Source organism: Paraburkholderia phenoliruptrix (assembly GCF_019511605.1).
In the GTDB taxonomy this organism is placed as follows: Bacteria; Pseudomonadota; Gammaproteobacteria; order Burkholderiales; family Burkholderiaceae; genus Paraburkholderia; species Paraburkholderia phenoliruptrix_A.
The window spans coordinates 168990-225147 of record NZ_JAEUAV010000003.1 but is presented as its reverse complement, the minus strand read 5'-3'; the positions used below and the strand labels follow the sequence as shown (position 1 = coordinate 225147).

The following is a 56158-nucleotide window of genomic DNA, read 5'->3' as shown; positions in this document are numbered from 1 at the left end:
GCGCACGCATACCGCGAACGTTTCGCAGCCAGCCGCGAGGCGCAGCAACCCTACATGGCCGCCGCGGTCTTTGTGATTTGCGCTGACACGGAACAGGAAGCCGCGGACCTCGAAAAGGCGGTCGACCTGCGCCGCGTGCAAATGGCGTATGGCCTGAACGAGCCGATTCCGACCGTTGAGCAAGGCATCGCGCAGGAGTACGGCGAGCGCGAGCAGTTGGTGATCTACCGCGAAAGACCGCGCAGCATCATTGGCACGCCGCAAGTCGTGACCGAACGGCTCCACGCTTTGCAGGAGCAATTCCAGGCCGACGAGCTGATCGTGCTGACCGTCGCGGGCAGTTACCGCGCCCGTCTGCGTTCCTATGAACTTCTTGCCGAGGCGTTCGAACTCGAACGCCCGGCTTCAACACCCTGACCCTTCGAACCTGCATGAATCTCGACCTGAAGATCCTCGATGCGCGTATGCGCGATCAGCTTCCCGCCTACGCGACCAGCGGCAGTGCGGGCCTCGACTTGCGCGCATGCCTGAACGAACCGCTAACGCTCAAGCCCGGCGACACCGCGCTAGTGCCGACGGGACTCGCCATTCATGTCGGCGATCCCGACTATGCCGCGCTGATCCTGCCGCGCTCGGGCCTCGGCCATAAGCACGGCATCGTGCTCGGCAACCTGGTGGGACTGATTGATTCAGACTACCAGGGTGAATTGATGATCTCGACGTGGAACCGTGGCGAAACGACGTTCGTGCTGAATCCGATGGAGCGCCTTGCGCAACTCGTGATCGTGCCGGTCGTGCAGGCCAGCTTCAATATCGTCGAGGAATTTGCACAGAGCGAGCGCGGCGCGGGCGGCTTCGGCAGCACCGGCAAGCACTAAGCTCGCGGCAACATAAAAAAACGGCGTGGACCCCAAGGTCCACGCCGTTTTTGTTTTGGCGAAACTCGTTGCTGAACGCTTACTCGACTTCGACTGCTTCCGGATTCGGATTGCGCGGCGCCGGATGCTCGTCGAAGGTCAGTTGCACCTTGTCTTCCGCATCGACGTCGACCGACACGCGGCCGCCGTTCATCAGCTTGCCGAACAGCAACTCGTCGGCAAGCGCACGACGGATCGTGTCCTGAATCAGGCGCTGCATCGGGCGTGCGCCCATCAACGGATCGAAACCGTGCTTGGCGAGGTGCTTGCGCAGCGCGTCGGTAAAGAGCGCGTCGACCTTCTTCTCGTGCAGTTGATCTTCCAGCTGCATCAGGAACTTGTCGACCACGCGCATGATGATTTCCTCATCCAGCGCACGGAAGCTAATGGTCGCGTCCAGACGGTTACGGAACTCCGGCGTGAACATGCGCTTGATGTCGACCATCTCGTCGCCGGTTTCGCGGCGATTCGTGAAGCCGATCACCGACTTGCCCATTGCCTCGGCGCCCGCGTTCGTCGTCATGATGATGATGACGTTGCGGAAATCCGCCTTGCGCCCGTTGTTGTCCGTCAGCGTGCCGTGGTCCATGACCTGCAAGAGCACGTTGTAGATGTCCGGATGCGCCTTCTCGATTTCGTCGAGCAGCAGCACGCAGTGCGGCTTCTTGGTGACTGCCTCGGTCAGCAGACCGCCCTGGTCGAAGCCGACATAACCCGGAGGCGCGCCGATCAGCCGGCTCACCGCATGACGCTCCATGTACTCCGACATGTCGAAGCGGATCAGCTCGATGCCGAGCGTGAACGCCAACTGCTTCGCCACTTCCGTCTTGCCGACGCCCGTGGGGCCGGAGAACAGGAACGCGCCAATCGGCTTGTCCAGCTTGCCGAGGCCAGCACGCGCCATCTTGATGGCTGCCGACAGCGCGTCGATAGCCGGGTCTTGCCCGAACACCACGCTCTTCAGATCGCGATCCAGCGTTTGCAGCTTGCTGCGGTCGTCTTGCGACACGCTTTGTGCCGGGACGCGCGCGATCTTCGAGATGATCTCTTCGATCTCGTTCTTGCCGATGGTCTTCTTCTGCTTCGACTTCGGCAGAATGCGCTGTGCCGCGCCCGCTTCGTCGATCACGTCAATTGCCTTGTCCGGCAAATGACGGTCGGTAATGAAGCGTGCCGACAACTCAGCCGCCGCCGACAGTGCGCCCGACGAATATTTCACGCCGTGATGCTCTTCGAAACGCGACTTCAGGCCGCGCAGAATCGCCACCGTCTGTTCGACCGACGGTTCCGTCACGTCGACCTTCTGGAAACGGCGCGACAAAGCCGCGTCTTTTTCGAAGATGCCGCGATATTCGGTGAACGTGGTCGCGCCGATGCACTTGAGCGTGCCCGACGAGAGCGCCGGCTTCAGCAGGTTCGACGCGTCCAGCGTGCCGCCCGACGCGGCGCCCGCGCCGATCAGCGTATGAATTTCGTCGATGAACAGAATGGCGTGCGGACGCTCCTTCAGTTCCTTCAGGACCGTCTTCAGGCGCTGTTCGAAATCGCCGCGATACTTCGTGCCGGCGAGCAGCGCGCCCATGTCGAGCGAATACACCTGCGCGTCGGCCAGAATGTCCGGCACCTCGCCGCGCGTGATGCGCCAGGCGAGCCCTTCGGCAATCGCCGTCTTGCCGACGCCGGCCTCGCCCACCAGTAGCGGATTATTCTTGCGACGGCGGCACAGCACCTGCACCACGCGCTCGACTTCGGACTCGCGCCCGATGAGCGGATCGATGCGGCCGTCTTTCGCCATCTGGTTCAGGTTCTGCGTGAACTGAGCGAGAGGCGTTTCTTTCTGCGCGGCGGCTTCGTCCGACTCCGCATTCGCGTCGCTCGCTTTCGCGGCGTCCGAACTGCTCGTCTTGGCGATGCCGTGCGAGATGAAATTGACCACGTCCAGACGCGTTACTCCCTGCTGCTGCAGGTAGTACACCGCGTGCGAATCCTTCTCGCCGAAGATTGCGACCAGCACGTTCGCGCCGGTCACTTCCTTCTTGCCATTCGAGGTGGACTGCACATGCATGATCGCGCGCTGGATCACACGCTGGAAACCCAGCGTGGGTTGCGTGTCGACGTCGTCCGTGCCTGGCACGGTCGGCGTGTTGTCATGAATGAAGTTGCGCAGGTTCTGGCGCAGATCCTCGATATTGGCCGCGCATGCACGCAACACCTCCGCCGCTGTCGGATTGTCCAACAGTGCCAGCAAAAGATGTTCGACCGTTATGAACTCGTGCCGCGCCTGGCGTGCTTCCATGAACGCCATGTGCAGGCTGACTTCCAGTTCCTGGGCAATCATGCTTCCTCCATCACACACTGCAGCGGATGCCCGGCCTGCCGTGCGTGGGTAACGACTTGCTCGACTTTGGTCGACGCGATGTCCCGCGTATAGACCCCACAAACTCCCCTGCCCTCGCGATGCACCTTCAACATAACCTGTGTTGCGGTTTCACGATCTTTATTGAAATATTCCTGCACGATCATCACGACAAATTCCATTGGCGTGAAGTCGTCATTCAGCAGCACCACCTTGTACATGGATGGCGGCTTGAGCTTTTTCTCCTGCCGCTCCAGTACGGTGCCGTCCTGCTTGTCCGGGATAATCGCCATACACCCATTCTAAACAACTAGGACAGGCCCGCAATCCTGTCAAAACCCGGCCAGCCGGCCAGTGAGCCCGAACGCTGCCGCCCGGCGGAAATGCACCGCCCGCGTGCGCCAATCAACGAGCCGATTGCGGAGCCGGCCCCGATCCTGATGTTGCTTTGCGGCCTGTTGCGCCGCAGTCGGATCGAGTATCGCACAACCTGCCGGAGCTGGCTGGGCACAGCCCGCTCGCGCCACCGGCAGCAACGCCACCCTCAGAACTGCATGTGAGACGATTATGCGACTTTTCAAGACAGCCCGCTTGCGCAACCGCACATAACGAAAGCGGGAAAAACCCCTGGAAACGGCCTGTTTGCAACGCGTACAACGACGTCTCAAAATTTTCTTGACACCCGAATAAAGAGCCTCAACAATCAAGCTGGCACTTTTTTCACTGCGCCAAATTCGAAAAAATGCCGATGGTGAGCTTGTGAGGAGGGAGCGGCTGCATTGCGCGGTCGTCGAGCTTTTCGAGGGCTCGTGGTAGTGACATGAGTTACAGGGGAAGTTGGAATGGCAACTGGTACGGTCAAATGGTTCAATGACGCAAAAGGTTTCGGATTCATCACGCCCGATGAAGGCGGCGAGGATCTGTTTGCACACTTCTCGGCCATCCAGATGAATGGGTTCAAGACCCTCAAGGAAGGCCAAAAGGTGACCTTCGAGGTCGTGCAAGGCCCGAAAGGCAAGCAGGCATCGAACATCCAGGCACCTGCCTGATATCTGTTCGATACCCGTCCTTTTGAAACCCGGCTTCGCGCCGGGTTTCTTTTTGGGGGCGCAGTTTTTTTAGAGTAATCGCTTTACCTGTTTCCCTTTTTTGTTTGCCGACGCGGCGAATCCCAAATAACGGGTTAATAGATGGAGGGCGATGGGGCGGCGTCGCGTTTTTATTCGCGACCGTCGGGTTCACAGGTCCGCGTAGGCGGGCAGCAGGTCCTGATCGACCAGCCGGATTTCGATCCGGTTCGCGACCTCGATGTGCTCCGGGTTGTCCACCGAGAACACGGAATCGGTGACGCTCACGATGATCGTTCCGATTTCCTTGCCGTCTTTCCCTTTCACAGGAACGAGTGCCCGCGCTTCGGGAACCTGCTGCACGGTGATCTTGCGCGGCAGGTACAGCATCCAGCCGGCGCCGGGCTTGTCGTCAAAGACGCGCCTGTCGAAATACTCCTTCGGCGCAACTTCCATGACGAGCGGCTCAAACGTGGCGGCAACCACCCGAAGTACGTCCGCCATGTCATCTACGGTCTGCGGACACAACGGCGCATCGATATCAAGCGTTACACGATCAGGCAGTGCCTTCGCGTCGGACACATGGCATGAAATTACGGCGCTATCGTTCCCCTCGGCAGCGTTCCAGATCGCAGCATGCGATACACCCCGCCTTTTGCGTCCCGCGCGCGTCGTGAGCACAGCCATCGCTGCCGTTGCCGGGTCACCGTTTTCGTCAAAGGCCGGATAGAGGTTCGCTTCTTCGAGCGAATCAGCCGTGAGTCGCCAGTTCGTATGTGCCATGAGCGGCTGTTTCGCGGACAGCGCGGCGACAAGGCGCGATTCGCGAGCTAGCATGTCGCGAAAATCATTGGACGCCAACGAGGCGTCACGGAACATCGCGTTTATTTCCATGTTCGGATCACGGTTGATAAATAGCCTGAACACCCATGCGCATGAGCAACGGGGCCATCTTTTTGTAAGTGAGCGGGGTCTGAAAGTACCACGTCAACTGCGTAGGTGGGTTCATGCGGACGGCCGTACCCTGCTCAACGATCTGGTCTTCCATCGCCCTGAATCCTTCAAACCATTTCTCGGCCTTTGGGATAGATCCGTCAAGAAACTGATCGTAGTTGCCTTTCGCCTCTTGCAGCATGCACGCTGCGGCCTGAAACCCGTCGAAGTCGATGCCAAGCCATTGCCACTCGTCAGACCAACGACATTCTTCAACGTCGAACGCAAAGCCCGTGATACGTGCTTGGTACTGGTACGAATTCCAGTTCACACCATGGTTGCGGCGAATTTTCGCCCCGCCCTCGGGCGGACATTTCTTGCAGCTTTCGTCCGTGCGCGGCAAGGTTCGCGCAGCGGGCGCAGCTTTGCTGTCCTCTTTCTTCGTGTCGCCAGACAGGCTACCCGTTGCCCCCACTGCTGCCCCGCCCAGTAAAGCTGCGCCAGCGCGCGCCAATACTGGACCAAGGGCTTCCGCTGCTCCCTCCAGCAACGGAATCGCCAGACCCGCCATTGTTCAACCCTCCCCGAAATTCAGGATGTTCGATTTTCCAGCGCATGACGCGCAGATAGTCGTGAAACCGTTCGTCGGCCGACCGGCCCGGACGGGTCACCCATGCGTGTATCGCTGGCTGCTCGTAAAAGCCCGGCGCGTACGCTTCGATGCGAAGGAACGCGACAAGATTCTCATCGCGCTCGATCCCAAACTCGCGTGCCGCCTTGAACGCCCGCCACAGCCGCGATGAGAGCGTCGCGTCGTCAGCCAGCTTGGGATCGTCCTTGCACAAATCTGCGCGTACGCCTTCGACAAAGCGCTTGGCGTCAATTTCGGCGAGTGCGGCTACCTGTTCGGTCGTCAGCTCAAGCATGCGGATGCACCCTCGTCAGTTCGCCGTTGATTTGCACGAGCCAGTCGAATGTCGGCGCAAAGAATTCGATACGCTGCGTGAACGAGAACAGGGCGGCAATTTCTCCCATGAGGCGGGCATCGTAAAAGCGCAGCAACGCAATGCGGCTGTCCGGCATACGGGCGTCTAATCGGCTCCTCAGTTCATCGGCAAGCGCTGGGAAAGGATATGCGCTGATAAGCCAGGACACGCCTTCTGCGCTCGCGCCCATCGCGAATAATGACTGCTGCACACTCTGGGGCGCGTCGGCGAAGTCGATCAACCACGGCCCGGCATCGGCCAAGGATGCGTCGGGCGTGCCGTCGAACAATGCAATAGTCGCCGGCGGCCGCTCAGCAGGCTCACCCGGTCCGTACAAGAGCGCATCAACGAGTGCGTACAGCCGCACGGGTAAGCGCACCCGCGCTTGACACTCTGCGAAACATGTCTCAATGGTTGACGCCAACGCTACCCCCGCATCACCGTCGTTGCGCCACTTTTTGCCGCCGCGATCAAGCATTCAAGGCAGAGCGTGGGGCTCGGCGATGGCGCCTGTGCACCTGCCGCCGCGGCGGCACCGGTATAAGCCTGCCCTTGCCCCTCGTCACTGATCGTGGAATTCGACTGTGATGCAATCAGCGTCGCTCCGCATGCAGTGCGCATGCCTTCGACCGCGGTGTCGCGCTCATTGATTCGGTACGGATAGCGACGCCCGAGCAGATCAGGCAGGATCGGGAACGTGCCCTTGCATTGCGGGCATGCCACCATGTGTCCTACGCCCGAAATCGGCTTGCCGTCTAGCGTTGCTGTCGGAGTCCCCTCCAGTACCTTGCCGCCGTGCGATGTGGTGTCGCCGACGCAAATAATGCTGCGTCCCACGTGGCCCTCTCTTCAGTGGCTGATTTGTCTGAACTTTACCATCGGCCAGCGGCAAAACGCACCTGATCGGGATTTGTCCCCTGCGACACGGCATGACACAACATCAAAGAAAAACGCCGATAAATCACTGATCTATCGGCGTTTTGCTACCCATGAGACTGCTGGCGACTACCTGCGACACCCGCTTACATATTCTCGATCATCACCTGCCCGAAGCCCGAGCAGGAAACCTGCGTCGCGCCTTCCATCAGGCGCGCGAAGTCGTAAGTGACGCGCTTTTGCAGGATCGACGTTTCCATCGACTTGATGATCAGATCCGCCGCCTCGACCCAGCCCAGGTGACGCAGCATCATTTCCGCCGAGAGAATCTCTGACCCCGGATTCACGTAGTCTTTGCCCGCGTACTTCGGCGCGGTGCCGTGAGTGGCTTCGAACATCGCGACCGAATCGGACATGTTCGCGCCCGGCGCAATGCCGATGCCGCCCACCTGCGCGGCGAGTGCGTCCGACACGTAGTCGCCGTTCAGGTTCAGCGTGGCGATCACGTCGTATTCCGCGGGACGCAGCAGGATCTGCTGCAGGAAAGCGTCGGCAATCACGTCCTTCACGACGATGTCGCCGCCTGTCTTCGGATTCTTCACCTTCATCCACGGGCCGCCGTCGATCAGCTCGGCGTTGAATTCCTTCTGCGCGAGCGCATAGCCATAGTCACGGAAAGCGCCTTCCGTGTACTTCATGATGTTGCCCTTGTGCACGAGCGTGACCGAGCGGCGGTCGTTGTCGATCGCATACTGGATCGCCTTGCGCACCAGACGCTCCGTGCCCTCGCGCGACACAGGCTTGATGCCAATTCCCGAGGTTTCCGGAAAGCGGATCTTCTTCACGCCCATTTCTTCCTGCAGGAACTTGATGACCTTCCTGGCCTGCTCCGATTCGGCCGGCCATTCGATACCCGCATAGATGTCTTCCGAATTCTCGCGGAAGATCACCATGTTGGTTTTCTCCGGCTCGCGCACCGGCGAGGGCACGCCTTTGAAGTACTGCACGGGTCGCAGGCATACGTACAGGTCCAGTTCCTGACGCAGCGCGACGTTCAGCGAACGGATGCCGCCGCCCACGGGCGTAGTCAGCGGCCCCTTGATGGATACCACGTATTCCTTCAGCACCTGCAGCGTTTCTTCGGGCAGCCACACGTCCGGGCCGTAGACCCTCGTCGATTTTTCGCCCGCGTAAATTTCCATCCACTGGATTTTTCTCTTGCCCGCGTAGGCTTTTTCGACCGCCGCGTCCACGACCTTGATCATGACGGGCGTGATGTCGAGACCGGTGCCGTCGCCTTCGATAAACGGAATGATCGGCTGATCCGAAACGTTGAGCGAGAAATCCGCGTTGACGGTGATCTTGTCACCACCGGTCGGAACCTTGATGTGCTGATACGGCATGATCGGACTCCAGTGAAAGCTGTGCTGAAAGCTGAGGGGAGACTGCCAATATGTTGCTTCTCGCTACGCGCAATGCCGCACGCGCGCACGGGCCTGGCGGTTATTCTAGCCCACGCCGGGGCGGCTTCGAGGCCAGGGCGGCTCGGGGTTTTCCAACATGCATGCGGCGACGAAGCACGGCGCCCACCGCCCATCGTATGGGACCGCGGCCGCGAGGCGCCCCCGCATGCTTTATTATCCCGCCATTTGCCGCAGGCATCGCTCCTGCGCTCCGGTGCCGCGCTGGCCGGCCCATGCGGCCACGCGCGTTGCACGACTCCATTCTTTGCTCATGCGTTTACTTGCCCTGAACAAGCCGTTCGGCACCATCTGCCAGTTTTCTGCGCACGAGACGCGCGCGTCGCTGGCCGACTGGGTCAGCGTGCCGGGCGTTTATCCGGCCGGCCGGCTCGATTCGGACAGCGAAGGCCTGCTGCTTCTCACCGACGACGGCGCCTTGCAAGCGCGTATTGCGGAACCCCGCCACAAGCTCGTCAAGCGTTACTGGGCCCAAGTGGAAGGCGCGGTGGATGCCGCCGCGCTGAAGAAACTCGCGCGCGGCGTCGACTTGGGCGACTATGTGACGAAACCGTGTCGCGCCGACTACGTGGACCCGGCCGACAGACTCTGGCCGCGCACGCCCCCAATTCGCTATCGCGCCGCGATTCCGACCACGTGGATCGAGTTGTCCATCGCGGAAGGCAAAAACCGCCAGGTGCGCCGCATGACCGCCGCAGTCGGCTTTCCGACGCTGCGGCTCGTGCGCGTAGGCATCGGCGCGCTCGATATTTTCGCGCTCGGACTCATGCCCGGCGAAAGCGTCGATTTACCGCTCAACGCACCTTGGGAAGGCGTCGCATAAATCGCTAACTCGTTGTATGCGCGCACGAAATGGCCTGTGAAACTTCTCGGTGAAAAAGCGTGAAACAGCGAATCGCGCGCGCATTGCGCACAAGCTGGTTCACCCCAATGCACGCGTGAAAACTTTCAGCACGATTCACGTCAACCGGCTCGCGAGCTCACGCGTTATTCGACGCAGATGCCGCCCGAAGCTGTCCGGCATTCAGCCTTAAGGGCCTTTGTACATGCCGCTCGCGCGGTCAGTGGAGGCAGTCTGAGCGCTCGGCAGACGCGTCGAAAATTTGTTCGATGCGACTGTCAACCGAAAGGTGGATGGCACGTTTACCGACATGACTCAAACATAACCGGGTCATTTGGTTAATTAACTCAAGCTGAGGATTTTCAAAATGAACAAACTGATCGCCGCTCTGGTCGCTGGCCTCTTCGCAACGGCAGCATTCGCACAAGCTTCGGCACCGGCAGCAGCTTCGGCAGCTCCGGCAGCAGCAGCTTCGTCGGCAAAGAAGACCACGAAGCACGCTCACAAGAAGTCGCACAAGAAGGCAGCTGCTGCAGCAGCCGCTTCGGCAGCTTCGGAGTAAGTTTGTTGTAAAACGCAGTCAAGAACTACGCTTCATTGCCGTTCTTACGGCGTTAGAAGGCAGGTCACCGCAAGGCGATCTGCCTTTTTGTTTTTGATGCGCTCGCGTACCATTCCGTTTCATTCCAGCAAGGAGTCATGCCGTGCGATTTCCCCTGCGCTCGTTAATGGCGCGTTTCGCTGTCGCCGCTGTGTTGCCAGCTGTCGTGGCGTTCGCAGCGCTGTCGTTCTCCGCTCTGAGCGCAGCACCCGCTCATGCGCAGCAGTTGCCGGCCGGAGCCAAGCAACCGAGCGAATTTCCGCGCGTGCGGCTGACCGCCGGCATGTTCGTGATCGACGCGGCGGTCGCCGCTAACGACCCCGACCGCGAGCAAGGTCTGATGTACCGCACGAGCCTCGCGCCGAACGAAGGCATGCTGTTCGTGTTCAACGAAAACGCCGTGCATTGCTTCTGGATGAAGAACACGCTGATTCCGTTGTCGATCGCCTTCATGCGCGCGGACGGCACCGTGACCGACATCGACGAGATGCAGGCCGAGACGACCAGCAACCACTGCCCGAAGAACAACGGCGTGTATGCGCTCGAAATGAGCAAGGGCTGGTTCACGTCGAAAGGCATCAAGCCAGGCATGAAGATTCAGGGACTGCCGGCGGCGCAGTAAGCCGGCGCAGTAAGCAGACTCAGTGAGCCGACGCAATAAGCCGGCGCAGAAACGCGCGTCAGTCGGCGCGCAAGCCGCGCGCGGGTGCGCCGCCACACACGCGGCTCTGAGCGGATCCGGCGTCTGAATGCGCGGCAGATGGGGCCTCTGATCGCGCGGCTCAATGCCCGTCGGGTGGCAGCGGTTCCGTCAAGTGGCGCCAGATACTCGTCAGACTGCGCTGCACTGCATAGCCGTGTCCTCGATCAGCCAGGACGCTGACGGCACGCCACAACCCAGCCCTCCTCTCACCGCAAGCCGGTCCCGCACCCGAACACCCCGGCTTTGCCCTCGTCGCCAGGCATCGCACCGCACGTGGACCCGCCGTCCGCGAAGCTCCGCCGCCCCGCGCGCGTTACCCCGCCGCGCGCCTGGCAACATTCCTGCAAAAGACGGGCCGACGCGCTATCCTAGTATTCTTAGCAACGCAGCAATCCCGCGGTCCGGGCGGCACCAGATGCCGCCCGGCCAAGCGTTTCAGGCGCGCTATTCCAAGGAGGTTCACGTGCCCCGCAAGACTCCCATCGAGCGCTACCGGAATATCGGCATCAGCGCTCACATCGATGCCGGCAAAACCACCACCACTGAACGCATCCTGTTCTACACCGGCGTGACCCACAAGATCGGCGAGGTTCACGACGGTGCGGCGACGATGGACTGGATGGAACAGGAGCAGGAGCGCGGCATCACGATCACGTCGGCGGCCACCACCGCCTTCTGGAAAGGAATGGCCGGCAACTATCCCGAGCATCGGATCAACATCATCGACACGCCGGGACACGTCGACTTCACGATCGAAGTCGAGCGCTCCATGCGCGTGCTCGACGGCGCCTGCATGGTGTACGACTCGGTGGGCGGCGTGCAGCCGCAATCCGAAACCGTCTGGCGCCAGGCGAACAAGTACAAGGTGCCGCGCATCGCGTTCGTCAACAAGATGGACCGCGTCGGTGCCGACTTCTTCCGCGTGCAGCGCCAGATCGGCGAGCGTCTGAAAGGCGTCGCTGTGCCCATTCAGATTCCGGTCGGCGCGGAGGAACACTTCCAGGGCGTCGTTGATCTCGTCAAGATGAAGGCGATCGTCTGGGACGACGACAGCCAGGGCATCAAGTTCGAGTATCAGGACATTCCGGCGGAACTCGCGGCCACGGCGAAGGAATGGCACGACAAGATGGTCGAGGCCGCAGCCGAGGCAAGCGAAGAACTGCTCGACAAGTATCTCGGCGGCGAGCCGCTCTCCGAAGAGGAAATCAAGCAGGGCCTGCGCGCGCGCACGATCGCCAATGAAATCGTGCCGATGCTGTGCGGCAGCGCGTTCAAGAACAAGGGCGTGCAGGCCATGCTCGACGCGGTGATCGACTACCTGCCGTCGCCGGTGGACGTGCCCGCGATTCTCGGTCACGACGAACACGACAACGAAGCCGAGCGTCATCCCAACGACGACGAGCCGTTCTCCGCGCTCGCCTTCAAGATCATGACCGACCCGTTCGTCGGCCAGCTGATTTTCTTCCGCGTGTATTCGGGCGTGGTCAATTCGGGCGACACCGTCTACAACCCGGTGAAGGAGAAGAAGGAACGCCTCGGCCGGATCCTGCAGATGCACGCGAACGAGCGCAAGGAAATCAAGGAAGTGCGGGCGGGCGACATCGCCGCGGCCGTCGGCCTGAAAGAAGCGACCACCGGCGACACGCTGTGCGACCCGAACAAGGTCATCATTCTCGAGAAGATGATCTTCCCCGAGCCGGTGATTTCGCAGGCTGTCGAGCCGAAGACCAAGGCCGACCAGGAGAAGATGGGCATCGCCCTCAATCGTCTCGCGCAGGAAGACCCGTCGTTCCGCGTACAAACGGATGAAGAGTCGGGCCAGACGATCATCTCCGGCATGGGCGAGCTGCACCTCGAAATTCTTGTCGACCGGATGAAGCGCGAGTTCGGCGTGGAAGCCACCGTCGGCAAACCGCAGGTCGCGTATCGCGAGACGGTGCGCAACAAGGTCGAAGACGTCGAGGGCAAGTTCGTCAAGCAGTCGGGCGGACGCGGCCAGTACGGTCACGCGGTGATCACGCTCGAACCGGCGCAACAAGGCAAGGGCTATGAATTCGTCGACGCGATCAAGGGCGGCGTGATCCCGCGCGAGTACATTCCGGCCGTGGACAAGGGCATTCAGGAAACGCTGAAGGCCGGCGTACTGGCGGGCTATCCGGTGGTCGACGTGAAGGTGACGCTGACCTTCGGCTCGTACCACGACGTGGACTCGAATGAAAACGCTTTCCGCATGGCCGGCTCGATGGCCTTCAAGGAGGCAATGCGCAAGGCGAAGCCGGTGCTGCTCGAACCGATGATGGCCGTCGAAGTGGAAACACCGGAAGACTTCATGGGCAACGTCATGGGCGATCTGTCGAGCCGCCGCGGGCTCGTGCAAGGCATGGAAGACATTGCGGGCGGCGGCGGCAAGCTGGTGCGCGCCGAAGTGCCGCTCGCCGAAATGTTCGGCTATTCGACGTCGCTGCGCTCGGCGACGCAAGGCCGCGCGACCTACACGATGGAGTTCAAGCACTATGCGGAAACGCCGAACAACGTCGCCGAAGCCGTGATCAACGCGAAGCAGAAGTAAGCCCTGGCGGCCGGCCTGCCAGCCAGGCCGCCGCTATGCGGCGCTCCGCCTCGCACGCGCCGCACCCGACTGCAACACAGAAAGCCTGTCCACCACGGACAGGCTTTTTTTTCGCCGACGGCCATTTGCCCGAAGCGCCCGAAGCGTCCGCAGCGCTCGCCGCGCTCACATTACCCGCCAAGCCCCGCCCCACACCGCCACGCGCATTTTTTTACCGTGTCAGAATGCAGGACGGCGCCGCGAACTTCGCCACGCCTTTGCAGCCCACGAGGAGACACGCGATGAGCCAGGATCACGAGCATCCGCATTACAACGGCGAGCGGGACAAAGAGACCGCGCCTGTCGATTGGCGCGAGCACGGCGTGAAGGTCATCAAAGGCGATCAGCTCGACACCAACACGCCGCAGACGCCGGGCATGAATCGCGCTGCCGCGATCAACGCCGCGCGGGTCGGCGCGCAAAAAATCTGGGCCGGCACGGTGACGATTCACCCGAATGCAAAGACCGGCGCACATCATCACGGCGCGCTCGAAAGCGTGATTTACGTAGTGCGCGGCCAGGCTCGCATGCGTTGGGGCGAGCACCTCGAGTTCACCGCCGAGGCCGGTCCCGGCGACTTCATCTTCGTGCCGCCGTATGTGCCGCATCAGGAGATCAACGCGAGCACCGACGAACCCCTCGAGTGCGTGCTGGTGCGCAGCGACAACGAGGCCGTGGTGGTGAACCTGAACATCGACGCCGTCGAGCAACCGGAAACGGTGTATTGGGTTGATCCGATTCACAAGCATCCGCACGATCACTAACTAACACCAACACTCATCCTCGACCACGCGACTCATGACGCCGACTGCCTCGCTGCGCCCTCGCCTCCTCACGCTGTACGCGGTTCTGATCGCAGCCAATCTGGCCGCATGGGCATGGGCGCTGATTGCGTTTCGCCACTATCCGCTGCTGCTCGGCACCGCGTTGCTCGCGTATGGTTTCGGCCTGCGTCACGCGGTGGACGCGGACCACATCGCCGCTATCGACGCCGTCACGCGCAAGCTGATGCAGACCGGCCAGCGGCCGCTCGGCGTGGGGCTTGCGTTCTCGTTGGGTCACTCGAGCATCGTGATTCTCGCGACGCTCGGCATAGCGTGGAGCGCGCATTCGCTGCACGGCCGGTTCGAGAGCTTCAAGGCCGTGGGCGCCACGTTGGGCACACTCGTTTCGGCGACGTTCCTGCTGGTGCTCGCGGCCGTGAACCTGGTGATTCTGCGCGACGTATGGCGCCGCTATCGTCACGTGCAACGTCAGGGCGAAGCGGCTGTCGCCGCGTTGCAGATTGCGCAGACCTCTGCTCCTGGCGGTCTCCTTGCACGCGCGCTGCGGCCGCTGTTCCGGCTCGTGACCCGAAGCTGGCACATGTACCCTGTGGGCGTACTGTTCGGCCTCGGCTTCGATACCGCTACCGAGATCGGCTTGCTCGCGATTGCCGCGTCCGAAGCGGGCAAGGGCCTGCCGCTCTATTCGATCCTCGTGTTTCCCGCGCTGTTCACCGCGGGCATGACGCTCGTCGATTCGACGGACAACGTGCTGATGATCCACGCCTACGGCTGGGCCATGGACGACCCCAAACGCAAGCTCTACTACAACGGGAGCATCACATTCGTTTCGGCGATGGTGGCGATCGTGATCGGCGGCGTTGAGGCGCTGCGACTGCTCTCCGACAGCCTCGGCCTGAATGGCGGCGTGTGGGACGCGGTGACGCGCATCAACGACCAGTTTGGCGTGCTTGGCTATGGGATCGTCGCTGCGTTCATTGCGTGCTGGATCGGCTCGGTGCTGTTTCATCGCTGGAGGCGGCCGGCCACGGCGATGCGGTAACTGCGACCGCGCTTAAACGCTGGACAGGCTTGCGGCGAGTTTTTTTCCGGTTCATGTGCGGCGTTTTGTGTGGGGCATTCGTTTGCGTTTTTTTGCAGTGACTCTTATGCAGCGGCTTGCGTTCGCGCTTTCGCTCGGGCGGCTAAGTTCGGCGCTTTCGTTTCGGCGGCTGAGCTCGGCGGCTTAGCTCGTCGGCTTAGCTCGGCGCCTTTTGCTCACAGCGATTTCATGACAGCGGTTCGTTCGCTATAACGCCAACAAAGCGGACCGCCACCCCCGCAGCATGCCGCGCGCCACGCACGGCATAGCGTCGGCGTCGTCTGGCCGGATGCGGCGCAACCGTTGTGACGACGACACACACCGGCCCTTTTATCTGCTGATCGCGGATCTCCCGCCGCCGCAAGCGCTCCAATCCATGAGCAATCGCTTAAACTGAAGCCGCCTTGCATCGCCGAACTTGCGCCCGCCGCGCAGTCGCCTGCCGCGCATCTGGCGCGGCGTATCACAACCGGCAACCGAACGGACTGGACATTCCCACGATGAAGACTCCCGCAGACCGATTCCCCGCTCTCGAACTCGCCCGTCGCAACGCCGACGCCTATGGCCATCACGCCATCGACGAATTTCTCGCCGGCCGCATCACACGGCGCGAACTGCTGCGCCATGCGAGCGTGATCGGTTTGTCGCTCGCGGCCGGGGGCCTGCTTACCGCGCCGCGCGCGTGGGCACAGGGCAGCGCGAAACCGGGCACGCCTTCCAACCAGACGATTCGTGTGGCCCATCTCACGCCGGCGGGCGCGGTGGACCCGCTCACGGTAACGGATGCCGCGAGCCTCGCGCTGCTAAATCAGACCGGCGAATTCCTGATCGACGACGACGGCGAAAAACTCATGCTGAAGCCGGCGCTGGCGTTGTCGTGGAAGCCGAACGACAAGGGCGACGTGTGGACCTTCAAGCTGCGCGAGAACGTCAAGTTCCACGACGGCCAGGCTTTCACCGCCAAAGACGTGGTGGCCACCTTCGACCGCCTTGCCGATCCGGCCAGCGGCTCGGCCGCGCTCTCGGTGCTGAAGGGCGTGCTCTCGAAAGGCGGCGCCAAGGTGGTCGACGAGCACACCGTCGCTTTCCATCTGGATGCGCCGAACGGCAACTTCCCCTACTACGTTTCCTCGGACAATTACAACGCCGTGATTCTGCCCGCGAACTATGCGGGCGGTTATGAAAAGACCTTCATCGGCACCGGGCCGTTTAGGCTCGAGAAGTATCAGCCGAAGGTGGGCGCGTCGTTCGTGCGCAACCCCGACTATTGGGGCGCGAAAGCGTTACCGGAGCGCGTACAGTTTTCGTTCTATGCGGATCAGCAGGCACAACTGCTCGCGCTGCAAGGCCACCGCGCGGACGTGATGGGCACTTTCACCGTGCAGGGCGGCGCCGCGATCCTGAACAATCCGGACTACAAGGCAGTGGGCGTGAAGTCGAGCGCGCATCGGCAGATTCATATGCGCAACGACAATCCGCTCTTCAAGGACAAGCGCGTGCGCCAGGCGCTGGCTCTCTCGCTAGATCGCGACGTGCTGGTGCGCGGGCTCTTCAAGGGCCGCGCGCAGCTTGGCAACGACAGTCCGTTTGCGCCCGTGTTTCCCTCATCGGACGCGGGCGTGCCGCAGCGCAAGCTCGACATAGCAAAGGCAAAACAACTGCTCGCGCAAGCGGGTGTGCCGAACGGCTTCGATGTCACGCTGACCACCGAAAAGTACATGGAAATTCCCGATCTCGCGGTCGTCGTGCAAAACGCCGCGAAGGCCATCGGCGTGCGCATCAACCTGAAGGTCGAGAGCCAGTCGCTGTATTACGGCGCCGGCACGCCGGGCAAATCGGACTGGCTCGACTCGCCGCTCGGCATCACCGACTACGGTCATCGCGGCGTGCCCAACGTGTTCCTGAATGCGCCGCTCACGAGCAACGGCACATGGAACGCGGCGCACTTCAGAAATCCGCAATACGATCAACTGGTCGCGCAGTTCGTCGCCGCCGTGGACCTCGCCTCGCAGAAGAAAATTTCCGGCCAGATCCAGACACTGTTGCTCGACGAAACGCCGATCATCATTCCGTTCTTCTACGACCAACTGATCGCCATGCGCAAGGGTGTGAACGGCGTACGCTTTACCGCGCTCGCGCAGCTTTATTTCGACCGCGCGGTGCTAAGCGCGTGAGCCTCTCGCACGCGCCGCGTTTGACCGGCCAGGCTTTGCCATGTCGAGCACTGTGAACCCTTTCGCTTCCGCGCGGCACGGCAATGCCGGCCGCGTCGCACGCTTTCTTGCGACGCGCGTCGGCTTGTCGCTGATCACGCTGTGGCTGTTGTCGGTGATCGTATTCGCGGGCGGGCAACTGCTGCCCGGCGACATCGGGCGCGCTGTGCTCGGGCCGCTCGCCGACGCGCGCGCGGTCGCGGCGCTCAATCATCAACTGGGCGCCGACCGCCCGCTGATGACGCAATACGCCGAGTGGACCGCGCATTTCGTGCGCGGCGACATGGGGCTCTCGTACGCGTATCGCGAGCCGGTGGGACCGTTTATCGGCGACGCGCTCGCGCATTCAGCCAAGCTCGGCGTGCTCGCGTTCATCGTGGTCGTGCCGCTCGGCATTGCGGGCGGCGTGTGGTCGGCCATGCATGCGGGACGCTGGCTCGATCGCACGATCAGCATCGCGGGACTGTCGGCCACCGTGGTGCCGGAATTCGTCTCGTCGATCGTGCTGATCCTCGTCTTCGGCGTGTGGCTGCGCTGGCTGCCTATCGAGGCCTCGTATCCGCCCGACGCCGGCGCGCTCGAACAATTGCGCTATCTGATCCTGCCGGTGCTGCCGCTGGTGCTGGTGTTCTTCGGCTACATCGCGCGCATGGCGCGTGCGGGTACCGTCGAAGCGCTCGACGCCGACTACACGCGCACCGCGATTCTCAAGGGCCTGCCGCGTCACGTCGTGATCTGGCGGCACGTGTTGCGCAACGCGCTCCTGCCGACCATCACCGTGGCCGCAACACAGCTCGGCTACATGATCGGCGGGCTCGTCGTGGTGGAGACGCTGTTTCACTATCCGGGCATTGGCTCGCTGATCTACAACGCCGCGAAGGCCAAAGACTTCCCGATGCTCGAAGCGGGCGTGCTGACCATCGGTGTGGTCTACACCGTCGCCAATCTGATCGCGGATGCGTTGCACGTGCTGCTCAATCCGCGCCTGCGCGTGAGGAGCGCCGAATGAGCACGATCGTTCCACCGGCCGCGCCGCGCGCCACCAGCGAGCCGCGCTTCGAGCGCTTGCGCGTGCTGCTGCGCTCGCCGACTTTTGTCGTGGGCGTGCTGATCGTCGCGTGGTGGATCGGCTGCGCGATAGCCGGGCCGTGGTTCGTGCCGGTCGATCCGTATGCGTCCGATCCGCTCAACTCGCTGCTGCCGCCGGATCACGCGCATTGGTTCGGCACCGACCAGCTCGGCCGCGACGTGTTCTCGCGGGTGATTGTCGGCGCGCGCGACATTCTAACTATCGCGCCGCTCGCCACGCTGCTTGGCACCGTGAGTGGCACGGCGCTCGGGCTCGTGGTCGGCTACTTCGACGGCTGGGTCGACAACGTGGTGGGCCGCGCGATCGACGCCGTCCTCGCACTGCCGCTCGTAATCGTCGCGCTGCTCGCGCTGGCGGCCGTGGGCGCCTCGAACTTCACCGTGATCCTCGTGATCGGCATTACCTTCGCGCCGATCACCGCGCGCACCGTGCGCGCCGCCGTCTTCGCCGAGCGTCATCTGGACTACGTGGCGGCCGCGCAATTGCGCGGGGAACGCGCGCCCTACATCATGTTCGCTGAAATCCTGCCGAACGTGCTGCCGCCCATCGTCGTCGAGGCAACCGTGCGGCTCGGCTACGCGATCTTCGCAGTGGCCACGCTGTCGTTTCTCGGCTTCGGCATTCAGCCTCCTTCCGCCGACTGGGGCCTCGCGCTGTCGGAGTCGTACACGCTGATGGCGGGCGGCGCATGGTGGACCGTGGTGTTCGCGGCCGGCGCAATCGCCACGCTCGTGGTGGGCGTGAATCTGATTGCCGACGGCGTACAAGGCGTGCTCGACCGATGAACGGACCGCCGCCCTCTTCGTTTCCCGCCTTCGACGTGTCGAAGAGCGACCGCACGGATGCGCTGACTATCGTCGGCCTGACGGTGACCTACCGGATACGCGGACGCGATCGCGAGGTTCTGCAAGACGTGTCGTTTCGCGTGCGGCGCGGCGAAGCATACGGCCTTGTCGGCGAATCGGGTTGCGGCAAGTCGACGGTAGCCATGGCAGCGCTGCGCTATCTGCCGCGCAACGGCAAGGTGAAAGCAGGCAAAATCGTCATCGCGGGCGCCGAGGTGAACAAGCTCGACGCCGACGCTCTGCGCATGCTGCGCGCCAACACCATTTCGATGGTCTATCAGGACGCGGGCCGTGCGCTGAATCCCTCGCTGACGATCGCGCGGCAAGTGTCGGAGGCATTCGAAGCAGCAGGAGTCGCGCGCGACGAAGCAATGCAGCGCTCGCTGGAGATGCTGCAACGCGTACGCATTGCGTCGCCAGAACGCGTGATGGACAGTTATCCTCATCAATTGTCGGGCGGCATGCAGCAGCGCGTGGTGATTGCGATGGCGCTTGCGTCGAACCCCGCGCTGCTGATTCTCGACGAACCCACCACCGGCCTCGACGCCACCGTCGAAGCCGAAGTGCTCGACCTCGTCGCGCAATTGCGCGCGGAGCTCGGCACCGCGGTGCTCTTCATCAGCCACAACCTTGCGGTGATCGGGCGCATGTGCGAACGCGTCGGCGTGCTGTATGCGGGCAAACTGGTCGAGGAAGGCGCGACCCAGGACGTCTTCACGCGTCCGCGCCATCCGTACACAGTGGGGCTGTTGCGCTGCCTGCCCACGCAGGGACGCAGCAAGGACAGCGAGCGGCTCGACACGATTGCCGGCGGCCTGCCCGCGCCCGGCTCGGTGACCCAAGCCTGCATTTACGTGGAGCGTTGCCGTCTCGCCGACGAGCGCTGCCGCCGCGAGGCGCCGCCGCCATATCGCGTGAGCGCGGCGCACGGCGATCAGATGTCGCGTTGCCATTATCACGAGCGTGCAATCGAGTTGCCGCGCGCAAGCGCGCTTTTACCCGTGCACGCTCAGGCAACGAGCGGCGGCACGCCGCGCGAGCCCGTGCTGCGCGCCCAGAACCTGTCGAAGACATTCCATGTCTCGGGCACGACGCTGCGTGCGGTGGACAACGTGTCGCTCGACCTCGCTGCCGGCGAGACGCTCGGCCTCGTCGGCGAATCGGGCAGCGGCAAGACGACGCTCGCGAAGCTGCTGCTCGGCCTTCTCACGCCCGACGCCGGCAGCGTGCTCGAACTCGACGGCGCGCCGCTCGCCGCACGCGTCACGCGACGCAACGACGAGCAGGTCAAGTCGCTGCAGATCGTGTTCCAGAATCCGGATTCGGCGTTGAACCGCGCGCATTCGGTCAAGCGGCTGATTGGCCGCGCGTTGTCGCGTCTTAGCGCGCTGCGCGGTGCCGCCGTCGACGAGCGGCTTGCCAGCCTGAGCGCCGCGGTGCGTTTGCCGGAGCGCTATCTCGACTCGCGCACCCGCCAGCTTTCCGGCGGCCTGAAGCAGCGCGTGGCCATTGCGCGCGCCTTCGCCGGCGAGCCGCGCGTGGTGGTGTGCGACGAACCGACGTCCGCGCTCGACGTCTCGGTGCAGGCGGCGATTCTCAACCTGCTCGCCGACCTGCAACGCGAGCGCGGCGTCAGCTATGTATTCATCTCGCACGATCTGCACGTCGTGCGTTATCTGTCCGACCGCATCGCCGTGCTGTATCTCGGCCGCCTGCTTGAAATCGGGCCCGCCGCAGCGGTGTTCGACGGGCCCCAGCATCCTTATACGGAAGCGCTGCTGTCGTCGGTGCCGACGCTTGGCGGCGATCCGGGCAAAAAGCGCATTCGCCTTTCCGGCGATTTGCCGAGCGCGGCCTCGCCGCCGTCCGGCTGCGTGTTCCACACGCGCTGCCCGCGCAAGCTGGGCGCGATCTGCGAACAGCAGGACCCGCCGTTCGCGCAGGCCGGCGACGGCGCCACACACCTGATCCGCTGTCATATTCCCGTCGACGAGTTGCGCGTGCTGCAGGCGGCCCCGCGACGCGAGTCGCATGACGTTGCCGACGACGCGCCGAGCGGCTCCGCAAAGAGGCCCCGACCGGACTGATCGCAATAGATGTGGCCGGCGCGCGCGTGAGCCTGGAACCAAAGCGCGCCGATTGCCTCATATCAGATTCAACGTTCGATATGAGGGCACCACAACATGCATCCAAACGTCCCCAGCTTTGCGGCACGAGCGGTCGCGGGCCTTGCAGCGGCCGCCGCTTTCGGCTTCGCTTCACTCGCCCATGCGCAGACCGGCACGCCCGCCGCGGCACCCGCCGCGCAGCCGCTGTCGCCCACGTTGTCGCAGTCCGCGCCGCCTGTCGATCCGAGCTTCTCGGCCTACTCGCTCGCGCAGACCTGCAAGCAGAAGAGCGATAACGTCGCGCATGGCCAATGTGTGGGCGCCATTCGCGGCATCATCCACGGCTATCAGTACGGCGTGCTGTTCCTCGGCCAGCGCGCATCGCTGCCCGCCAACGAAACGCAGCGCGTGTCGCTGTGTCTGCGCAACACGCCGGTGTCCACGCTCGTCGACGAATTCGTCGCGGACGCGGCGCAGGTCAACGACGACTCGCTCAAGCACACGCCCGCCGAAGTCGCGGTGCTAGGCTCCGTGCACATGCATCACAGCTGCAATTGACAATACGCGGCGCCTGCATGGCGCCGCGATCCCGGCGCGCGCCACGTCCGCTCTTTGCATGTCGTGGCGGCGGCGCGCGCCATGCTCAGAGCATTTCCAACGCGCGTTTGCCGCGCGGCGGCTTGAAATAGCCGTCAATGGCGGCCAGTTCCTCGGCCTCGAGCCGCAATTCGAGCGCGCGGTAGTTGTCGCGCACGTGCTCGACGCGGCCCGCCTTTGGAATCGCGAACACGCCTCGCTGCTGCAATACCCACGCAAGCGCGACCTGGAACGCGGAAACGCCGCGCGCGCTCGCAATGTCGTCGAGCGGCGAGCGTTTGGGCAAACGCGCGTGATCCACCGGACTGTAGGCCATCGCGGGCATGTTGCGCTCGGCAAGCCAGGGCAGCAGATCGAACTCCGGGCCGCGGCGCGCCACGTTGTACAGGATCTGATTCGTCGCACACGCTGCGCCGCCGGGCGTGGCGACGAGTTCTTCCATGTCGTCGGTATCGAAGTTGCTCACGCCCCAGTGACGAATCTTGCCGGCTTCGCGCAGCGCTTCGAAAGCGCTCACCGTCTCCGCGAGCGGCACCGAGCCGCGCCAGTGCAGCAGATACAGGTCGAGCCGGTCCGTCTTCAGACGTTTGAGGCTTTGTTCGCATGCCGCGATCACGCCGCGCCGGCTCGCGTTATGCGGATACACCTTGCTGACGAGGAACACCTGGTCGCGCAGTCCCGCGAGCGCCTCGCCGAGCAGAGACTCGGTTGCGCCGTCGCCGTACATTTCGGCGGTATCGACGAGCGTCATGCCGAGCTCGATCCCGCATCTCAATGCATCGATCTCGGCCGCACGGCGCGCGGGCTGCTCGCCCATTTCCCATGTACCTTGCCCGAGTTTGGGGATGCGCTCGCCGTCGGGCAAGCTCACGCTTGCAATATCGCTCGTCATGCTGACTCCTGAAGTGGCTGACTATGCTGGCTGTGCTGACTATGGCTGGCTGTTGTTGACGGTGTTAATCATGCAGATTGCGCGGACCGCGCTGATTGTGCTGATCGCGCCGATCGTGCTGACCATGTGGATCGCGACCGGCTTTTACCGCCGCTTGCGACCCACCGCCGGCGCGCACGCACAAGCGCATACGCGCACCGATGCTGCCTGACTCATAGCGACGAGTTTAGCGGCTGCGCCGCGATCCGGCAGGCCACCAGGCAAAAGCCCGCTATAACGCGGCGCGCCGATGTCTTAGAATTGCTCCTCGCCCTTCTAGCGTAAGCCCCATGACCTCTGCCTCGGAAGACCGCTGGCGCGATCTGCGCCCGGACCCGGAAAACGACACGCCGCTTTATTTGCAACTTGCCCGCAAGCTCGGCACGGCGATTCACGAGAACCGCTGGAACGCCGGCGAAGCGCTGCCTTCTGAGCGCGTGCTCTCGGAGGCGCTGGGCGTTTCGCGAATCACATCGCGCAAGGCGATCGCCTTACTCGTCGAACAGGGCTTGATTCGGCGCACCCAAGGCGCCGGCAGTTTCATCACACCACGCTATGAAGATCCGCTGTCGCGTCTGTCGAGCTTCAGCGAAATGCTGCGGCGCCGAGGCTTCACGCCGAGTTCCAAGTGGCTGTCGCGCGAGATCCTGCCGGCCAATCGCGAAGAAGTGATCCAGCTCGGGCTTTCGCCGGCTGCGGCCGTCACGCGCCTGCGGCGCTTGCGTCTTGCCGACGGCATCGTGATGGCGGTCGAGAACTCGACCTTTCCCGCAGCGGTGATTCCCGATCCGCAGGCGATTGGCGATTCGCTGTACACCTATCTGGAGAATCGCGGATTGGCGATCGTGCGCGCGCTGCAGCATTTTCGCGCGGTCAATGCGAGCGAGGAGATCGCGCAGCAGATGAGCATTGCGCCCAATGAAGCACTGCTGCTGATTACGCGTGTGGGCTACACGGCGGATCAGCGCGCAATCGAGCTGACCGATACGTATTGCCGCAACGATTACTACGACTTCGTGGCCGAATTGCGCAAGTAAGCGGCGCTCGGTCGGTCAAAGCCATTTCGCCTCATGCGCGCCGATGCGCGAGGGCGGCAGCGCGAGAAACGCCGGCGTCTCTTCGAGTTGCTCCGCCGGCTGCACCGCCTGCACACGTCCGAACTCAGACTGAACGGTATCGATGCAGTCGCGCACGTCCTTGAGCGTGACCTCAGGCGCCTTCCATCCGTCAGGAATCTCACCGAACGATTGCAGCCAGCGGCCAGTCTGTGCCAGCGACACCTTTACGTGCCAGCTTCCGCCCACGATCGCGCGACGCGCCAACGCGACCATCGCACCGAAAGCCGCGAGATAACCCGTCGCGTGATCGAGCGCCTGACACGGCAGATGTCTCGGCTCATGCGATCGCGCCGCGCGCTGCTCGGTCACCGCGATACCGCTCGCGGACTGCACGAGACTATCGAAGCCGCGCCGCGCGGCCCACGGCCCTTCGTACCCATACGCGCGCACCGACACATACACGATGCCCGGCCGCAGGCGCGCTGCATCGTCGGGGCCGAAACCGTGCGCCGCCAATGCGCCGGGGCGATAGGCCTGCAGAAACACATCGGCATCGCGCGTCAAACCGCGCAGCGTTTCGCGGCCGGCCGCCTCGCGCAGATCGAGCACCGCCGAGCGCTTGCCGCGGCTGTTGTCGATTACGAGCGGCGCAATGTTCGGCAGATGCGGACCGTTGATCATCAGCACCTCGGCGCCATGCTGGGCGAGCGCGCGTCCGCCGACCGGCCCGGCGATGATGCGCGAGAGGTCCAGCACGCGCACGCCGGAGAGCGGCCTGCTGCCGCCGTGGCCGGACGGCGCTGTATGCCGTATCGGCAGTTGTGCGGGCGCGTCGCCGATACGCTCTATCTCGAATAGCGGCAGACGCGCAATCGCCTTGGCCTGATCGAGCGCGGCCCACTCGTTCGGCGTGCGGATCAATGCCGCGCACAGGCCCGCCTCGGCGAGCGTGTGATCGAGCGCGGCACCGTCCCAGCCGCGTATCGCTGAAGCGACCGCCGCGCGATCGTTCTCGCAGCCGAGCACCCTCAGTACGCCAGCAAGATGATGCGCGAAGTTGGTGTGCAGTTGAATCCAGCGACCGTCGCGCGTCTCGTAGAAGCCCGTTACCGGATCGCGGAGCGCGGGCGGCGGCCCGCCGTCGATTCGCAGATAACGCTCGCTGCGAAACGATGCCAGCGCACGCCGCATGTCCACGCTCACACGCTGCCCGCGCCCCGTGCGCAGCCGATGATATTCAGCCGCCGCCAGCCCCGTCGCAGCAATGGTCGCCGACGCCAGCGCGCCGACTCGAAACACGGACGGCAAGGCCGGCTCCGTGCCGCTGAAGTGGACCGAGCGGAGCGCGGCCGGCTCGCAGCCGGCAAGCGTCCAAAGAGAATCCAGCGCGAGTTCGGGGGTCATGGCGGTCACAGTCGAATCGAGGAATGTGAACGAGTCTAGGTGTGCGCCTTGTCTGAATCAATCTTGATTGTGATAATCAATATATATTGATTTTTTTTGGTTGCGGGGTGGGGGCTGGGTTAGGTGCTGGGGCTGCCTGCTGTCGCTGCTTGCTGGACCTTCCTTCTGAGGCTACTTAGCGCGGCCACTTCGTCGCTCATCTCCATGCCATCTTCTGATTCGTTGACCGCCACCGAAGCCGCCGCCGAACTCGGCATCAGCCTCGCCACGCTCTATGCGTACGTCAGCCGCGGCTTGCTGAGTTCGTTGCCGCACGCGCAAGGCAAGCATCGCCGTTATGACGCGCGTGAAGTGCGGCGGCTCGCGCGGCGCAAGGCAGACGGCAAGCGCGCCGGCAAGGTTGCGCAAAAAGTGCTGGACTGGGGCGTACCGGTGCTCGAGTCGTCGATCACGCTTGTCGCCGATGGTCGCTTGCTGTACCGCGGACGCGATGCGCTGGAACTCGCGCGCACCGAATCGCTGGAAGACGTGGCAGCGCTGCTGTGGGAGTGCAGTGCGGCGCACATCGCGGCGGCGCCAACTGTCCCGCTTGCCGCCGCACAATGGGCTGCGTGGCTCAAGCTGTGGGGCGACAGCGCGCCGCTCGACCGCGCGCTGGTCCTCCTGCCGGCAGCCGCCGCGCAGATGCCGCGGGTCTGGGCGCTCGGGCGCGACGCGCAATTGGACAACGCGTGCGCCGTGATGCGGCTCCTCGCTGCGGCGATGATCTCCGGTGCGCCGTCGAATGCACCGCTGCATCGGCAACTGGCATCAGCCTGGCAGGTGCGCAACCGGCAGCAGGCGGCGCTGCTGCGTGCCGCGCTGGTAGCGTGCGCGGACCATGAGCTGAACGCATCGACGTTCACGGTTCGTTGCATCACGTCGACGGGTACTCATCTGTTCGGCGCGGTCGCGGGCGGTCTCGCCGCGCTCGCCGGCCCGCGGCACGGCGGCGAAACCATGCGCATCGCGGCGTTGCTGGAAGAAGCGTCGCGCGCCGCCGATCTCGACCGTTATCTGGCCACGCGTCTGTCGCGCCACGAACATGGCGCGCAGGGGCCCGTGCTGTCCGGCTTCGGCCACCCGCTTTATCCGGACGGCGATCCGCGCGCGCGCCTGCTGCTGAATTTGCTGCAGGAATGCGCGCCGGCACGCTCGCCGCTGGGCGAAGTCCACGCGCTTGCGCGCGCGGTTCACGACACGACGGGCGCGCAGCCGACGGTAGATTTCGCGCTCGCGGCCATCGAGCGCGTGCTCGGCTTGCCGGCCGGCGCCGCGTTCACGATCTTCGCGACGGGCCGGGTAGTCGGCTGGATCGCGCATGCGATGGAGCAGGCGCGCGACGGCGGATTGATCCGGCCGCGGGCGAGGTATGTCGGGGAGTTTGAGGGCTGAGGGCTGAGGGCTGAGGGCTGAGGGTTCAGGGTTCAGGGTTCAGGGTTCAGGGTTCAGGGTTCAGGGTTCAGGCTCAGGCTCAGGCTCAGGCTCAGGCTCCGGGCTCAGGCTCAGGCTCCGGGCTCAGGCTCAGGCTCCGGGCTCAGGCTCAGGCTCCGGGCTCAGGCTCAGGGTCAGGGCTCAGGGCTCAGGCTCAGGCTCCGGGCTCAGGCTCCGGGCTCAGGGCTCCGGCTCCGCGGGCTCCGGCTCCGGCTCTGGGCTGAGGGTCAGGGCTCACGGCTCATGCATAGAGTTCACGCGTGGGGCATGCTCAGGGCTCACGGCTCGGGGGGCGGGAGCCTGAGCATGAGAATTGAGTGTCAGGGCGTGGTCTGGCCCACCGGCCCCGGCTTCACCGCCCCCCGCGCGAAGCGCCCGCCCTCACGCCGCGCCGAGCCAGCGCGGCAGCCACTCCGACACCGAAAAGCCGCGCGTCGGCCGGGTTGCGCCACGCTCGGAGCCGCTTGCGAGCGCAAAACGGGCACCGGCCCGCCCCGCACTGATCCACGTGACTGCGTGGCGAGGCAGTTCGATCGATTCGCCGGTCGCCAGCCAGTAGTCCGCGCTGTCGCCCTCGACCGTCAACCAGATCTCCCCCGAAATCACCTTGAAGGTGGACGGGCGCGCGACACGCCAGGCCGCCGCCGGCTCGTCATGTTCCAGTTCGAAAATCCGCACTTCACGCATTGCCGTTCTCCTTCAAAGGACTTTTCTGTTGTATCGATTATTGTCGTGCGATCATCGGACACCCATGCACAGTTCCGAACACTTTCATCGGAACTGTGCAGTCGAAAAACCGAACAGTTGTCGCGCGTCGGCGAACAGAGCGCGAGCCTCGTTCGGGAAGGAAACAGCATGCGACCTCAAATCCAGCTTGACAGAGAGAGCGGCGTACCGCTGACCGAGCAGATCGTTGCGGGCGTCACCACGTGGATCCGCTCGCGCGCCGCGCACCCCGGCTCGAAGTTGCCGTCGATCCGCCAGTTCGCAGCCGACTACGGCGTCAGCCGCTTCCCGGTGATCGAGGCATACGACCGGCTGGTGTCGCTCGGTTACGTCGACTCGCGCCACGGTTCGGGGTTCTATATAGCCGACCGGGCGCCGGGCGCCTGGCAGTGCGATGGCACGTCGGACCCGCGCCGCGCCGAGGACGAATCGGACCACCTGCTCCAGCAATTCAACCATCCGGGCGAGACGCTCAAGCTCGGCAGCGGATTTATCCCCGAAGCGTGGCGCGACACGGAAGGCATTGCGCAGGCCATACGGCATGTGTTGCGCACCGATCCCGCGAGCATGGTCGACTACGCGACGCCGCTCGGCAATCTCAGTTTGCGCGAGCATTTGCAGGCGCGCATCGCGCAACTGGGAATTCGCGCAGACACGTCGCAGATCCTCATTACGAACGGCGCGAGCCAGGCTTTCGACCTGCTCATGCGCTACATGCTGAAAGCAGGCGACACGATCTTCGTCGAAGACCCCGGCTACTACAACCTGTACGGGCTGCTGAAGCTCCACGGCGTGCGGCTCGTCGGCATTCCGCGCACGCGCAGCGGGCCGGACCTGGATGTCATGCAGGCACAATTGAAGCTGCACAGGCCGAAGCTCTTTTTCATCAACACGGTGTTCCACAACCCGACGGGAACGACCGTCGCGCCGCCCGTGGCGTTCCGGCTGCTGCAACTGGCGCGCGAGCACGGCTTCACGATCATCGAAGACGATGTCTACGCCGACTTTCAGACCGACGTCACTGACCGTCTTGCCACGCTCGACCAGCTCGAGCATGTGATCTACATCGGCGGACTTTCGAAGACGCTCTCGTCTGCGTTGCGGATCGGCTGTGTGGTCGGGAGCCATGCGATCATCAAGGACCTGGTCGATATCAAGATGCTGACGAGCATCGGCGGCTCGCTGTTTGCCGAAGCGGTGACCGCGTCGCTGCTCGAGCGCGGCGCCTATCGCAAGTATCTCGAACGACTGCGCCGCCGCATGCGCGACGCGCTCGGCTCGACGATCCAGACACTCGAAGACGCGGGCTGGGAAGTGTTCGAGAAGCCGGTCGGCGGCAAATTCCTGTGGGCCCGCGTACCGCATGTGGACAATGCCGAACGGCTCGTGGAGTGCGGCGCGCCGTTGGGCGTGACGGTAGCGCCGGGCAGTTATTTCCGGCCGGGCATGGAGCCGAGCCCGTGGATACGGGTTCACGCGGCATTCGGCAATGATCCGCGGGCGCAGGCGTTTTTCAAGGCGGCGGCGCAGTTGCGTTGACGAACCGGGCGCCCGGTCCGCACTTTTTCTATCTGCGGCCATGCGGGCTTCATGACTGGCTTGTCCTACCTGCGGGGTCCGCAGCTTTTCCCTAGAATAGCGAGTCCCTGCTCCCCCGCGCCTAGCCGCTACTTCATGTCCTCGCCGCCGACTCCGCCCGCCTCCGCAACCGTCGCACCCAGCGCACCTTCCGCCCGTTCGCTCACGGTCATGTTGTGGCTGGTCGCAACGGGCTTCTTCATGCAGACGCTGGATTCGACCATCGTCAACACCGCGCTCCCCGCGATGGCAACAAGCCTCGGCGAACTGCCGCTGCGCATGCAGTCGGTCGTGATCGCCTATTCGCTGACGATGGCGGTGATGATCCCGGTCTCCGGGTGGCTTGCTGACAAATTTGGTACGCGGCGCGTCTTCTTCAGCGCGATTCTGGTGTTCGCGGTCGGGTCGCTGCTCTGCGCGAACGCTCACACGCTGAACCAACTGGTCGTGTTCCGCATTGTGCAAGGCGTGGGCGGCGCCATGCTGCTGCCGGTCGGACGGCTGGCCGTGCTGCGGACGTTCCCGGCCGAGCGCTATCTGCCAGCCCTTTCGTTTGTGGCAATTCCCGGACTGATCGGCCCGTTGATCGGGCCGACGCTTGGCGGTTGGCTGGTCAAGATCGCGTCGTGGCACTGGATCTTTCTCATCAACGTCCCCGTGGGTGTAGCCGGATGCATTGCCACATTCATCTTCATGCCGGACAGCCGCAACGAACAGGTTGGCAAGTTCGACGTGAAGGGCTATTTGTTGTTGATTGTCGGCATGGTGGCCATTTCGTTCGCACTGGACGGCCGCACCGAATTCGGCATTCAGCATGCGACCGTGCTGGTGCTGCTGATTCTGAGCCTCGCCTGCTTTGTCGCCTACGGGCTGCATGCCGTGCGCGAGCCCGCGCCTATTTTTCCGCTCGATCTGTTCAAGATCCACACGTTCAGCGTCGGACTGCTGGGCAACCTGTTCGCGCGGATCGGCAGCGGCGCGATGCCGTACCTCATTCCGTTGCTGCTGCAAGTGAGCCTCGGCTACAGCGCATTCGAAGCAGGCCTGATGATGCTGCCCGTCGCAGCCGCCGGCATGGCGTCGAAGCGGCTCGTGACACGGCTGATCGTCAAGTACAGCTATCGGCGCGTACTGCTCGCCAACACAGTTCTTGTCGGCTTGACGATGGCGAGCTTCTCGCTGACCAGCGCGGGCCAACCGTTGTGGCTGCGGCTCGTGCAACTGGCGTTTTTCGGCGCCGTCAACTCGATGCAGTTCACCGCGATGAACACCTTGACGCTCAAGGATCTGGGCACTGGCGGCGCAAGCAGCGGCAATAGTCTGTTCTCCCTGGTTCAAATGCTCTCCATGAGCCTCGGCGTTACCGTTGCGGGCGCGCTGCTCGCTACTTTCACAGGTCTGTTGCCGCGCGTGACGGCCGCGAACTCTCTGCCGGCTTTTCATGCGACGTTCCTTTGTGTCGGCATTATCACTGCGGGCTCCGCGTGGATCTTCGCGCAGTTGTCGCCCGAAATCCGCACGCCGGCCAAGAAGACGGATCCTTCGGAGCGGACGTGATCGCTTTGCGAATACGAGCGGGAGCGACTGGCGATCCGCTTTGTGTCCCGCAAAGACGCTTTGTTACCGGCGGGTCTTGAGTGCTTCTCCGTCATGATGTTGCTCGCCGCCCGCTCCTGGCGGTATGTAGTATCGCCGCCTATATCTGATCGAGGCTTGGGCGGTCTCGGGTGGAGGCCACTCAAGTCAAGCGCCGCGCTTAGCCTACCTTGCCAAACACCAAGGCGCGATAGCGAAGCAAGATGCGCTCTGCAATTGCCGTCCGCAACAGGGCGCGCCTCGCACCAGCACAGTGCGGATCCGGGTGTCCACGCCGCATTAACACCCAAAGTCGCGAAATCCATGCGTTGATCGCACGCCCGAGCGGCCTTCCCGCATGCGCATAGATCTTGCTCGGCTATCCTGTAAACTGACGTATTGCGCATGGAGATTACGCATTGAGCCCGTAATCTGGCCGCCACCCCACACGACTGACATGATGAGCATGATCGAACTCGATCCTCCCGGCTTTCAGCCTCCCCGCCCGATGGCCGGCGACGAGGGCTCCCGGCGCACCGTACTCTATGGCGGCTACACCGTCTTCAGCGTATTCCAGCCGGTGTTCTCGGTGTCGCACCGCCGCGCGATTGGCTATCACGCCTCGTTGCGCGCGCACGACGAGCATGCCATGCAAGTCCCCTCGCACGAGGTGTTCACGCAGGCAGCGCGGCGCGGCGACCTGCTGGAACTCGGACGGCTGGCGGAGTCGCTCCATCTTGGCAACTTCAACGCGTTCGACAGTCACGACGAATGGCTTTTTCTGAGCCTTCATCCAGCGGCGCTGATGGACACGAGCTACGGCGACGCACTGCTCGCCGGACTCAAGGCACTGGGTTTGCCCCCTCAGCGCGTAGTGCTCGAAGTGTCCGAACAGGCGGGCGGAGAAACGACGCGCTTCGCGGAGATTATCGATGCGCTGCGCAAGTCCGGCTTCCTCATCGCACTGGACGGCTTCGGCGCGAAGCACTCGAACATTGACCGCGTATGGAACCTGCGCCCCGATATCGTCACGCTTGACCGCTGCATTCTCGCGCAGGCAAGCGAACATTCGCACATTGAACGCGTTCTGCCTGGTCTTGTTTCGCTGCTGCACGAATCCGGCCAATTGGTGTTGATGGGCGGCCTGACGACGGAACGCGACGCCCTCATTGCACTGGAATGCAACGTGGACTTCGTGCAGGGCGCGTTCTTCGCCGGCCCGAGCGTCGAACCGGTCAAGCCGCAAGCCGCTGCCGGCCTGATGGATTCGCTTTCTGCAGCGTTGCGCGAGCGCGTTGCCGCGCGCGACCGCGCGCAGGCCACGCGGCTCGCACCATATGTCACCGCGCTTGAAACAGCCGCGGCGCAACTGGTTGCCGGGCAGCCCCCTGCCGAGGCGACTGCCCCGCTGCTGAAACTTGGCGAAACAGCGCGCTGCTTCATTCTCGACGGTTCCGGACGGCAGATCGGCGATAACATGCTGCCTCCCGGGCGCGCCTCGCAACGCGCCAAACGCTTCCGTCCGCTGTTGCATTCCGAGGGCGCAAGCTGGGAGCGTCGGCCATATTTCATTCAGGCGATGCGGGCGCCGGGTCAAGTGCATCTCACCCCTCCGTACCTCTCGATCAATGAAGCGCACCTGTGCGTGACTGCTTCGATCGCCGCCCATACGTCGGGCGGCACTCAGGTGCTATGCGTAGACATCAACTGGGAAGTCGCGGCCCATCGCAGTTGAATCCAGCGAACGTTGCTGAATGCGCGACAGCAGTTCGGTGACCGCCGCGCGGCCGAGCAGACGGTTCACGGCCTGTAACCGCGACGCGCTCGTGACCCAGCGCAACGAAACAATTTTTGCGAGGCCCTCGGTATGGCCGTATGGCGGTTCCTGGTCGAGCGCTTCGGCGTGAGTCAGACCGGTTGTCTGGCTAGTTGCAAGGCTAGTTGAAAAGCCGGTTGCGAGGCCACGGCTCGGCTCGCTTGTCATGGCGCTTCTTGTGCTGCCTGGTGCAACCTTCGGTATTCCTTCGCCCCTGCCAACTGTTTTGGCCGTTTTCGGGGTTTTGGCCGTTTTCATGCCGCATCTGGCGCCGCCTGTCAGCGCTGCGCCTGAGCCCTCGATCGAAACGTCGATCAACGCGACGACCTCCCCTTCTACTAGCAGCGCGATAGACAGCATTCCGTCCACCGACACGAGCTCCGCCTGCCGCGCCTGACGCGCGAGCGAGGTCACCTTCTCCATCCAGTCCTGGAATGCCAGGTCTGGCGCGCTCGCGCCGGCCTCGGCAAGTGCCTTCGCCGGCACGCGGTTCAAATGCGATTCGGCGATGGCCGGCACAGCTTCCGACGACCGCGCTACCGTAGCTGGCGACTCGCACAAAGGCTGGTCACTGACGACTTCTGGCACAGCGCTGAACAGCTCGAGCAAGCTCGCCCGGTCCTGCGCCTGCAGCGCATTGCGCAAACGCTCGACAATGAGCGCGTGCGCGCCGGGATCGCGCTGCTGCAACGGCGCGCCCGCGCGCCGCAAACGCTCCCGCGCCCGATGAACCAGTTGCCTGCAACTAGCCGGTGGCCGCTCAAGGATCTTGCCGATCTCGGCGTAGTCGCAGTCGAACGCTTCGTGCAGCACGAACGCTGCGCGCTCGTCAGGCTTGAGACGATCAAGCAGCAGCATCACGCCATAGGACATTTCCGCAGCACGCAAGGCAAGTTCTTCCGCCGATGGCGCAAATTCATCTAGCCACGGCTCCGGCAGCCAGCCGGTGGCCTGTGATTCACGTTCGCGCTGCACATTTCTCAGGCGGTCGATCGCCGTGCGCGTGGTGAGCGTGGTGAGCCAGGCGGCCGGGGTCTGCACTGCATGGGTATCGGCAAGGTGCCACTTCAGCCAGACGTCCTGCACGATGTCCTCGGCCTCGGCGCGGCTACCGAGCATGCGATACGCCAACGCGAGCAGACGGGCGCGCACAGCCCGGAAGCTGGATGCCTTGTCGATTTCATGTTCTTTCATGCGTGGACCTCCAGATCTTGCGTGGTGAAAAACGCGTGCGCCGCCTATGGAATTGCCGGACGACGCGCCGCGAAGGCATCCATTGCAGCTTGACGGTTGAGCGGGTCGCCGCGTGACAGGCACGCGGAAAAAAATTTGTGTCACGCGGCCTCACGCCGAAGCGTCATACGGACAGCAGCCCACTTCAACGAGGTAGACATGCAATTCAGCTATCCACCGGTTACAGGCCTCGGCCTCGTGCCCACAGTAATCGAGCAGTCCGGCCGCGGCGAGCGCGCGTACGACATTTATTCACGCTTGCTGCGCGAGCGCATCGTATTCCTCGTCGGGCCGGTCAACGAGCAATCGGCCAGTCTCATTGTGGCGCAATTACTGTTTCTGGAGTCCGAGAATCCGGACAAGGACATTTCCTTTTACATCAATTCGCCGGGCGGTTCGGTGTACGACGGACTCGCCATTTACGACACCATGCAGTTCATCAAGCCGGAGGTCTCCACTTTATGCACCGGTTTTGCAGCGAGCATGGGCACGTTTCTGCTATGTGCGGGCCAGCCGGGCAAGCGGTATGCGTTGCCCAATGCTCGCATCATGATTCATCAGCCTTCGGGCGGCGGCCAGGGGACGGCGGCGGACATCGACATTCAGGCTAAGGAAGTGCTCTACCTGCGCGAACGCCTCAACACAATGATGGCCGAACGGACCGGGCGCAGTGTCGAGGAAATCGCGCGCGACACTGACCGAGACAATTTCATGTCCGCATTCGCAGCAAAAGCGTATGGCCTTGTAGACGAGGTATTGGAAACGCGCGCGGCATTAGGCTCGCATCCTGTCGCGTCAGGCGGGCGCCATGACGTGTAACCCGGCAGGGTTTGCTGCGCTGGCGGGGCAAAAGCTGATCCCGTTGGCTGGAATCGCTATCATTGTCGCGATTCGTCGATTCCGACGAGCGCTTCAATGGAGATTGACATGGCGTCATCCAACGAAACCGTCAGCATGGCGCTATTCTGCGACTTCGAAAACGTCGCGCTGGGCGTGCGCGACGCGAAGTACGACAAGTTCGATATCAAGCTGGTGCTCGAACGTCTGTTGCTCAAGGGCAGCATTGTCGTCAAGAAAGCCTACTGCGACTGGGACCGCTATAAGAGTTTCAAGGGTGCTATGCACGAGGCCAATTTCGAATTGATCGAGATTCCACATGTACGTCAATCCGGCAAGAATTCGGCGGACATCCGGCTGGTCGTGGACGCGCTCGACCTCTGCTACACGAAGTCGCACGTCAATACGTTCGTGATCATTAGCGGCGATTCCGACTTTTCGCCGCTGGTGTCGAAATTGCGCGAGAACGCGAAGCAGGTGATTGGCGTCGGCGTTCAGCAGTCCACGTCAGACCTGCTGATCGCGAACTGCGACGAGTTCTTCTTTTACGACGATCTGGTGCGCGAGAGTCAGCGCGCCGTCGCAAAAAGGGAGTCGTCGCGCCAGCAGAAGAACGTGCAGCCCACAGCCAAGCCATCGCCAGATGAAGAGAAAAGCCGCCAGAAGGAAGATCTCGAAAAGCGTCGCACCAAGGCCATAGAAATCGCGGTACAGACATTCGACGCGCTCGCGTCCGAACGCGGAGACAGCGGAAAGATCTGGGCCTCGGTGCTGAAGAATGCGATCAAGCGGCGCAAGCCTGATTTCAACGAAACGTATTATGGCTTTCGCGCGTTCGGTAATCTTCTCGAAGAGGCGCACGCACGCGGACTGCTCGAATTCGGCCGCGACGAGAAGTCAGGGGCCTATGTGTACCGAAGCGCTGCATCGAGCGTGATTGGAGATAGTGCAGGCGAACCGGGGGCCGAGCAGACAGGGGCACGGACGGGCGCGGCTCTCGATATTGTCGAGGAAGCGGAACAGCTCGACGAATCCGCAACCGTTGGAACGGTAGGCACGGATACAGCCGGCAAACAGGATTCTCGTCGTCGCGGACGTGGCGATCGAAAGAGGGGCGCTAGCCAGCAAGCCGCCCGCAGCGCCGCACATGGAACAGCGCTTCAGGTAGCGCCCAAAGCGGAGCACGAAGCTGCACATAGGTTTGCGGACGAGGTTGCGCAGGAAGTCGCGCAGGAAGTCGCGCAGAGCAGTGCACCAGAGACCGCGTCCCACGCCAGAACCGCCGGGCGGCCCAGCGGCGAACACAGTGCAGCGGAGCTGACCAGCCCCCTTACCCGAGAGATGCCTATGCCCGCGCCCCAAAGCGAGGATAGATTCTCCGACGCTCCGCAACGCTCTGAGGCAAGGTCGAGCCAGGCTTCCGACGATACGGGCGCCCCCGAAAGCACTGACGCCCAGCGCACTGACGCAACGAACGCAATGGCCGCAACGGACGCAAAGCGCCGCAAGCAACCTGAACCGCGGAAGACAGCCGCGAAGAAGTCTCGAAAGCCGGCACCCGCAGTATCGGGTGATAGTGCAGAAGCGGCGTCGCCCGCAACCCAGACTTCGACGATGACGGAGGCCACGCCCGCGCCACGCAAGAAGGCCGCGCGCAAGACGGACTCGTCAAAGGCTCGTCGCTCGCGCAAGACAGCAGGAGCTAACGAAGCGAAATAGCTCGTTCATCGTCATCACGGCAATTTGTCGGTCCGCCTCTGCGCGAGCCTCTGGAAGTCGCCTGAGGTCTCCGCAGTCTGCGCCAGGCGCGCAACGTGCGCCCGGCAGGAGCGAGCCGAGCGATCGCGAGATGCGGCGGCATGAGCGATCGCCTGTTGAAGCAACAGGCGATCAGTAGTACGGATAAGGCGCGTATATGACTGGGGGCGGCCCGTAGTAGCGCGGCGGCGGTGCAACATATACGGGCGGTGGCGTATAAACCGGCTGCGGCACATAAACCGGCACTTGAGGCTGAGAGATCGTGTTGCCCTTCGAAGTCATGCACTGCGCGTAGGCCGCATCGTATCGCGCCTGCAGGCTGTTTGCCGAATACTGGGCGCCGTTCGCCCCGGCTGCGCCGCCAATCAGCAGACCGCTGCCCGCGCCGATGGCTGCACCGGCACCCGCATTGCCGGCCGCCGCTCCGATGAGCGCGCCGACCGCCGCGCCGCCCAACGTGCCCACCGCTGCACTATTAACACTATTCGTAGTTGCACTTTGCGAAGCACCGGCCGGATCGGAAGAACGGAACGCATAATCGCGGCAAGCGTAATCGTCTTGCTGAAACTGGCTAAGCGGCTCGCCGCTGCGCGGCATGGCCACCACCGACGGACCGCTGGGCGGCACCACAGCACAGCCGCCGAGCAGCGCAAGCGCGACGGCACCGAGAGGCAGCCCGATACGTACCGTTTTTGAACTCGAAATCATGATGGTGCGAATGGCAGGAGATGAGGAACATACGTTATGCCAATCCGCGCCACACATGTTTACCGGATCGTTACTGTATGTTTTGCATCAATCCGCAGATCCACGCCGCTAGCCTGAGCCGCGCGGCGCGCCGGCTGGCGCAGTTACGAACGGTGACAAAAATTGATGCGGGCGTGCGAACCAGGGTTGGCGCCATCTGCAGTCACGCGAAAGTCTCTCAATAGAGGGACCCGGAATGAGGGACCCGAAATGCTACGCCTTCATGCAAAACAGGAGGAGACGCTAACGGTTGTATGTTCGACGTCAGGCACGGCTCATTCACAATCGATCGGTCCTTCGTCTAGCTCTCTTTTACCGAGCCGCGAACAAATGATGGTGAGGACAACACCCACGCATGCGGGCTCCCTGCGTTTATCTGCCGATGCACAATTCGCAAGCCCGTAAGCGATGTTAGTTTTGTGGCTCTTCGAAAGCGAACGCCCGCCAGCACTGGAACAAACCAAACCGAGAACTAAAACAAAAACGCAAACTAAAACCAAAATCCACAACAGAGCAAAAAACAAAAAGCCCTCACAAAGGAGGGCTTTCATTTCCACTACGGTTTCGAAACTACATTACAGCGCGTCGTTCCGCTCCCGTATCTGTGGCACCAGCAATCAAGCGAAGTTCTTCGCTGCGAATTCCCAGTTGACGATGTTCCAGTACGCCTCGACAAACTTCGGACGTGCATTGCGATAGTCGATGTAGTACGCGTGTTCCCACACGTCGATGGTCAGCAGCGCCTTGGCGTCCGTGGTGAGCGGCGTGGCCGCGTTGCTCGTGGACACCAGGTCGAGCGAACCGTCTGCCTTCTTCACGAGCCATGCCCAACCCGAGCCGAACGTGCCGATGGCGGTCTTCGCAAACTCTTCCTTGAACTTGTCGAACGAGCCCCACTTGGCGTTGATCGCATCCGCCAGCGCGCCGGTCGGTGCGCCGCCACCTTGCGGCGACAGGCTGTTCCAGAAGAACGTGTGGTTCCACACCTGAGCTGCGTTATTGAACACGCCGCCCGACGACTTCTTCACGATTTCTTCGAGCGACAGGTTCTCGAACTCCGTGCCCTTGATCAGATTGTTCAGGTTGGTCACATAGGTCTGGTGATGCTTGCCGTAGTGAAACTCGAGCGTCTCTTCCGACATGTGCGGAGCGAGTGCGTTTTTCGCGAACGGCAGCGGCGGGAGCGTATGTTCCATGGTGCTTTCCTTCAGTCTGTATCTGTTGTGGGGAGTCTGCGGATAACGCTTCAGAGCACTCGATTGTAGGCGACTTGGAATAACCCCGCAAACCAACGGACTTTATGTCCGGCAGCGGCGAATGGCCCGAAAAAGCGCGTAATTACTGCTCGCCGAGAACCGGCACAAGCGGCGTCGCGCAGTCAAAAGTACGCACGCGCGCTTGTGCGCAATCTCATTCGCACGCTGCTCACGCGCTGTCAGAAACCATCGGCAAGACGCGGTTGAACGTCGGACAAAGCAACGTCGGCGGCGCCCTCGGCAAGATGCACGGTCAGGCGACGTCCCGGTTTCAGCGACGCAGGCGCACGCACCGCGCGCCCCGTCTGCGCATCGAGCACCGCGGCATAGCCGCGCTCGAGGGTGCGCTGCGGACTGAGCACTTCGAGACGCGCCGACAGCGTGGCAATGCGGGCGACCTGACGTTCATGCTGGCGCAGCAACGCGGCATCCAGCCGTTGCGCAAGACCGTCGAGTCGCGCCCGATGCGCGTCAAGGTCAGGGCGCCAGCGCTGCCAGCGCATGTGCAGCAGCGAAAAGCGTGCTAGGGCATCGCGTACCGGCCGCGCGCCCGCCGACGTGAGCCGCGCGCTCAGTTGCTGCAGATGCATGCGTTGCCGCGCAAGACGCTCGGCGGGCGACACTAGCCGGCGCGCAAGCCAGTCGAGCTGCTGGGCGCGCCGTTCCATCATCCGGCCGAAGCCGCGCGCGAGCGTGGCGTGCCGTTGGTCGAGTTCGCGCAACAACAGCACGCGCTGCGGACTCACCAGTTCCGCGGCGCCGGTGGGCGTAGGCGCGCGCACGTCGGCGGCGAAGTCGGCGATCGTGAAATCGGTTTCGTGACCGACGCCGCTCACGACCGGAATGGCGCTTTCCGCAATGGCGCGCGCAAGCACTTCTTCGTTGAAGGCCCACAGGTCCTCAATCGAACCGCCGCCTCGGCATACGATCAACACGTCGACCTCGCGCCGCGCACTGGCCGCCTCGACCATCGCGGCGAGCTTCACGCTTGCCCCCGCCCCCTGCACCGGTGCGGGATAGACGATCACCGGAATATGCGGCGCGCGGCGTGACAGCGTCGTGAGCACGTCGCGCAGCGCCGCGGCCTGTAACGACGTCACGATACCAATCGCGCGCGGATGCGACGGCAACGCGCGCTTGCGCTCCGCGGCGAATAGCCCCTCGGCTTCGAGCTGCGCCTTCAGCCGCAAAAACGCTTCGTACAGACGACCCTGGCCGGTCCGCCGCACGGCTTCCACATTCAGTTGCAACTCGCCACGCGGCTCGTACATCGTGACGAGCGCCCGCACTTCGATCCGGTCGCCTTCTTTCGGCATGAACTCGGCGTACTGCGCACGGCCGCGGAACATCACGCAGCGCATTTGCGCCTGCGCGTCCTTGATCGAGAAATACCAGTGGCCGCTCGCGGCGCGCGTGAAGTTTGAGACTTCGCCCGCTACCCACACGAGCGGAAACGAGCGTTCGAGCATGCTGCCGATCGCGCGATTGAGAGCGGAAACGGGAACGACGACTTCGCCGCCCGGCAGCGTCGACGAGGTAAAGGGACTGTCGGAATTCATGCGAATACGGGTTGTGACTGGCCGGACAGACGATAGACCGAGCGGCCATTGGCGTCCAGCGCCACGCGCAGATTGTTAAAAGTGTCCACATGGCGGGACTGGCAAGACAGATTCCGCCACAGGTCTGGCGCGACTACGTAAAACATAGGCATCCCTTTGATTTATATGCGATTTAACCGTGATCATGGAAACCCGCCACCGATGCGATTGGCTTGCAACGGCCCTCGCAGCCTTACGGCGGGCCGGTTCTCCACAAAGTTATCCACAGGCAGCCGAAGGGTCGCGCGGCAACGGGGGTGCATAGGACGCCCGGTCGGCGACTTGCGGCGAGGGACGCGTGCGCGCTAGAGTGGCGGGTTCGACAGTAAGGGAAAGCCGCATGCCGCGCAGCGCGAAACGCCCGCGGCAACGTTGGCAGCAGGAGAATGGCGGAAACTCACTGCCGACCCGCGGCCCCGCCGCCCCTTTCCCCTTACCTTGTGCCTCATTATTCGACCGTCCGGAGAATCGCGCTGATGCCTGTCCCGCGTATTGCCCCTGGCGCTTTCACGCCGCTGCCCTCGCGACGACCCGCGACCAGTGCGCCGCCCGCTCTCCCGGCTTGCCGATGAGCTCAATTTTCGATCGTCTGGAAACGCGTATGGCGCGCGAGTGGCAACAGCGCGGGCCGCTTGCCTGGTCGCTCACGCCGCTCGCCTGTGTGTTCGGCGCCATCGCCGCCGCCCGCCGCGCCGCCTTCTCGCTCGGCTGGTTGAAGTCGGTGCGCGTGGGCGTGCCTGTCGTGGTGGTGGGCAATGTGACCGTCGGCGGCACAGGCAAGACGCCGACCGTGATTGCGCTCGTCGAAGCGTTGCGCGGCGCGGGCTTCAACCCCGGCGTCGTATCGCGCGGCTATGGCGCGCGCGTGAAGACGCCGACGCCGGTCACGCCCGCGTCGGCGGCCAACGTCGGCGGCGACGAACCTTTGCTCATCTCGCGTCGCACCGGCGCGCCGGTGTGGGTGTGCCCGGACCGCGTGGCGGCTGCCGAAGCGCTGTGCGCGGCGCATGAGGACGTCGACGTGATCGTCAGCGACGACGGCCTGCAGCATTACCGGCTCGCGCGCGATGCGGAGCTGGTCGTGTTCGATCATCGGCTGGGCGGCAACGGTTTTCTGCTGCCGGCCGGTCCGTTGCGCGAGCCGCTCTCGCGCCGCCGCGACGCCACGCTGATCAACGACCCATACGCCAGAACGCTGCCCGCGTGGCCCAACACGTTTGCCTTGCAACTGGCGCCGGCGGACGCGTGGCATCTGGAGAATCCCGCGTTGCGCCGGCCGCTCGCGCAGTTCAGCGGCGAGCGCGTGCTGGCCGCCGCCGGTATAGGCGCGCCGGAGCGCTTTTTCGCCACGCTGCGCGCCGCCGGCCTCGCGCCGCAAACGCGCGCGCTGCCCGATCACTACGCGTTCGAGCGCAATCCTTTTACGGATGCCGACGCCGACGCGATCCTGATCACGGAAAAGGATGCGGTAAAATTAGGGTCCTGGCGCGACGCGCGCATCTGGGTTGTTCCCGTCGAAGCCGCGCTCGATCATCGCCTCATTGCATTAGTTGTGGAGAAAGTCCGTGGACGCTCGCCTGCTTGAAATCCTCGTCTGCCCGATCTGCAAGGGCCCGCTCAGCTACGACCGTTCCGCGCAGGAGCTGATCTGCAACGCCGACAAGCTCGCGTACCCGATCCGCGACGGTATTCCCGTCATGCTGGTCGACGAGGCGCGGCAGACGGTCGAAGGCACGCCTGTCGATCTCAATCCGGGCTCGGTGGCCTGAAGCGGAGCCGGCGAGCGCGCGCGACTGGCTCACGTTGGCGGCCCTCCACCCTCGGCTAAAAGGGCGGCGAAGCCAACGGCGTAGATCGGCCTTATCGAGCGGCGCCGCGCGGCAGAGCCTCTTGCCTGTTGGGACACTGCCGGTGTATTACCGCTCTGCTGCCGATGTACTACCGGCGGTCTCCCCTGCGACCAGCGGGCCAGTGGTTAGCCAGTGGTTAGCCAGCGGCTCGTCGCTCCCTGGCCAACTTGTCGACCCTCGGCGGCCCTGACCATTGTCACCGTTGCTGATTCCATTGCCGGCTCCCGCGTCATTGCCATCCTCTCACGCACAGCCTGACCTATTCTCACTTCACTTCTCCACTCATCTGCGCGATGAACCACACCACCACCGCCACGCCTCCATTCATTGCCGTCGTGCCGGCGCGCCTCGCGTCGACGCGTCTGCCCAACAAGCCGCTCGCCGACATCGGCGGCAAGCCGATGGTGGTGCGGGTCGCCGAGCGCGCGCGCGAGTCCGGCGCACAACAGGTGTTGATCGCCTCGGACGCGCAGTCGGTGCTCGATGCCGCCCGCGAGCATGGCTTCGAAGCGGTATTGACACGCGCCGATCATCCGTCGGGCACGGACCGTCTCGCGGAAGTCGCGTCGCAATTCGGCTGGAGCGACGAAACGATCGTGGTCAATGTGCAAGGCGATGAGCCGCTGATCGACCCGTCGCTGGTGCGCGGCGTTGCGTCGCACCTCGCGGCGGCCAGCCATTGCGCAATCGCCACCGCCGCGCATCCCATCGCGGATGCCGCGGAAATCTTCAACCCGAACGTAGTGAAAGTCGTGCTGGATGCGCACGGGGTCGCGCTGTACTTCTCGCGCGCACCGATTCCGTGGGCACGCGACGCCTACCAGCCGCACTGGCCCGACGTCGCGTCCATGCCGGTGCCGCCCGCGCCCGCCGTGGTTTATCGGCATATCGGCTTGTATGCGTATCGGGCCAGGTTCCTGCGCAGCTATCCCGATCTCGCCATTTCTCCAATCGAGCAGGTCGAGGCACTCGAGCAATTGCGCGCAATGTGGCATGGCGAGCGTATCGCGGTTCTCGTCACACGAGACATGCCGCTTCCGGGCGTGGACACCCCCGCGGATCTCGCACGTGTGCGGGCTTTATTCGGGTCTTGAGCGCAAAAACCCATGGCATAATCGGACGCTTGCGCGCGCCTCCTGTTATTAGCGAGAGCCAGGGTTTGCCCGGTCGTGCCTCACGTGTTTCTGCAGCGCCGTTCTCGACGTGCAGCGCGAAACGCGAGTGGCACTCAACGCGGGTCCCTCGCCCCTCGTCGGATGGCTGCCGTGCCACCAAGAATTCACATAGATCTGGAGATACACATGCGTTTGATTCTTTTGGGTGCACCGGGCGCGGGTAAGGGCACTCAGGCAAACTTCATCAAGGAAAAGTTCGGGATTCCGCAAATCTCCACCGGCGACATGCTGCGCGCCGCCGTCAAGGCAGGCACGCCGCTCGGCCTCGAAGCCAAGCGTTTCATGGACGCGGGCGAGCTCGTCACAGACGAGCTGATCATCAACCTCGTAAAAGAGCGTCTGCAACAGCCGGACTGCGCAAACGGCTATCTGTTCGACGGCTTTCCGCGCACCATTCCGCAAGCCGAGGCAATGAAGCAGGCCGGCGTGGCAATCGACTACGTGCTGGAGATCGACGTGCCGTTCGACGAGATCATCGTGCGTATGAGCGGCCGCCGCTCGCACGCCGCGTCGGGCCGCACCTACCACGTGAAGTTCAACCCGCCGAAGGTCGAGGGCCTGGACGACGTGACGGGCGAGCCGCTGATCCAGCGCGAAGACGACAAGGAAGAAACGGTCAAGAAGCGCTTGCAAGTGTATGAGGCGCAAACCAAGCCTCTCGTCGAGTACTACAACGGCTGGGCTCAGAACGGCGACACCACCACTTCGCTGAAGGCGCCGCAATACCGCCGCATCTCGGGCCTCGGCACCGTCGAGGAAATTCGCGACCGCGTGTTCGAGGCGCTGAAGTAGTCCACCAAGCAACGCAACGCCCGCAGTCTTGGCTGCGCTAATGCAGTGCCGACGACAGTGGCAAATGCAGTGCCAAATGCAGTGGCAAACGCAGTGCCAAACGCAGTGCCAAAGAAACCCGCCCTCACCCGGCGGGTTTTTTTATGGCGTTCGGCACGGTCGTTTTAATTTTCTCTCGCGCGATGACGATGTGGGATCATCGTGCATCGACAGGCTATTCGATCTGGACGTTACTTACCGTATCAACGAAAGGAGCAGAGATGGAGATTCGTGACAACGCATTCCTGATCACTGGCGGCGCCTCGGGCCTCGGAGCCGCCACCGCGCGTCTTCTCGCGGAGAACGGCGGCAAGGTGGTGCTCGCCGATCTGAACCAGGACGCGGGCGAGGCGCTTGCCAAAGAACTCGGCGGCGTGTTCGTGAAGTGCGACGTGAGCCGCGAAGACGACGCGACACGCGCCGTCGAAGCGGCCACGAAGCTCGGCACGCTGCGCGGCCTCGTGAATTGCGCGGGCGTTGCGCCCGCCGCGAAGACAGTCGGCAAGGACGGCCCGCATCCGCTCGACTCGTTTGCGCGCACCATCTCGATCAATCTGATCGGCACTTTCAACATGATTCGCCTCGCGGCCGCTGCCATGTCGAAGAACGAGCCCAACGCCAACGGCGAGCGCGGCGTGATCATCAACACGGCGTCCGTGGCGGCCTATGATGGCCAGATCGGTCAGGCGGCCTACGCGGCCTCCAAAGGCGGCGTGGTCGGCATGACGCTGCCCATCGCCCGCGACCTCTCGCGCAACGCGATCCGCGTAATGACGATTGCGCCGGGCATCTTCGAAACGCCGATGCTGCTCGGCATGCCGCAAGAGGTGCAGGACGCGCTCGGCGCGATGGTGCCGTTCCCGCCGCGCCTTGGCAAACCGGCCGAATATGCGATGCTCGCCAAGCAGATTTTCGACAACCCGATGCTCAATGGCGAGGTGATCCGTCTCGACGGCGCGATCCGCATGCAGCCGAAGTAATCCTCGGGGCACCGCGCGTAGTTTGCCGGTGCGCAGCGCGATGCCCGCCGCACGCATGAAAAACGCCTGCACACGGATCATGTGCAGGCGTTCTGTTGTGAGGAGGCGTTGCGCAGCCGCCAATGCTGCTTGCTAGTCGCGGTCGTTATGCTGCGTGCGCTGACGCAACTCCTGCAACTGCGATTCGACGACGGTCGCGTCTTCCGCGTCCGGGCATTCACCGAGGTAACGCTCGAGGTCTTCCAGCGCCGGACGCAAGTAGTCGAGGCGCGCGTAGGCGAAGCCACGGTCGCGAATCTCTTCGATACTTTCAGGCAGCAGAATCACGAGGCGCTGCTGCACGGCCAGCAGGCGCTGCCAGCGCTCGGTCTGCAAATACGTCGACTTCAGGTTGCGCAACATTCGCGCAATGATCTCGCGCCGCGTAGCCGGCTGCAGCAGCATGCGCAGCGCCCTGCTCACCGACTCGCCGGCCGACGCCACGTAGGGCTCGAGCATGTCGACCATTTCGGACTCCGACAGCGAATGTCCGCTGGTGGGGTCGAGCATGACGTCGCCGTCGGGTGTAGTGACGCGCAGCAGGAAATGGCCCGGAAACGACACGCCGCGCGCCGGAATGCCGACCTGCTCCGCCATTTCCAGATACAGCACTGCGAGCGAAATCGGAATGCCGCGGCGGCGCTTGAGCACCGCATTCAGGTGGCTGTTGTCGGGATCGTAATAGTCGTTCAGATTGCTCGCGAAACCCAATTCGCGGAAGAAGAACCGGTTCAGAATGCCGACCTTCTGGCGAATGTCTGCGTCGTCCGGCATGCGGCGCTGCAGGCGCAAGACCAGTTCGTCGATCTCGGCCAGCGTGCCTTGCAGATCGAGGTCCGGGTAAGCGTCCTGCGCAAGCGAGAGTGCCGCCTCGGTCAACGGCAAACTGTCGTCTTCGGCGACGAGCGTGCTGAAATAGTCGAGAACCCGCGTCATCGTAGTCACTTCACTCGCCTTTTGAAATACGCGTACTTGAAGCCCATCAGCCAAAGCATACCGAAATATAGCGCTGCGAACAGCACGAGGCAGGCAGCCAGCAGCGCGATGCGGTCGAGCGGCCGCTCATGCATGCCGATCCAGTCGAAGCTCTGCGACAGCCAGCGCATCGTGCCCGCCAGTACGAGACACGCGCCCAGCAATTGCACGAAGAACTTGAGCCAGCCGCGCGACGGCGTGTAGATGCCGCGCTTGCGCAGCCCGAGGAACAGCAACAACGCGTTGCCGCAAGCGCCGAGCCCGATGCTCAGCGTGAGCCCTGCGTGCGCGAAGATCGGCACGAACACATAGTTGCTCAACTGCGTGAGAACCAGCACGCCAATGCCGATCTTCACGGGTGTCTTGATGTCCTGCTTCGCGTAGAAGCCGGGCGCGAGAATCTTGACGAGAATGATGCCGATCAGGCCGATGCCGTAGGCCGCAAGCGCGCGGCCCACCATCACCACGGCATGGCCGTCGAACTTGCCGTAGTGGAACAGCGTGGCCGTCAGCGGCTGCGCGAAGAAAAACAGCGCCACGGCGCTCGGGCCCGCCAGAAGAAACGTGACGCGCAAGCCCCAGTCGAGCAGCGACGAATATTCGTGCGGATCGGCGTCGACGTGTGCCTTCGAAAGACTCGGCAACAGGATCGTGCCGAGCGCCACGCCGAGCAGCGCGGTTGGGAACTCCATTAGCCGGTCAGCGTAATTGATCCACGACACGGCGCCTGGACCAATGCGCGACGCGATATTCGTATTGATGATGAGGCTGATCTGCGCGACGGAGACAGCGAACATGGCCGGCACCATCTTCCACAAAACGCGCTTCACGCCCCGATGCGCGAGCGCGCGCAGCGGATTGAAGCCGATGCGCGGCACCATGTCGATCTTCTTCAATCCGGGCAACTGCACGAGGAATTGCAACAGCCCGCCGGCGATCACCGCCCACGCAAGCGCATAGACCGGCGTGTGCATGTGCGGCGCGACGAACACGGCGGCGACGATGAACGCCACGTTCAGCAGCACCGGCGCGAACGCAGGCAGCGAGAAGTTCTTGTACGTGTTCAGCACGCCGGACGCGAGCGACGTCAGCGAAATGAAGATGATGTACGGGAACATGATGCGCGTCATGGCGACGGCGAGCGCGTACGCCTGACCCTCGTGGGCGAGGCCCGACGCCACCACGAACACCACGCCCGACGCGCCCAGCACGCCGACGATCGAAAGCGCCGCAAGCGCCCAGGCGAGCACCGTCGAAGTGGCGTCGACCAGCGCCTTGGTGGCGTCGTGCCCCTGCTGGTTCTTGAACTCGGCGAGAATGGGCACGAAGGCCTGCGAAAACGCGCCTTCGGCGGAAATGCGGCGCAGCAGGTTGGGAATGCGAAAGGCGACGTAGAACGCGTCAGTGTATTGACTGGCGCCGAACGCGCGGGCGATCAGCGTTTCGCGGGCCAGTCCGGTCACGCGTGACAACAGCGTGAAGCCGCTGACCGTCAGCAGGGCTCGGAATAGATTCATGGGGCGCTTATTATAAGGGTGCCGCGAATGCGGACGACGAGCCAGGAAGCGATTCGGACCGGTTTACTGTGCAGACGTTCGGCGCGATCGGCGATTTTCGCTGCTTTTAGTGCGCGCGCCCACGCGGCCGGGAAGGTTTAGGGAATGCATGACGCCCAAGCCGGTCACACCGCGGGCGCCGGCTCCGCCGCGGGCGGGAGCGCCGGGCAGCGCATTTCCGTTGCCACGTCCCTGATTTTGTTGCTATAATCGCCGGTTTCGAAGCTCGCTCAGTTCTCGGACGGCTTCCGGAGGCGGTCAAGGTTGGCAGGAACGAGGTTGCAGTAAGTTACCCGCCACGTCCTTCGGATACGCCGGAACATGGCGCCGCGCACACCGGCCCGCCTTCGCGTAGTTCGATCGTTTTTCGACACTTTTGCGCTCTTGGGCAATCGCTTCCAAGAGTTCGGATCTAAAAGCAGCGCCTCACCACTTGAAGGTCAGGTACTGGAAACAGGAACAGGATAAGGAACCGTCATGGCTAACTCCGCACAAGCACGCAAGCGCGCCCGCCAGGCCGCCAAGGCAAACTCGCACAACTCGGCACTGCGCTCGAAGTTCCGCACGGCTATCAAGGCAGTGCGCAAGGCGATCGACGCCGGCGACAAGGCCAAGGCCGCCGAAATCTTCCAGGCATCGTCGAAGACCATCGACATCATTGCCGACAAGAAAATCATTCACAAGAACAAGGCAGCTCGCCATAAGAGCCGCCTCGCCGCAGCCATCAAGGGTCTGCAGGCGTCCGCAGCACAGTAATTCCGGTCGGCCCGCTTCGGCGGGCTACCTCCTGTTTCCGCTGCGCATGAAAGCCCGCTTTTGGCGGGCTTTTTTGTTTGCTGCGGATTCTGCGGGGATTACCTGCGGACGTGCAGCGGATCTGCCGCAGCTGGGCCGCAGCTCTGCCGCAGTCTTACCGCGAGATTCCCGCGCATGTGCGCCGAACTTCCCGCGTATTCGCCGCACAAGGCAAAAACCGGCAGGTCGCCGCCCTGCGCGCGCAAAAAAACCCGCCGGGCGCGGGTTTTTTGCTTTTCGGCGAGCCAGCGCGGCTCGCCTCAGATGATGTGCCGCTTGGTTTGCGGCGGCGGCGCATGCTCGAGTTCGAGTTCGCACGCCTCTGTCACCACGAGGTCATTGTCTTTCGCGAAGTTCATCACGAAGTCGAATGCCATGGGTTCGATGTCGCGCAGGCGCGAATCGAGAATCACGCATTTGAGGTCGCCGATCATGGTTGGCCGGACATACAGCGAGTACTGCATATAGGCGTTCGGGCCCTTCCTCGCACCCGGTCCGAAGGATGACATCACACCTGCGAGACGCTCCGACCAGTCGCTCGGCCGGAATCTTTTTCCCGTCGACGTGATGCCCTGAATGAAGTATTCGGTTGGAGCTGCTTCGGCCATGTAGAAATACCTGTGTAACTGCCCAGCGGATGACGGCGACAGCAAGCGATAAAACGGATGCGAAACGTTGTGCCCGCGCTGTGCCCGGCGATTAAAGCGAACGGCAGAGCCGCGCCGCCACAGGCCGCGCACCGTACAGAACGGCTGGCCCCGCGGGTTGACCGCGGTTGTGCGCGGCTCCTCACTCGCGCGCGCTTGGTGATGCACGCGCTGTGCCCACGCCGACATGCGCCCCGCGAGTTAGCCTTGGGACCCGGCCTGCGAAGCTGGCCTGCGAAACTGGCCTTCTAGTCCGCCTCTACCTGCCGTTGAACAGACTGCGCGACCCACGCCATGTCTCACGAGCGGAGCACCGGCCTGCTGGGCCTTGGAATAACCCGCAGATTATAGCGCAGCGGGCCTTTTTCCGCACTGCACACAAGACTCTTCCGACAGCCTCGGGCGACTTTCAGGCGGCTTTCGCGGCCTTCTGGCCGACTCGTCAAACGAGGCGAAATCCTTTATGCTGCCTTGAGTTACCACAAAACGACGGCGGCGCCGTCCGGCAATCCTGCCGGGTGAGACCGCCGTATTTGTTTCATGACCGCCAAGAAAATTCGCCACTATCTGCAGTTCAAGGATTTCTCGCTAGACGACTACGAGTACGTGCTGGAGCGCGCGCGAATTCTGAAGCGCAAGTTCAAGAACTACGAGACATATCACCCGCTGCACGACCGCACGCTCGCCATGATCTTCGAGAAGAATTCGACACGCACGCGCCTGTCGTTCGAAGCCGGCATCTTCCAGTTGGGCGGCCACGCGGTTTTCATGAGCACCCGCGACACGCAACTGGGCCGCGGCGAACCTATCGAAGACGCGGCGCAGGTCATCTCGCGCATGGTCGACATCATCATGATCCGCACGTTCGGTCAGGACATCGTTCAGCGCTTCGCCGAAAATTCGCGCGTGCCGGTGATCAACGGGCTGACCAACGAATATCACCCGTGCCAGGTGCTGGCCGACATCTTCACCTACTTCGAGCATCGCGGTCCGATTCGCGGCAAAACGGTAGCCTGGGTGGGCGACGCCAACAACATGCTCTACACGTGGATTGAAGCTGCACAGATTCTTGGCTTCAAGCTGCGCCTGTCCACGCCGCCGGGCTACAAGCTCGACCGCGCTCTGGTCGCAGCGGAAAGCGCGCCGTTTTACGAGGAATTCGACGACCCGAACGAAGCCTGCGCAGGCGCCGACCTCGTGACCACCGACGTGTGGACCAGCATGGGCTTCGAAGCCGAAAACGAGGCGCGCAAGAAAGCCTTCGCCGACTGGTGCGTCGATGCGGAAATGATGTCGCGCGCCCATGCGGATGCGCTCTTCATGCACTGCCTGCCGGCCCATCGCGGCGAAGAGGTTAGCGCTGAGGTAATCGACGGCCCGCAAAGCGTCGTGTGGGACGAAGCGGAAAATCGTCTGCATGTGCAAAAGGCGTTGATGGAGTACCTGCTGCTCGGCAAGCTCAATCACTGAGCCGCGCGCAGCGCAGCATCTGCGCGAAGCAAGCCGGTGCGTTGGTCAGGTGCAACGCACCGGCGCACCGCGGCACGCAGCTAGCCGCCGCGCTCGCGGCAGCGGCAGCGGCAGCGGAAGCGGCAGCGCCCCGGCAAACTTCGTCGCAATAGCCCAAACACGGCCCAAAGACGGCCCAAAGACGGCCCAATAACGGCCCAAAAACGCGGGCGCGTGCCGATTTAGTGTCAAAATAGTTGTTTTCCGCGCGCCGGACCCGCCGGCGCGCCCTGTTTTCCCGCTTTCTCCAGCTACGAGTTCACCATGAGCGATATCAAGAAAGTCGTGCTCGCCTATTCGGGCGGCCTCGACACCTCCGTCATCCTGAAGTGGTTGCAGGACAACTACGACGCCGAAGTCGTCACGTTCACGGCCGACATCGGCCAGGGCGAAGAGCTGGAACCGGCGCGCAAGAAGGCACTGCAACTGGGCATCAAGCCGGAAAACATCTTTATCGAAGACCTGCGCGAAGAATTCGTGCGCGACTTCGTGTTCCCGATGTTCCGCGCCAACACCATTTACGAAGGCGAGTACCTGCTCGGCACGTCGATCGCGCGTCCGCTGATCGCCAAGCGCCAGATCGAGATTGCTCGCGCCACTGGCGCGCAGGCGGTATCGCACGGCGCAACCGGCAAGGGCAACGACCAGGTTCGTTTCGAGCTGGGTTACTACGCGCTCGAGCCGGGCATCAAGGTGATCGCCCCGTGGCGCGAATGGGACCTGCTGTCGCGTGAAAAGCTGCTCGCGTATGCGGAAAAAGCCGGCATTCCGATCGAGATGAAGCACAAGCAAGGCGGCGCCCCGTATTCGATGGACGCGAACCTGCTGCATATCTCGTTCGAAGGTCGTCACCTGGAAGACCCGAAGGCCGAAGCGGAAGCCGACATGTGGCGCTGGACGGTGTCGCCGGAACAGGCGCCCGATCAGGCCGAATACGTCGACATCGAATACGAGCACGGCGACCCGGTTGCGATCAACGGCAAACGCCTGTCGGCGGCGGAAATGCTGACCGAGCTGAACCGTCTGGGCGGCAAGCACGGCATCGGCCGGCTGGACCTGGTCGAAAACCGTTACGTCGGCATGAAGTCGCGCGGCTGCTATGAAACACCGGGCGGCACGATCATGCTGAAGGCACACCGCGGCATCGAGTCGATCACGCTCGACCGCGAAGTCGCGCACCTCAAAGACGACCTGATGGCCCGCTACGCGTCGCTGATTTATAACGGCTACTGGTGGAGCCCGGAGCGCCGCGCGCTGCAAGTGCTGATCGACCACACGCAGGAAAAGGTCAACGGCTGGGTGCGTGTGAAGCTGTACAAGGGCAGCGTGTCGGTGGTCGCCCGCGATTCCAAGGAAACGCTGTTCGACAAGACCATCGCCACGTTCGACGACGACGGCGGCGCATACAACCAGGCCGACGCCGGCGGCTTCATCAAGCTGAACGCGCTGCGTATGCGCATCGCGGAAAACGCGCGCCGCCAACGCGGTTAAGGGAAGGCGCGAAGGCGGTTAGGCGGCGAATGCGGACCGCCTGCCCGCGCCGACGCGTCAAGCGCCCATCCACTCAGCCGAAACAAAAGGCGCCGCGAGCAAGCTCCGGCGCCTTTTTCCATGCGCGTCGCCTGCAACGGCAAGCGGCTCGCTTCACACCATCGCTTATCGGTTCACAAGCAAACCGGCTCCGCTTCGAGTTCGACGCCGAATCGTTCGAACACGTCGTCGCGAATCGCACGTGCAAGCGCCAGCACTTCCACGCCGCTCGCGCCGCCGCGATTCACCAGTACCAGCGCCTGGCGCTCGTGGACAGCCGCGGCGCCAAGTGAACGGCCCTTCCAGCCGCACCGGTCGATCAGCCAGCCGGCGGCGAGCTTCACGCGTCCGTCCGGTTGCGGGTACGAAACCACGTCCGGCTCGCGCTTTTTCAGCGCGTCGAACTGATCGGCGCTGACCACGGGATTCTTGAAGAAGCTGCCTGCGTTGCCCAGTTCCACGGGATCAGGCAGCTTTGAGCGCCGCACTGCGACCACGGCGTCGAAGATGGCACGCGCGTCGGGTTCGTTGCCGCCTGCCTCGTAGCCGTTCGCTGCAAGCTGCCGCGCGAGATCCGCGTAGCCCGCACGCGGCTGCCAGGCCTTCGGCAAACGGAATGTCACCGACGTAATCACGAAGCGATCACGCCCTTCCCGCTTGAAGAAACTGTCGCGATAGCCGAACGCGCACGCCCGGCTGTCCAGTTCGACGCTGTCGCCGGACGTAAGCTCGACCGCCCGCAGCCAGGCGAAGCGCTCGCACATTTCGAGCCCGTACGCGCCGATATTCTGAATAGGCGCCGCGCCGACGGTGCCCGGAATCAACGCAAGGTTCTCGAGGCCGGGCAGACCCTGGGACAGCGTCCACGCAACGAACTCGTGCCACGGCTCGCCCGCGGCTGCCTCGACATACACGGCTTCGGCGTCCTCGCCCACCACGCGACGTCCGCGCAATGCGACGAGCAGCACGAGTCCCGCGAAGTCGCGCGTCAGCACGACGTTGCTGCCGCCGCCCAGCACGAGCCGCGGCAGACCGGCCACGCGCGGATCGCGTATTGCGGCGAGAACCTGCGCTTCATGCTCGATGCGGCACGCCCACTGCGCGCGAACGTCGAAACCAAAGGTGTTGTGCGCCTTGAGCGGATAGTCGGCAATAAAGCCGGCGGAATCGGATTGAGACATCGGATGAAAACTGGGCGACGGCGCAACGGCTGCGGGCGGCAAGCCCGCGCGGCGGCCTTGGGCAAATGAGGGTGGCGTCGGTAAAATGACGTCGGTCCGTGATTATAGCGAGTGCCTCGCGACGAGCCGCCGGCCGCGTCGCGCACCGCAGCACTATTGGGAGAATGCAATGCCATCGTTTGACGTCGTCTGCGAAGCGAACATGATCGAAGTCAAGAACGCGATCGAGCAGTCCAACAAGGAGATCTCAACCCGCTTCGACTTCAAGGGGTCGGACGCGCGCGTCGAACAGAAGGAAAACGAAATCACCGCCTACGCGGACGACGACTTCAAGCTCGGTCAGGTGAAAGACGTGCTGCTGTCGAAAATGGCGAAGCGCAACGTGGACGTGCGCTTTCTCGACTACGGCAAGATCGAGAAGATCGGCGGCGACAAGGTCAAGCAGGTCATCAAGATCAAGAAGGGCGTGTCCGGCGACCTGTCGAAGAAGATCGTGCGCCTCGTGAAGGACAGCAAGATCAAGGTGCAGGCGAGCATTCAGGGCGACGCAGTGCGGGTGACGGGCGCAAAGCGCGACGATCTGCAAAGCGTGATCGCGTTGCTGCGCAAGGACGTGACCGATACGCCGCTCGACTTCAACAACTTCCGCGATTAAGCCTCGCGCGCATGGCCGGAACGTCGCAGGTGTGGGCGCAGGGTCTCGGGCAGATGCATGCGTTGCTAGCGGCTGCCGCAAGCAATCCCGGCGCATCTGCGCGTTCTAATGCAAGGCAATCGGTGCAGCGCGCTGGAACCAAACTTCACACGTAAGCCGGACCAGTAGTGGGACCGCAAGATAATGCGCAAGCTCATATGCAAGCGCCGGTTCAACCATTCGCGCGGTGCGCTCCAAGAGGCAGCCAACGTCAGCGCAAGACGTCCAGCCAGGCTCGTCAGCGCTTTTCGCCCGCAGCCGTGCCGCCCGAAGCAGCCGCCGCCTTCTTCTTGTCGCCAATGCGGCTTTCCTCGCCTCGCATCAGCTTGGCGATGTTCGCGCGATGACGCCACACAAGCAGCGAGCTCATCACCACGATAGCGAGCGCGATGATGTGCGGCCCGAACAGAAAGCCGTCGAAGATCGGCGCGAACACCGCCGCGGCCAGCGCGGCCAGCGACGAATAGCGCGTGAAGAACGCCACGATCAGCCATGTCAGCAGCGTGGCCACACCGAGAATCGGGTTGATCGCGAGCAGCACGCCGGCAGCGGTTGCCACGCCTTTGCCGCCCTTGAAGCGGAAGAACACCGGGTACAGGTGGCCCAGAAACACGGCAACGGAGGCAATTGCCACCGAGGTGTCGTCGAGCCCGTAGCGCGCGCCGAAGTGCACGACGAACCACACCGGCAGCCAGCCTTTGAAGGCGTCGCCGATCAATGTGAGAATCGCGGCCTTCTTGCTGCCGCTGCGCAGCACGTTGGTCGCGCCGGGGTTGCCCGAGCCGTACGAGCGCGGGTCCTCGAGCCCCATTGCGGCGCTCACGATCACGGCGAACGACACCGAACCGATCAGGTAGGCAACGACAGCAACGATCAGGTTTTGCATCTGTGACTCTTATAAGGATCGGCGGTCTGCAACTGGGCACTTCGACCGCCACTTGGAACGAAAGTCGGAAAGGAACTCGGAAACAAACGCGGAAACAAACGCGACGCCACGCAACGCGGCCAACGGAATCGGCGCACATTCTACCGAACGCGCGCGCCGCAAAAACATTCAGGCAAGCGTCAATCGACGCTCGCGCACTGCACCGGTTTCGCGGCCAGCAAGCCGGTCAGCACGCTCGGCTCGATGCTGACGAGAAAACCGCGCCGCCCGCCGTTCAACCAGATTCTGTCCAGCTCCAGAATGCTGGACTCCACATACACCGGCATCTGCTTGCGCGTGCCGAACGGCGACGTGCCGCCGATCAGATAGCCCGAATGACGGTTCGCCACCTCGGGCTTGCACGGCTCGACGCGCTTTGCGCCGATTTGCCGCGCGAGGTTCTTGGTGCTGACAGTGCGGTCGCCGTGCATGAGCACGATCAGCGGTTTGGCGTGCTCGTCCTCCATGACAAGCGTTTTCACCACATGATGCTCGTCCACGCCAAGCTGGCGCGCGGATTCGCCGGTGCCGCCATGCTCGACGTAGTCATACGGATGCTCGCCGAAAGTCACGCCATGCCGGCGCAGGAACTGCGTTGCGGGGGTCTCGGAAACGTGTCTGGATTTGCTCATCGGCGCATTGTAATAGCGAGTTTGCACAACGGCTATTTGCCGAATGGCCAATTGTGCGGGCCCCGGCATTGTGGCACGATCGTTCGAAAATATACCGGCGCGACGCACACCGGTCACGCAATCGCATTCAGGAGACGCCGTTGAGCACCCCTTCGCCCTGCCGTCCAACAATCGACATTGCCGCGCTTCTGGCCGCGCTGCCCGACCGCATTTCCGATCTTCCTACGCTCGCGGCCGCGCGCGATCCGCAGCATGTCGCGCTGATCGAAGACGCCCGCCGCCTTACCAACGCCGAACTCGTCAACGCCGTCGAGGCCGCCGCCGCGTTGTTGCGCCAATGGGGCGTGCGCGGCGGTGATCGCGTAATGATCGTCGCGGAGAACAGCATCGCGCAGATCGTGCTGCTCTTCGCCACGGCGCGGCTCGACGCGTGGGCGCTGGTGTCGAATGCGCGGCTGTCGGCGGCGGAACTCGACGCGATTCGCGCGCACGCACAGCCGCGCGTGACGGCGTACGCGCTGGAAAGCTCCCGGGACGCCGGCCAGCACGCGCAGCGCCATGGCGCGGCCGAGGCGCCACACATCGCCCCCGACATCGGCGCATGGTCCTATACCGCGGACGCGTCAGCGCAAGCCGAACCGGTCGAGGCGGCGAACCACCGCCAGTGCGCGGCGCTGATCTACACCACCGGCACCACCGGCGCGCCGAAGGGCGTGATGCTCTCGCATCGCAATCTGCTTTTCATCGCAGCTGTATCGAGC

At 63.3% G+C, this 56158-nt stretch carries 53 protein-coding genes (2 of these 53 only partly in view); 32 read left to right on the top strand and 21 right to left on the bottom strand.

The window, feature by feature from the left end:
- Both JNB89_RS07200 and dut read left to right on the top strand, forming a co-directional pair.
- A protein-coding gene (locus JNB89_RS07200) for an LLM class flavin-dependent oxidoreductase (protein ID WP_220361770.1) crosses the window boundary here: on the top strand, nucleotides 1–417 show its final stretch. The gene continues 603 nt to the left of window position 1, outside the view; 417 of the gene's 1020 nt are visible here — the last part of the coding sequence; the start codon falls outside the window, past its left edge; the stop codon is at nucleotides 415–417.
- A 14-nt stretch (nucleotides 418–431) separates the two neighbouring features.
- Nucleotides 432–878, top strand: coding sequence for a dUTP diphosphatase (dut, locus tag JNB89_RS07195; protein WP_220361769.1), 447 nt, complete (start codon nucleotides 432–434; stop codon nucleotides 876–878).
- A gap of 79 nt (nucleotides 879–957) precedes the next feature.
- Here the strand turns inward: dut and clpA are convergent, their stop codons facing one another.
- Together clpA and clpS are read right to left on the bottom strand one after the other, a co-directional pair.
- Nucleotides 958–3255, bottom strand: a complete 2298-nt coding sequence (clpA, locus tag JNB89_RS07190; RefSeq protein ID WP_013340284.1) for an ATP-dependent Clp protease ATP-binding subunit ClpA — start codon at nucleotides 3253–3255, stop codon at nucleotides 958–960.
- The gene (gene clpS, locus JNB89_RS07185) at nucleotides 3252–3566 is read right to left on the bottom strand and encodes an ATP-dependent Clp protease adapter ClpS (RefSeq protein ID WP_006050100.1); all 315 of its coding nucleotides are present in this window, start codon (nucleotides 3564–3566) and stop codon (nucleotides 3252–3254) included. The genes clpA and clpS overlap by 4 nt, the downstream gene beginning before the upstream one ends.
- Before the next feature lie 549 nt (nucleotides 3567–4115).
- Between clpS and JNB89_RS07180 the strand changes: the two genes are divergently transcribed.
- Complete coding sequence (locus JNB89_RS07180; RefSeq protein ID WP_007180614.1) at nucleotides 4116–4322, top strand: cold-shock protein; 207 nt, start codon at nucleotides 4116–4118, stop codon at nucleotides 4320–4322.
- 189 nt (nucleotides 4323–4511) lie between these two features.
- Here the strand turns inward: JNB89_RS07180 and JNB89_RS07175 are convergent, their stop codons facing one another.
- From JNB89_RS07175 to icd, 6 genes are all read right to left on the bottom strand, one after another.
- Nucleotides 4512–5234, bottom strand: coding sequence for an immunity 52 family protein (locus JNB89_RS07175; RefSeq protein ID WP_220361768.1), 723 nt, complete (start codon nucleotides 5232–5234; stop codon nucleotides 4512–4514).
- 7 nt (nucleotides 5235–5241) lie between these two features.
- Entirely contained in the window at nucleotides 5242–5844 is a 603-nt protein-coding gene (locus tag JNB89_RS07170; protein WP_220361767.1) for a restriction endonuclease fold toxin 5 domain-containing protein, read from the bottom strand.
- Complete coding sequence (locus JNB89_RS07165; protein ID WP_220361766.1) at nucleotides 5732–6199, bottom strand: hypothetical protein; 468 nt, start codon at nucleotides 6197–6199, stop codon at nucleotides 5732–5734. Before JNB89_RS07165 ends, JNB89_RS07170 begins: the two co-directional genes overlap by 113 nt.
- On the bottom strand, nucleotides 6192–6737 hold the full coding sequence (locus tag JNB89_RS07160; RefSeq protein ID WP_223216712.1) for a DUF4123 domain-containing protein: 546 nt from the start codon (nucleotides 6735–6737) through the stop codon (nucleotides 6192–6194). Before JNB89_RS07160 ends, JNB89_RS07165 begins: the two co-directional genes overlap by 8 nt.
- The gene (locus JNB89_RS07155; protein ID WP_220361765.1) at nucleotides 6686–7096 is read right to left on the bottom strand and encodes a PAAR domain-containing protein; all 411 of its coding nucleotides are present in this window, start codon (nucleotides 7094–7096) and stop codon (nucleotides 6686–6688) included. The genes JNB89_RS07160 and JNB89_RS07155 overlap by 52 nt, the downstream gene beginning before the upstream one ends.
- 185 nt (nucleotides 7097–7281) lie before the next feature.
- Nucleotides 7282–8538 (bottom strand): NADP-dependent isocitrate dehydrogenase, encoded by a 1257-nt coding sequence (icd, locus tag JNB89_RS07150; protein WP_013340290.1) that lies wholly within the window; start codon nucleotides 8536–8538, stop codon nucleotides 7282–7284.
- A gap of 331 nt (nucleotides 8539–8869) precedes the next feature.
- Here icd and JNB89_RS07145 point away from each other — a divergent pair, with 331 nt between their 5' ends.
- From JNB89_RS07145 to JNB89_RS07095, 11 genes are all read left to right on the top strand, one after another.
- On the top strand, nucleotides 8870–9439 hold the full coding sequence (locus JNB89_RS07145; protein ID WP_013340291.1) for a pseudouridine synthase: 570 nt from the start codon (nucleotides 8870–8872) through the stop codon (nucleotides 9437–9439).
- 385 nt (nucleotides 9440–9824) lie between these two features.
- A complete protein-coding gene (locus tag JNB89_RS07140) occupies nucleotides 9825–10019 on the top strand; it encodes a hypothetical protein (RefSeq protein WP_027212290.1) in 195 nt (64 codons plus the stop codon).
- A gap of 142 nt (nucleotides 10020–10161) precedes the next feature.
- Complete coding sequence (locus JNB89_RS07135; RefSeq protein WP_220361764.1) at nucleotides 10162–10680, top strand: DUF192 domain-containing protein; 519 nt, start codon at nucleotides 10162–10164, stop codon at nucleotides 10678–10680.
- A gap of 544 nt (nucleotides 10681–11224) precedes the next feature.
- Nucleotides 11225–13330, top strand: coding sequence for an elongation factor G (fusA, locus tag JNB89_RS07130; protein ID WP_041729082.1), 2106 nt, complete (start codon nucleotides 11225–11227; stop codon nucleotides 13328–13330).
- A 281-nt stretch (nucleotides 13331–13611) separates the two neighbouring features.
- Nucleotides 13612–14133 (top strand): cupin domain-containing protein, encoded by a 522-nt coding sequence (locus JNB89_RS07125; RefSeq protein ID WP_135892924.1) that lies wholly within the window; start codon nucleotides 13612–13614, stop codon nucleotides 14131–14133.
- 34 nt (nucleotides 14134–14167) lie between these two features.
- Nucleotides 14168–15196 (top strand): HoxN/HupN/NixA family nickel/cobalt transporter, encoded by a 1029-nt coding sequence (locus JNB89_RS07120; RefSeq protein ID WP_220361763.1) that lies wholly within the window; start codon nucleotides 14168–14170, stop codon nucleotides 15194–15196.
- 539 nt (nucleotides 15197–15735) lie between these two features.
- Nucleotides 15736–17409, top strand: a complete 1674-nt coding sequence (locus JNB89_RS07115) for an ABC transporter substrate-binding protein (RefSeq protein ID WP_220361762.1) — start codon at nucleotides 15736–15738, stop codon at nucleotides 17407–17409.
- A 40-nt stretch (nucleotides 17410–17449) separates the two neighbouring features.
- Complete coding sequence (locus tag JNB89_RS07110) at nucleotides 17450–18457, top strand: ABC transporter permease (protein ID WP_220361761.1); 1008 nt, start codon at nucleotides 17450–17452, stop codon at nucleotides 18455–18457.
- Nucleotides 18454–19323, top strand: coding sequence for an ABC transporter permease (locus JNB89_RS07105; protein ID WP_220361760.1), 870 nt, complete (start codon nucleotides 18454–18456; stop codon nucleotides 19321–19323). Before JNB89_RS07110 ends, JNB89_RS07105 begins: the two co-directional genes overlap by 4 nt.
- The gene (locus JNB89_RS07100) at nucleotides 19320–21470 is read left to right on the top strand and encodes an ABC transporter ATP-binding protein (protein ID WP_220361759.1); all 2151 of its coding nucleotides are present in this window, start codon (nucleotides 19320–19322) and stop codon (nucleotides 21468–21470) included. The genes JNB89_RS07105 and JNB89_RS07100 overlap by 4 nt, the downstream gene beginning before the upstream one ends.
- A 96-nt stretch (nucleotides 21471–21566) precedes the next feature.
- A complete protein-coding gene (locus JNB89_RS07095) occupies nucleotides 21567–22049 on the top strand; it encodes a hypothetical protein (RefSeq protein ID WP_013340300.1) in 483 nt (160 codons plus the stop codon).
- Between the two features lie 85 nt (nucleotides 22050–22134).
- On the opposite strand, the gene JNB89_RS07090 is transcribed toward JNB89_RS07095, so the two are convergent.
- Nucleotides 22135–22980, bottom strand: coding sequence for an aldo/keto reductase (locus tag JNB89_RS07090; RefSeq protein WP_220361758.1), 846 nt, complete (start codon nucleotides 22978–22980; stop codon nucleotides 22135–22137).
- Between the two features lie 70 nt (nucleotides 22981–23050).
- On the opposite strand from JNB89_RS07090, the gene JNB89_RS07085 reads away from it, so the two are divergent.
- Together JNB89_RS07085 and JNB89_RS07080 are read left to right on the top strand one after the other, a co-directional pair.
- Complete coding sequence (locus tag JNB89_RS07085; RefSeq protein WP_220361757.1) at nucleotides 23051–23191, top strand: hypothetical protein; 141 nt, start codon at nucleotides 23051–23053, stop codon at nucleotides 23189–23191.
- 118 nt (nucleotides 23192–23309) lie between these two features.
- Nucleotides 23310–24056, top strand: coding sequence for a GntR family transcriptional regulator (locus JNB89_RS07080; protein ID WP_135892932.1), 747 nt, complete (start codon nucleotides 23310–23312; stop codon nucleotides 24054–24056).
- A gap of 15 nt (nucleotides 24057–24071) precedes the next feature.
- Here the strand turns inward: JNB89_RS07080 and JNB89_RS07075 are convergent, their stop codons facing one another.
- The gene (locus JNB89_RS07075; RefSeq protein WP_220361756.1) at nucleotides 24072–25481 is read right to left on the bottom strand and encodes a CoA transferase; all 1410 of its coding nucleotides are present in this window, start codon (nucleotides 25479–25481) and stop codon (nucleotides 24072–24074) included.
- Nucleotides 25482–25685: 204 nt separating this feature from the next.
- Here JNB89_RS07075 and JNB89_RS07070 point away from each other — a divergent pair, with 204 nt between their 5' ends.
- Nucleotides 25686–26915, top strand: coding sequence for a citrate synthase family protein (locus JNB89_RS07070; RefSeq protein WP_220361755.1), 1230 nt, complete (start codon nucleotides 25686–25688; stop codon nucleotides 26913–26915).
- A 420-nt stretch (nucleotides 26916–27335) separates the two neighbouring features.
- On the opposite strand, the gene JNB89_RS07065 is transcribed toward JNB89_RS07070, so the two are convergent.
- Nucleotides 27336–27641: a DUF2917 domain-containing protein gene (locus JNB89_RS07065; protein WP_013340305.1), complete on the bottom strand. Its 306-nt coding sequence runs from the start codon at nucleotides 27639–27641 to the stop codon at nucleotides 27336–27338.
- Nucleotides 27642–27809: 168 nt separating this feature from the next.
- Here JNB89_RS07065 and JNB89_RS07060 point away from each other — a divergent pair, with 168 nt between their 5' ends.
- The 3 genes from JNB89_RS07060 (at nucleotide 27810) to JNB89_RS07050 (ending at nucleotide 32568) form a co-directional block, all read left to right on the top strand.
- Nucleotides 27810–29219, top strand: coding sequence for a PLP-dependent aminotransferase family protein (locus tag JNB89_RS07060; RefSeq protein ID WP_220361754.1), 1410 nt, complete (start codon nucleotides 27810–27812; stop codon nucleotides 29217–29219).
- Nucleotides 29220–29429: 210 nt separating this feature from the next.
- A complete protein-coding gene (gene mdtD, locus JNB89_RS07055) occupies nucleotides 29430–30815 on the top strand; it encodes a multidrug transporter subunit MdtD (RefSeq protein ID WP_041728327.1) in 1386 nt (461 codons plus the stop codon).
- 478 nt (nucleotides 30816–31293) lie between these two features.
- On the top strand, nucleotides 31294–32568 hold the full coding sequence (locus JNB89_RS07050; RefSeq protein WP_220361835.1) for an EAL domain-containing protein: 1275 nt from the start codon (nucleotides 31294–31296) through the stop codon (nucleotides 32566–32568).
- Here JNB89_RS07050 and JNB89_RS07045 read toward each other — a convergent pair.
- Complete coding sequence (locus JNB89_RS07045) at nucleotides 32524–33843, bottom strand: sigma-70 family RNA polymerase sigma factor (protein ID WP_220361752.1); 1320 nt, start codon at nucleotides 33841–33843, stop codon at nucleotides 32524–32526. The genes JNB89_RS07050 and JNB89_RS07045 overlap by 45 nt on opposite strands.
- A gap of 198 nt (nucleotides 33844–34041) precedes the next feature.
- Here JNB89_RS07045 and clpP point away from each other — a divergent pair, with 198 nt between their 5' ends.
- Together clpP and JNB89_RS07035 are read left to right on the top strand one after the other, a co-directional pair.
- On the top strand, nucleotides 34042–34701 hold the full coding sequence (gene clpP, locus JNB89_RS07040; RefSeq protein ID WP_220361751.1) for an ATP-dependent Clp endopeptidase proteolytic subunit ClpP: 660 nt from the start codon (nucleotides 34042–34044) through the stop codon (nucleotides 34699–34701).
- Nucleotides 34702–34809: 108 nt separating this feature from the next.
- Complete coding sequence (locus JNB89_RS07035; protein WP_220361750.1) at nucleotides 34810–36438, top strand: NYN domain-containing protein; 1629 nt, start codon at nucleotides 34810–34812, stop codon at nucleotides 36436–36438.
- Nucleotides 36439–36609: 171 nt separating this feature from the next.
- On the opposite strand, the gene JNB89_RS07030 is transcribed toward JNB89_RS07035, so the two are convergent.
- The 3 genes from JNB89_RS07030 to xseA all read right to left on the bottom strand — a co-directional run bounded on the left by JNB89_RS07030 (nucleotide 36610) and on the right by xseA (nucleotide 40039).
- Nucleotides 36610–37185, bottom strand: coding sequence for a glycine zipper family protein (locus JNB89_RS07030; RefSeq protein WP_135892941.1), 576 nt, complete (start codon nucleotides 37183–37185; stop codon nucleotides 36610–36612).
- 656 nt (nucleotides 37186–37841) lie between these two features.
- A complete protein-coding gene (sodB, locus tag JNB89_RS07025) occupies nucleotides 37842–38420 on the bottom strand; it encodes a superoxide dismutase [Fe] (RefSeq protein WP_013340313.1) in 579 nt (192 codons plus the stop codon).
- Nucleotides 38421–38659: 239 nt separating this feature from the next.
- Nucleotides 38660–40039, bottom strand: coding sequence for an exodeoxyribonuclease VII large subunit (gene xseA / locus JNB89_RS07020; RefSeq protein ID WP_135892942.1), 1380 nt, complete (start codon nucleotides 40037–40039; stop codon nucleotides 38660–38662).
- A gap of 607 nt (nucleotides 40040–40646) precedes the next feature.
- Here xseA and lpxK point away from each other — a divergent pair.
- From lpxK to JNB89_RS06995, 5 genes are all read left to right on the top strand, one after another.
- Nucleotides 40647–41663 (top strand): tetraacyldisaccharide 4'-kinase, encoded by a 1017-nt coding sequence (lpxK, locus tag JNB89_RS07015; protein ID WP_013340316.1) that lies wholly within the window; start codon nucleotides 40647–40649, stop codon nucleotides 41661–41663.
- Entirely contained in the window at nucleotides 41644–41847 is a 204-nt protein-coding gene (locus JNB89_RS07010; RefSeq protein WP_006050060.1) for a Trm112 family protein, read from the top strand. The genes lpxK and JNB89_RS07010 overlap by 20 nt, the downstream gene beginning before the upstream one ends.
- 374 nt (nucleotides 41848–42221) lie before the next feature.
- Nucleotides 42222–43022, top strand: coding sequence for a 3-deoxy-manno-octulosonate cytidylyltransferase (gene kdsB / locus JNB89_RS07005; protein ID WP_220361749.1), 801 nt, complete (start codon nucleotides 42222–42224; stop codon nucleotides 43020–43022).
- Between the two features lie 207 nt (nucleotides 43023–43229).
- Nucleotides 43230–43895: an adenylate kinase gene (gene adk / locus JNB89_RS07000; protein WP_013340318.1), complete on the top strand. Its 666-nt coding sequence runs from the start codon at nucleotides 43230–43232 to the stop codon at nucleotides 43893–43895.
- 260 nt (nucleotides 43896–44155) lie between these two features.
- Entirely contained in the window at nucleotides 44156–44914 is a 759-nt protein-coding gene (locus JNB89_RS06995) for a 3-hydroxyacyl-CoA dehydrogenase (protein ID WP_135892944.1), read from the top strand.
- Between the two features lie 132 nt (nucleotides 44915–45046).
- On the opposite strand, the gene JNB89_RS06990 is transcribed toward JNB89_RS06995, so the two are convergent.
- Nucleotides 45047–45889, bottom strand: coding sequence for a SirB1 family protein (locus tag JNB89_RS06990; RefSeq protein WP_013340320.1), 843 nt, complete (start codon nucleotides 45887–45889; stop codon nucleotides 45047–45049).
- A 5-nt stretch (nucleotides 45890–45894) separates the two neighbouring features.
- Nucleotides 45895–47445 carry a murein biosynthesis integral membrane protein MurJ gene (gene murJ / locus JNB89_RS06985; protein WP_220361748.1) on the bottom strand — a complete coding sequence of 517 codons (1551 nt, stop codon included), beginning with the start codon at nucleotides 47443–47445 and terminating at the stop codon, nucleotides 45895–45897.
- Nucleotides 47446–47961: 516 nt separating this feature from the next.
- Between murJ and rpsT the strand changes: the two genes are divergently transcribed.
- Entirely contained in the window at nucleotides 47962–48240 is a 279-nt protein-coding gene (rpsT, locus tag JNB89_RS06980; RefSeq protein ID WP_013340322.1) for a 30S ribosomal protein S20, read from the top strand.
- A 299-nt stretch (nucleotides 48241–48539) separates the two neighbouring features.
- On the opposite strand, the gene JNB89_RS06975 is transcribed toward rpsT, so the two are convergent.
- Nucleotides 48540–48887 carry a DUF3579 domain-containing protein gene (locus tag JNB89_RS06975; RefSeq protein WP_013340323.1) on the bottom strand — a complete coding sequence of 116 codons (348 nt, stop codon included), beginning with the start codon at nucleotides 48885–48887 and terminating at the stop codon, nucleotides 48540–48542.
- A 579-nt stretch (nucleotides 48888–49466) separates the two neighbouring features.
- Between JNB89_RS06975 and argF the strand changes: the two genes are divergently transcribed.
- Nucleotides 49467–50396, top strand: a complete 930-nt coding sequence (argF, locus tag JNB89_RS06970) for an ornithine carbamoyltransferase (protein ID WP_220361747.1) — start codon at nucleotides 49467–49469, stop codon at nucleotides 50394–50396.
- Nucleotides 50397–50699: 303 nt separating this feature from the next.
- A complete protein-coding gene (locus JNB89_RS06965) occupies nucleotides 50700–51926 on the top strand; it encodes an argininosuccinate synthase (RefSeq protein ID WP_013340325.1) in 1227 nt (408 codons plus the stop codon).
- A 173-nt stretch (nucleotides 51927–52099) separates the two neighbouring features.
- Here the strand turns inward: JNB89_RS06965 and murB are convergent, their stop codons facing one another.
- A complete protein-coding gene (gene murB / locus JNB89_RS06960) occupies nucleotides 52100–53146 on the bottom strand; it encodes a UDP-N-acetylmuramate dehydrogenase (RefSeq protein WP_220361746.1) in 1047 nt (348 codons plus the stop codon).
- 169 nt (nucleotides 53147–53315) lie between these two features.
- Here murB and JNB89_RS06955 point away from each other — a divergent pair, with 169 nt between their 5' ends.
- Nucleotides 53316–53801: a YajQ family cyclic di-GMP-binding protein gene (locus JNB89_RS06955; RefSeq protein WP_013340327.1), complete on the top strand. Its 486-nt coding sequence runs from the start codon at nucleotides 53316–53318 to the stop codon at nucleotides 53799–53801.
- Nucleotides 53802–54078: 277 nt separating this feature from the next.
- Here JNB89_RS06955 and plsY read toward each other — a convergent pair whose 3' ends face one another.
- A complete protein-coding gene (gene plsY / locus JNB89_RS06950; RefSeq protein WP_220361745.1) occupies nucleotides 54079–54726 on the bottom strand; it encodes a glycerol-3-phosphate 1-O-acyltransferase PlsY in 648 nt (215 codons plus the stop codon).
- A 179-nt stretch (nucleotides 54727–54905) separates the two neighbouring features.
- On the bottom strand, nucleotides 54906–55397 hold the full coding sequence (gene ybaK / locus JNB89_RS06945) for a Cys-tRNA(Pro) deacylase (RefSeq protein WP_027212431.1): 492 nt from the start codon (nucleotides 55395–55397) through the stop codon (nucleotides 54906–54908).
- A 140-nt stretch (nucleotides 55398–55537) separates the two neighbouring features.
- Here ybaK and JNB89_RS06940 point away from each other — a divergent pair, with 140 nt between their 5' ends.
- Nucleotides 55538–56158, top strand: partial view of a class I adenylate-forming enzyme family protein gene (locus JNB89_RS06940; RefSeq protein WP_220361744.1) — the 5' end (the start) only. The gene runs 942 nt beyond the window's last position; the window shows 621 of its 1563 coding nt (coding positions 1–621); the start codon lies at nucleotides 55538–55540; the stop codon falls past the right edge of the window.

What these genes read in the sequence shown, in the direction of transcription:
- JNB89_RS07090 (WP_220361758.1), bottom strand. Translation starts at nt 22,980, where the DNA reads ATGACGAGCGATATTGCAAGCGTGAGCTTGCCCGACGGCGAGCGCATC.
- JNB89_RS07115 (WP_220361762.1), top strand. Translation starts at nt 15,736, where the DNA reads ATGAAGACTCCCGCAGACCGATTCCCCGCTCTCGAACTCGCCCGTCGC.
- mdtD (WP_041728327.1), top strand. Translation starts at nt 29,430, where the DNA reads ATGTTGTGGCTGGTCGCAACGGGCTTCTTCATGCAGACGCTGGATTCG.
- JNB89_RS07180 (WP_007180614.1), top strand. Translation starts at nt 4,116, where the DNA reads ATGGCAACTGGTACGGTCAAATGGTTCAATGACGCAAAAGGTTTCGGA.
- JNB89_RS06975 (WP_013340323.1), bottom strand. Translation starts at nt 48,887, where the DNA reads ATGGCCGAAGCAGCTCCAACCGAATACTTCATTCAGGGCATCACGTCG.
- JNB89_RS06990 (WP_013340320.1), bottom strand. Translation starts at nt 45,889, where the DNA reads ATGACGCGGGTTCTCGACTATTTCAGCACGCTCGTCGCCGAAGACGAC.
- JNB89_RS07095 (WP_013340300.1), top strand. Translation starts at nt 21,567, where the DNA reads ATGCATCCAAACGTCCCCAGCTTTGCGGCACGAGCGGTCGCGGGCCTT.
- JNB89_RS07080 (WP_135892932.1), top strand. Translation starts at nt 23,310, where the DNA reads ATGACCTCTGCCTCGGAAGACCGCTGGCGCGATCTGCGCCCGGACCCG.
- clpP (WP_220361751.1), top strand. Translation starts at nt 34,042, where the DNA reads ATGCAATTCAGCTATCCACCGGTTACAGGCCTCGGCCTCGTGCCCACA.
- JNB89_RS07075 (WP_220361756.1), bottom strand. Translation starts at nt 25,481, where the DNA reads ATGACCCCCGAACTCGCGCTGGATTCTCTTTGGACGCTTGCCGGCTGC.
- JNB89_RS07110 (WP_220361761.1), top strand. Translation starts at nt 17,450, where the DNA reads ATGTCGAGCACTGTGAACCCTTTCGCTTCCGCGCGGCACGGCAATGCC.
- clpA (WP_013340284.1), bottom strand. Translation starts at nt 3,255, where the DNA reads ATGATTGCCCAGGAACTGGAAGTCAGCCTGCACATGGCGTTCATGGAA.
- JNB89_RS07160 (WP_223216712.1), bottom strand. Translation starts at nt 6,737, where the DNA reads ATGCTTGATCGCGGCGGCAAAAAGTGGCGCAACGACGGTGATGCGGGG.
- lpxK (WP_013340316.1), top strand. Translation starts at nt 40,647, where the DNA reads ATGAGCTCAATTTTCGATCGTCTGGAAACGCGTATGGCGCGCGAGTGG.
- rpsT (WP_013340322.1), top strand. Translation starts at nt 47,962, where the DNA reads ATGGCTAACTCCGCACAAGCACGCAAGCGCGCCCGCCAGGCCGCCAAG.
- JNB89_RS07070 (WP_220361755.1), top strand. Translation starts at nt 25,686, where the DNA reads ATGCCATCTTCTGATTCGTTGACCGCCACCGAAGCCGCCGCCGAACTC.
- JNB89_RS07175 (WP_220361768.1), bottom strand. Translation starts at nt 5,234, where the DNA reads ATGGAAATAAACGCGATGTTCCGTGACGCCTCGTTGGCGTCCAATGAT.
- JNB89_RS07120 (WP_220361763.1), top strand. Translation starts at nt 14,168, where the DNA reads ATGACGCCGACTGCCTCGCTGCGCCCTCGCCTCCTCACGCTGTACGCG.
- icd (WP_013340290.1), bottom strand. Translation starts at nt 8,538, where the DNA reads ATGCCGTATCAGCACATCAAGGTTCCGACCGGTGGTGACAAGATCACC.
- dut (WP_220361769.1), top strand. Translation starts at nt 432, where the DNA reads ATGAATCTCGACCTGAAGATCCTCGATGCGCGTATGCGCGATCAGCTT.
- kdsB (WP_220361749.1), top strand. Translation starts at nt 42,222, where the DNA reads ATGAACCACACCACCACCGCCACGCCTCCATTCATTGCCGTCGTGCCG.
- JNB89_RS07170 (WP_220361767.1), bottom strand. Translation starts at nt 5,844, where the DNA reads ATGGCGGGTCTGGCGATTCCGTTGCTGGAGGGAGCAGCGGAAGCCCTT.
- JNB89_RS06955 (WP_013340327.1), top strand. Translation starts at nt 53,316, where the DNA reads ATGCCATCGTTTGACGTCGTCTGCGAAGCGAACATGATCGAAGTCAAG.
- argF (WP_220361747.1), top strand. Translation starts at nt 49,467, where the DNA reads ATGACCGCCAAGAAAATTCGCCACTATCTGCAGTTCAAGGATTTCTCG.
- JNB89_RS07145 (WP_013340291.1), top strand. Translation starts at nt 8,870, where the DNA reads ATGCGTTTACTTGCCCTGAACAAGCCGTTCGGCACCATCTGCCAGTTT.
- adk (WP_013340318.1), top strand. Translation starts at nt 43,230, where the DNA reads ATGCGTTTGATTCTTTTGGGTGCACCGGGCGCGGGTAAGGGCACTCAG.
- murB (WP_220361746.1), bottom strand. Translation starts at nt 53,146, where the DNA reads ATGTCTCAATCCGATTCCGCCGGCTTTATTGCCGACTATCCGCTCAAG.
- sodB (WP_013340313.1), bottom strand. Translation starts at nt 38,420, where the DNA reads ATGGAACATACGCTCCCGCCGCTGCCGTTCGCGAAAAACGCACTCGCT.
- JNB89_RS07045 (WP_220361752.1), bottom strand. Translation starts at nt 33,843, where the DNA reads ATGAAAGAACATGAAATCGACAAGGCATCCAGCTTCCGGGCTGTGCGC.
- JNB89_RS07125 (WP_135892924.1), top strand. Translation starts at nt 13,612, where the DNA reads ATGAGCCAGGATCACGAGCATCCGCATTACAACGGCGAGCGGGACAAA.
- ybaK (WP_027212431.1), bottom strand. Translation starts at nt 55,397, where the DNA reads ATGAGCAAATCCAGACACGTTTCCGAGACCCCCGCAACGCAGTTCCTG.
- JNB89_RS07035 (WP_220361750.1), top strand. Translation starts at nt 34,810, where the DNA reads ATGGCGTCATCCAACGAAACCGTCAGCATGGCGCTATTCTGCGACTTC.
- JNB89_RS07140 (WP_027212290.1), top strand. Translation starts at nt 9,825, where the DNA reads ATGAACAAACTGATCGCCGCTCTGGTCGCTGGCCTCTTCGCAACGGCA.
- murJ (WP_220361748.1), bottom strand. Translation starts at nt 47,445, where the DNA reads ATGAATCTATTCCGAGCCCTGCTGACGGTCAGCGGCTTCACGCTGTTG.
- JNB89_RS07105 (WP_220361760.1), top strand. Translation starts at nt 18,454, where the DNA reads ATGAGCACGATCGTTCCACCGGCCGCGCCGCGCGCCACCAGCGAGCCG.
- JNB89_RS06995 (WP_135892944.1), top strand. Translation starts at nt 44,156, where the DNA reads ATGGAGATTCGTGACAACGCATTCCTGATCACTGGCGGCGCCTCGGGC.
- JNB89_RS07030 (WP_135892941.1), bottom strand. Translation starts at nt 37,185, where the DNA reads ATGATTTCGAGTTCAAAAACGGTACGTATCGGGCTGCCTCTCGGTGCC.
- JNB89_RS07065 (WP_013340305.1), bottom strand. Translation starts at nt 27,641, where the DNA reads ATGCGTGAAGTGCGGATTTTCGAACTGGAACATGACGAGCCGGCGGCG.
- JNB89_RS07060 (WP_220361754.1), top strand. Translation starts at nt 27,810, where the DNA reads ATGCGACCTCAAATCCAGCTTGACAGAGAGAGCGGCGTACCGCTGACC.
- plsY (WP_220361745.1), bottom strand. Translation starts at nt 54,726, where the DNA reads ATGCAAAACCTGATCGTTGCTGTCGTTGCCTACCTGATCGGTTCGGTG.
- JNB89_RS07050 (WP_220361835.1), top strand. Translation starts at nt 31,294, where the DNA reads ATGAGCATGATCGAACTCGATCCTCCCGGCTTTCAGCCTCCCCGCCCG.
- clpS (WP_006050100.1), bottom strand. Translation starts at nt 3,566, where the DNA reads ATGGCGATTATCCCGGACAAGCAGGACGGCACCGTACTGGAGCGGCAG.
- JNB89_RS06965 (WP_013340325.1), top strand. Translation starts at nt 50,700, where the DNA reads ATGAGCGATATCAAGAAAGTCGTGCTCGCCTATTCGGGCGGCCTCGAC.
- JNB89_RS07100 (WP_220361759.1), top strand. Translation starts at nt 19,320, where the DNA reads ATGAACGGACCGCCGCCCTCTTCGTTTCCCGCCTTCGACGTGTCGAAG.
- xseA (WP_135892942.1), bottom strand. Translation starts at nt 40,039, where the DNA reads ATGAATTCCGACAGTCCCTTTACCTCGTCGACGCTGCCGGGCGGCGAA.
- JNB89_RS07085 (WP_220361757.1), top strand. Translation starts at nt 23,051, where the DNA reads ATGCAGATTGCGCGGACCGCGCTGATTGTGCTGATCGCGCCGATCGTG.
- JNB89_RS07165 (WP_220361766.1), bottom strand. Translation starts at nt 6,199, where the DNA reads ATGCTTGAGCTGACGACCGAACAGGTAGCCGCACTCGCCGAAATTGAC.